The sequence below is a fragment of the Pseudaestuariivita rosea genome (genome assembly GCF_017592335.1).
Classification (GTDB): Bacteria; Pseudomonadota; Alphaproteobacteria; order Rhodobacterales; family Rhodobacteraceae; genus Parasulfitobacter; species Parasulfitobacter rosea.
Genome location: NZ_JACNMP010000014.1, coordinates 1 through 53688 on the forward strand (window position 1 = coordinate 1; position 53688 = coordinate 53688).

Below are 53688 nucleotides of genomic sequence, written 5' to 3' on the forward strand. Positions count from 1 at the left end.
GGGACCTTTTCTGATCCGGTTTCAATTTAAAATCGCCCTCTGCTCCTTGAGGATACGGTTCTCTCGCCGCAGCCGTTCATTCTTACGCGCAAAGTCGAGGTCCTTGTCAGACACAAAATCACTGTCACGATGCGCCGTCACCCACTTGTTCAGCGTCGACAGGCCAACGCCCAAATCAGATGCCACTTGCTTCCTGCTCAGCCCGCTCGTCCGCGCGATCGGAACCGCATCAGCACGGAACTCGTCCGTCCGCTTCTGTCCCATAATCCGTCTCCTTTGTTGCAATAAATGCTATCAAAGGAGCGGCATCAAAACAGGAAAGGTCCAACTTGCCAACGAATGATGCTGGCTTCCCATGCCTGTCAGCCAGAGCGGCCTGCGAAAGGCCAGCCGCCTAGCGCGCCTCGATCAATGCACCGAGGACGGCTTTGTTCGCATAGCAAACACTCCTTTTTTGATACAAAGCCATCAGTACTTCAATTACGTGCCCCCATGTCGCGTTGCACTTGCGGGGCGGGGGCTCTAGATATAAGCCACTAGCGGAAATCCAGCGGATGCCAGACAGAAGACAGGAGGTCGGGCCAATGTCAGTTGCCACCAATCCCAACACAGCCGGGGCCGACCGAGAGGTTGCGACCCAGGAACTGAACCGTGAACTGCAGGACAAGGGCTTTCTGGTGACCTCGACCGAGGATATCATCAACTGGGCGCGGACGGGGTCCTTGCACTGGATGACCTTCGGGCTGGCCTGTTGCGCGGTTGAGATGATGCATACCTCGATGCCGCGCTATGATCTGGAACGCTTTGGCACCGCCCCCCGCGCCAGCCCGCGTCAGTCGGACCTGATGATTGTGGCGGGTACGTTGACAAACAAGATGGCACCCGCGCTGCGCAAGGTCTACGACCAGATGCCCGAGCCGCGTTATGTGATCAGCATGGGGTCCTGCGCTAATGGGGGCGGGTATTATCACTATAGCTATTCAGTGGTGCGCGGCTGCGACCGGATCGTGCCGGTCGATGTCTATGTACCCGGCTGCCCGCCAACGGCCGAGGCGCTGCTTTACGGTATCCTGCAGCTGCAACGCAAAATCCGCCGCACGGGGACGATTGTGCGGTGAGGTACTTTTTTTCCGCGACAACAACAGCAGTTTGCCTATGTTTTACGGCAACCGTTTCATATGCAGATGATCGTCTAAGAGAATGTTTGGTTAATACAGTCCGCATTGTGAATCCAATTGTTGACATAGAAAACAATGTAGCTTCAGTTTCATTTGGCGTTGAAAATGGACTACGCTGGCCAATTCGAAATATCTACCACGATCTTATATTGTATAAAGAAGGTAGCGATACTGCGCTGCTTACTATGGAAATGACTTTCAGCGTAGATGATGAGCTACAACCTGATGAAACAAGACGTTTTACGGTTTTTAGATTTAGGCCTGAACAATATGGCGGAGGGCCTTTTGTGGCAGAGATCAAAGTAACTGATGTAACTGACAAAGATCGAAAATTCCTTGTCGGTGGAAGCGATGCTGCTTACGCAAACGCAGAACTAACTGATAAGCAATGTGGGGTTTGATCAGTGAACGAAGCTCTTGAAGAACTGGGCGCGCTGATCGCCGCGAAACGTCCGGACTGCGTGTTGGATTACGCCGTGGCGAATGGTGAGCTGACGGTGAATGTCGCGCCTGCGTCGTTGCATGGGTTGGTGGAGTTTCTGACGACGAACCCCTCCTGCCAGTTTTCGACGCTGGTCGATATCACCGCGGTCGATCATCCGTCGCGGCCCAAGCGGTTTGAGGTCGTTTACCACTTTTTGTCGATGTATCAGAACCACCGCATCCGGCTGAAGGTGGCGATCCGGGAAGAGGACATGGTCGCCTCGATCACCGATATTCACCCAAGTGCGAACTGGTTTGAACGCGAAGTCTTCGATATGTTCGGCATCCTGTTTTCCGGCCATCCCGACCTGCGCCGCATTCTGACCGACTATGGCTTCCGCGGGCACCCCCTGCGCAAGGATTTCCCGACGACGGGCTATACCGAGGTGCGCTATGACGAGGCGCAAAAGCGTGTAGTCTATGAACCCGTCAGCCTGGTGCAGGAATACCGTCAGTTCGATTTCATGTCGCCCTGGGAAGGGGCCGAGTATATCTTGCCGGGGGATGAGAAAAAGGAAGAGGCATGATGCCTCTGATCAGTCTGGTCATACTGCTTATTTTCTGGGTATTCGTGGCGGTTCCGGTTTCTGTTGTCGTAAGAAAGGCCGGGTTTTCGGCCTGGTGGAACCTGATGCATTTGCTGCCCTTATTGGGCAGTTTTATCTTGCTGTGGATTACGGCGATGCGGAAATGGCGTGTTGTGCGTACCGTCCAGCCCGATGTGTTTGACTGAAGGCAGCACATGCTGGTTTGGGGGGCGATTTTGATGGATACCCCCAGCCTTTTATACGGGATCGGCGCGACCAAGGCGGGCACAAGCTGGCTGCATGCCTATCTGCAAAAACACCCCGATTGCGCCGTGCCGCTGATGAAAGAGCTGCATTATTTCGATTTTCTGGAAACCGGCAATCATGACGGGGCGATGGCACGGCTGGCCGGGCTGCGGGGGACGTTATCGCGCGATCTGGAGCAGGCTGAAAAGGACCGCCGCGCGAAACTGCAGCGCAGATTGGATGAGATGGATCGTTGGACGGCTGTTGTGTCGCAAAGCTCGGACACGCGGGCACCTTATGTCGATTTCATGAGGGGCCTTGCTGACGCGCGTGTTGTGGCGGACGTGACGCCGGCCTACGCGACGCTGTCGCGCGATACCCTGGCCGAAATGGCGGCGCTGAACGGCGGCAACACGCGGTTTCTGTATATTCTGCGCGACCCGATTGACCGGTTGTGGTCGCACATCCGCATGGTTCTGAAACGCAAAGCGCCCGATGATCCCACGCAACTGGCTGATCGTATCCTGCGCAGGGCCGAGGCCGGTAAAGAACACCTGATGCTAGAGCGCAGTGATTATAGTGCGGCCTTGGCGAAACTGTCAGACGTCGTCCCGGACGACCGGCGCCTGGTTCTGTTTTTCGAGGAATTGTTCACGGATGCTACGATCCGGCGCATTTGCAGCTTTTTGGAAGTGGATTATATGCCAGCCATGTTGCAGCGTCATGTCCACAAAGGCATCGAACACCCATGGACGCCCGCGCAATTTCGTCGTATGGGCAAACTGGTTTCGCCGCAGTATGATGCTGTACAAGACTATATGGGGGGTCTGCCCGCGCGCTGGCAGACCCATGCGGCCAAGATGGAGACGACGATATAATGGACGGCTCAAAATTCGATGATGTCCTGACCGGCGAACAGAAAATCCGGAACTTTAACATCAACTTCGGGCCTCAGCACCCGGCGGCGCATGGGGTGTTGCGGCTGGTTCTGGAACTGGATGGCGAGATTGTCGAACGCTGCGATCCGCATATCGGGCTGTTGCATCGTGGCACCGAAAAGCTGATGGAAAGCCGCACCTATCTGCAGAACCTGCCGTATCTGGACCGGCTGGATTACGTGGCGCCGATGAACCAGGAACATGCCTGGTGTCTGGCGATTGAACGTCTGACGGGGGTTGAGGTGCCGCGGCGGGCGTCCCTGATCCGGGTGCTGTATTCCGAAATCGGCCGTATCCTGAGCCACCTTTTGAACGTGACGACCCAGGCGATGGACGTTGGCGCGCTGACCCCGCCGTTGTGGGGCTTTGAAGAGCGTGAAAAGCTGATGATCTTCTATGAACGGGCCTGTGGCGCGCGGTTGCACGCGGCGTATTTCCGGCCCGGCGGTGTGCATCAGGATCTGCCCGATGAGCTGCTGGACGATATCGAGGAATGGGCGATCGATTTCCCCGCGGTTCTGGATGATATCGACGGGCTGCTGACGGAAAACCGTATTTTCAAGCAGCGCAATGCTGACATCGGTGTCGTGACCGAGGATGATATCCAGAAATACGGGTTCAGCGGCGTGATGGTGCGCGGATCGGGTCTGGCCTGGGATCTGCGGCGTGCGCAGCCCTATGAATGCTATGACGAATTCGATTTCCAGATCCCGGTGGGCAAGAACGGTGATTGCTATGACCGGTATCTGTGCCGGATGGAAGAAATGCGCCAGTCGATCAGCATCATCCGCCAGGCGATTGTGAAACTGCGCGAGGCGACCGGCGATGTGCTGGCGCGCGGCAAGATCACTCCGCCCCCGCGGGCCGAGATGAAGACCAGCATGGAAGCGCTGATCCATCACTTCAAGCTATATACCGAAGGCTTCCATGTCCCGGCCGGTGAGGTCTATGCCGCGGTTGAGGCGCCCAAGGGCGAATTCGGTGTCTATCTGGTGGCCGACGGTACAAACCGCCCCTACCGCGCGAAACTGCGCGCGCCCGGATATCTGCATCTGCAGGCGATGGATTACATCTGCAAAGGCCATCAGCTGGCCGACGTGGCGGCGATTATCGGTACGATGGATGTCGTTTTCGGCGAGATTGATCGGTAATCCGCTTGCGTTTCCTTGTTCTGTGTCTTGTCGTTGTTGCGGGCGTTCCAGCCTTCGCTGGCGCCGCTGCTGACGCCCAGAAGCGGTTGAACAGTTTATCTGATGCAGAGGTCTATTCTACTGCGCTGCGCCCATTGACGCAGTCGGGTTGCGTTATCGATTATTCGGACCCCGAGCAGTATGATCGGATGGAAAACGCGGCCATGGTCGCAGTTTTCGATCTGGCTGACGTTCCCGCTCAGTATCGCTCGGTACTGTGGGATGATCTGTTCCTGAGGATCGATCATATCTTTGAAGAGAAGATGCTATCCGGCGAGTTGTTGCTGGATGAGGTTGCGATGACTCTCACAGTCCGCGATTGTGAGTGAACTTTTTTCGAGTGCTCGGGGGATGAGATGGATGCAATAATAATCAGTCCGTGGCTTTTGTTGGTGGGTGCCGTTGCGGGGCTGGCGGCGGCCTATGCGGCGAAGGGGCGTAACCGGTTGATCAAGGCTGCGGTGATCGGGGCGATTGTGGCCTTTGTCATGGGGCTGGCGCGGTCGTATTATCCGTAATCCAAAGGGGGCGCCTGGCGGCGCCGTTTCTTTTATCTCATGTCCTGGCGGACATTCGGGATTGCCTGCGGCGCGAGTATTTTTGCCAAGAAGAAGGTTGCGAGCGGAGTGTTGGGTTGTATTGATTGGTGAACCTGCCCTTTACGATTTCGGCCGCTTATTGTAAGGCAAACGCCAACCAAGGCCGCGTGTTCGTAAGCCATTGAAATGGTTTGCGCGAAAAGATGAAAAGGACGTCCCAGGGATGCTTCGCCGACTTCACCCCGAACAACCTGACACATTTGCGTTCACACCTGCCAACCAGGCCTGGGCTGAGGCTCAGATCGCGAAATATCCCGAAGGGCGTCAGGCCAGTGCGATTATTCCGCTGCTTTGGCGTGCGCAGGAGCAGGAAGGCTGGCTGTCGCGCCCCGCGATTGAGCATGTGGCGGGGATGCTGGACATGGCTTATATCCGCGCGCTTGAGGTGGCGTCATTTTACTTCATGTTTCAGCTGCAACCGGTTGGATCTGTTGCCCATATTCAGGTTTGCGGGACGACGTCCTGCATGATTTGCGGGGCCGAGGATCTGGTGGCGGTGTGTAAGGAAAAGATTGCGCCCGAGCCGCATCAGATCAGCGATGATGGCAAGTTCAGCTGGGAAGAGGTCGAATGCCTGGGGTCCTGTGCCAATGCGCCGATGGCCCAGATTGGTAAGGATTACTACGAAGATCTGACCACCGAACGCATGGCTGAGATCATTGATGAACTGGCTGCGGGCCAGGTGCCGACGCCCGGGCCCCAGAACGGACGCTATGCGGCGGAACCGGCGGGCGGTTTGACCAGCCTGAAAGACTATGAGGCGGGCAAGCCTGACCTGAATGCCTCGGCCACTTTGGCGCGTGATATTGGCGATACGGTCAAACGGATCGACGGGACCGAGGTGCCGCTGATCACGCCGTGGCGGAATAACAGCGATCAGCCAGCCAAGGCGGATGCGCCCCTGCGCGATGCCAAGGGTGCGGCGCGCAGTGGCAATGCGGTGGCTGCCAAACAGGCCAGTCCAGCTGAAAACAAGGCGGTTCCGGACACACCCGGCACCAAGCCCAGCACGATGGACAAGCCCCGCGACACGGGCGCCGATGATCTGAAGCTGATCAAGGGTGTTGGCCCCAAGTTAGAGAAACTGTTGCATTCTTTGGGATTTTATCACTTTGATCAGATTGCGGCCTGGACTGCGGATGAGGTAGCCTGGGTCGATCAGAACCTGGAAGGGTTCAAGGGACGTGTCAGTCGGGACGATTGGGTTCCGCAAGCAAAACTGTTGGCCGAAGGGGGGGACACCGAATTCTCTGCCCGCGCCAAGAAAGAAGGCAATTGAGCGGGGGCGTAGTGAAATAGGGACGGGGAGTCTGAAGATATGACGCAAAAAACGGGGGGAGCCGGCGACGCGCTGACGTGTTGGGTGATTGCCGGGATCGTTTCTTTCTTTGTACTGATATTGCTGATGTTTTTCGGCGGCTGGAGTTTTCTTCAGGCGGCATTTGGTGCGTCTTTAGTCTTTCTTGTGGGGGGCGGATTGCTGACCTGGGTGATGCTGCGGCCCTTGCCCCAGCCGGGTGAGATCAACCCGAACCGCGCGGGTGAGGCACCGACGGCCGGGTCTGCGGCGCCGGTCAGTGATGCGGCACCAACGCCACGACCCGAGGCGGCCAAACGGACCGTTCAGCATGCCGCCAATGCGACTGCGACGACGGAAGAGGTGGTTGAAGAGCCTGTCGCCGAGGAGGTTTCGCCAGCGCCTGAACCCATTGCGTCGCCCCCGGTTGACGAACCTGCCGCGATCGAGCAATCGCAGCCAGAGCCAGTTACCGAGGCGCCGAAAAAGCGCCCGGTGGCCGCCGATGGCAAGCCCGAATTACTGGACGAACCGCGTGATGGCAAGGCGGACGATCTGAAGCAGATCAAAGGGGTTGGCCCCAAGCTGGAAGCTTTGCTACATTCAAAAGGAATTTACCACTTCGATCAGATCGCCAGCTGGCGTAAGAAAGAGGTGGACTGGGTTGACGAAAACCTCGAAGGCTTTAAAGGCCGTGTGACCCGCGACGAATGGGTCAAACAGGCCAAACTGCTGGCCAAGGGCGAGCAGACGGAGTTTTCGAAGAAGGTCAAGAAAGGCGGCGTTTACTAGGCGCCGCAGCAAGGCGTGTCTGTCCGGACCCCGGTCAGGCACATGAATAGCACCGGTGGGAGGAACGGGGCGGCAAACGCAGCCACGCCCGTGGTTTGTTCTGAACTGGAGCACGAAGATGAAAGAACACTTTAAACCCCTTAGCACACAATCTCAGATGGCCGCGGTCGCCATTAGCATGACGGCCCCCGCAATGGCTTTTGGTGCGGCCAGCCTGTATTTCTGGCGGCTGGCGATGGCAGCTCCGGCGTTGACCCTGCGCGCGACATGGCCCGCGGTGTCAGATGCGGGCACAGTGGATGCACCGGCTGCTGATATCAAAGCGGCTCCGGCCAAACCGAAGGCGGCCCCCAAGGCCCCCGCCAAACCTGTCGCCAAGAAAGCCGTTGCCAAGAAAACCGCAGCGCCAAAAGTGGTGCAGCCTAAAAAGGCGGCTCCGAAAAAAGCGGCGGCCAAAAAGGCTGTGGTTGAGGCGGTAACGACGGCCCCTGTGAAGGTGGCTGCTGTTAAGGAAACCCCTGTAAAAGAGGTTGCTGCGAAAGAGGCGCCCGTCAAAAAGGCCACCGCGAAGAAGGCCGCCAAGCCTGCGGCGAAAAAGGCTGAAAAGCCCGCGACCACCAAGCCCCAGATCAAGGCTGTGGCGCCGGTCAAATCAGAACCGGCCCAAAAGGAAACGCCGGTCAAGGCCGCGCCTGCCGCGAAACCCGTCAAGACCGAAGTTTATGAGGCCAAGACCACTGGTGGTGCAAAGAAAGTTCAGGTCACGCTGGCCGCCATGCCCGAGCCCAAGGTGGATGACAGCAAACCTGCATTGCTGAAAGCGGCCCGGAATGGCAAGGCGGATGACCTAAAGCTGATCAAGGGCGTTGGCCCCAAGATGGAAAAGCAGCTGAATGATCTGGGTATTTATCACTTTGATCAGGTGGCAGGTCTGACGGACACGCAGTTGGATTGGGTCGATGATCAGCTAAATGGTCTGAAAGGTATGCCCAAGCGCAATAACTGGGTGTCTCAGGCCAAGGACCTGGCGAAGACCAAGTAAGGAAACGCGATGACGCGGGATGAAGAAAAGGCGATGGCCCGACAGGGCCGGACGGCGGGTCTGGTGATGGCCGGGGCAGGGGTGTTAAGCATCGCCGCGCCCTGGCTGGTCCGCACGCTTGGGCTTCAACCGCGCGTCGAATTTCTGTTCTATCTGATTTCGATGGCTGCGTTCATTTGGGCACTTTTCCTGACATGGCAAATCTGGCAGAAGAACCGGAAATCGAAAGGATGATATCGGATGCTGGAAGATAAGGATCGGATCTTTACCAACCTTTATGGGATGCACGACCGCACCTTGGCGGGCGCCAAGCAGCGTGGGCACTGGGATGGCACGGCCGATATCATCAAAAAGGGTCGCGACTGGATCATTGATCAGATGAAGGCCAGCGGTCTGCGCGGGCGGGGCGGTGGTGGTTTCCCGACAGGTTTGAAGTGGTCGTTCATGCCCAAGGAAAGCGACGGGCGTCCGGCCTATCTGGTTGTGAATGCAGACGAATCTGAACCCGGCACCTGCAAAGACCGTGAGATCATGCGCCACGATCCGCACACGCTGATCGAAGGCTGCCTGATCGCGTCTTTCGCAATGAATGCGAACGCCTGTTATATCTACATCCGCGGCGAATACATCCGCGAAAAAGAAGCGCTGCAGAACGCAATTGATGAGGCTTATGATGCGGGGCTGCTGGGCAAGAACGCCGCGAAGTCAGGCTGGGATTTTGATCTGTACCTGCACCATGGTGCAGGCGCCTATATCTGTGGCGAAGAAACTGCGCTGCTGGAAAGTCTTGAGGGCAAGAAAGGCATGCCGCGCATGCGCCCACCTTTTCCTGCTGCTGCTGGCCTTTATGGCTGTCCGACAACAGTGAATAATGTCGAATCGATTGCTGTTGTTCCGACAATCCTTCGTCGTGGTGCAGATTGGTTTTCCAGCTTTGGGCGCCCGAACAATGCTGGCACTAAGATTTTCATGATTTCAGGCCATGTAAATAATCCATGTGTCGTAGAAGAGGCAATGTCGATCAGCTTCCATGATCTGATCGAGAAACACTGTGGCGGCATTCGCGGCGGTTGGGATAATCTGAAAGCGGTGATCCCCGGTGGATCATCGGTGCCTTGTTTGCCAGCCTCGACCATGCGCGACGCGATTATGGATTATGACTGGCTGCGCGAACAGAAGTCGGGCCTTGGCACGGCGGCGGTGATCGTGATGGACCAGTCCACCGATATCATCAAGGCGATCTGGCGGTTGTCGAAGTTCTACAAACACGAAAGCTGCGGCCAGTGCACGCCGTGTCGCGAAGGCACCGGCTGGATGATGCGCGTGATGGACCGGCTTGTCAGAGGCGAGGCCGAGGTCGAAGAAATCGACATGCTGCTGGACGTCACCAAACAGGTCGAGGGCCACACGATCTGCGCCCTGGGTGATGCCGCAGCCTGGCCCATTCAGGGCCTGATCCGCCATTTCCGCGACGAAATCGAAGACCGGATCAAAAAGAACAGCCCACCGCCAAAGCGGTCGCCGATCGCGGCCGAGTGATGACGTCGGTCTTTTTCGGGGCTGCAGTTGGTCTTTGGGGGGCTGTGTATTCAACGATTGAAATGATTGCCCTAATCATTCTGTTCCGCCGCACCGGTCATGGTGCGCAATGGTGCTTGTGGGCGCTGATGCCGGTATCGGCGTTTTTTACAAGCGGGATTTTTAATGCGTTGATCGTGGGTGAACTGGTTATTGAACGTGAACAGACAATGTGGGTTGCTTTTGCTTCGCAAGTTGTCACCGGGGTTCTGGGATTATCCGGTTTTCTGGTTCTGACGTGGCGCATCTGGGCTGGCTACGGCGTTTTAAAGCCTGCGCGATAGGATGGATCTATGTTGATTGTTATTGGCACAGTGGTTGGAATTGTCCTGTCTATTGTTCCCTATTGGATACTGTGGAAACGCACCGGTCATAGCGGCGCCTGGAGCCTGTTTTTGCTGCTGCCGGTCACTGGTATCGTCAGCTATTGGATTCTGGCGTTCAAGGAATGGCCATCAGATGAAACGGACAAGGACGCCGCCGATGTATTTTAATATTCCGGCTGGCGCCATCTTTGTCAGCCTGCTGGTCTGGGCAATCATATTCGTCCCGCCGCATATACAGTACTGGAAACGGACAGGGCATAGCCCTTACCTGGGTCTGCTGGTGGTGATACCCGTTGTGGGTCTGATTTCGGTCTGGGTTCTGGCGCTGAAGGAATGGCCGAGTGAGCACGGGCGTGAAAAGTAAGATCGCAGTTTGTGGCCTGATCGCTCTGTGCGGTTGTAATCCTGTCAAAGTTACAGAATCTGAGCTGGAATTCGGTGGATCGACCCCTGATGGCGGTGCGGTTTTCAGCGCGGTAACGAATATCTTCGAGGTCAGCGGTGGCGATCTGGGGCCTGACGATCTTGAGACTGCGCAAGAAGCCGCTCGGGTGTATTGCCAGCGTCGGGGAAAGCAACCTATTTTTGGTGAAGATGATGATCTGACCGGATTGCCTTCGTACTGGGACGAGGGGCAAATTTGGTATATTCAGGGGAGATGCGAATGAAGCTGAGATATTTTGCTGTATTGCCGGTGATGTTCCTGATGGGCTGTGAAACGGATGTTCAGGTGAACCGTGTTTCAACCAGCGACCCAAGGGTGCAGACGCTGTTGGAATGGCCGGTCCCCGAATATTATGCCAACCTGCGTGTTGCCAGGCGGATCGCGGATCAGTGTCCGCGCTATAGTTTCGACCGCCGCCTTGATAGCAACATTGCGGAACAACGTTCGGGCACCGGACGTGGTCCTTTGGCTGCCGCAGGCCAGCGCGGCGCGATTGATCTGGAATTCGGCGTCAAGCGCCGATCGTTTGAGGCGATCCATCAGGTCGATCTGGACAGCAGCAATCTGTGTGCCGCAGGTGACGACGAACGCGCGCGGAATACGCCGTTAAGCGTTTTGCTGGTTCCAACGGGCTAAGGCATCGTCTTGAAAATCTGCAATTTGATAGATGAGAGATGAGGGCCGCGACCGACCCGAGGGTGGCGCAAACGCGCCGCCGTCGTGCTGTAAGCACGCCTTCGGCGTGACGGGGGCGGGTCGGCGCGGCCCGGTGGTGCCCACCGGGCATATTAGATCGATACGTTGTTGAGGATCTTTAGGACGATGCTCTAGCCTTGATCCTTCACCGCTGTTACGGTCGGCGGGACCGACAGTTGGCGAAAGGAACTGATCATGCATCTGGCAGAACTGAATGTGGGGCGCCTGGTGGCGGCCAGGGACGATCCGCGTGTTGCAGACTTTATGTCAAATCTGGACCGCATCAACGGATTGGGCAAACGGATGCCCGGTTTTGTCTGGATGATGGAGGGGTCTGGTGAACCCGACACAGGCAACACGGAAAACTGTATCGCTGGTAATCCTTTGTATGTGCCAAACCTGACTGTCTGGGAAAGCGTCGAAACCCTGGAAAATTTCGTCTGGAACACTGTGCACCGCCAGTTCTATGAACGCCGCCACGAATGGTTTGAGGTGTTGGGCGATATGCATTTCGTCATGTGGTGGGTGCCCGAGGGCCACAAACCCACTCTGGACGAGGCCCTGGAACGCCTGGAATACCTGAAAAACAACGGCGACAGCGACCATGCGTTCGGCTGGTCCTACCTGAAAGAAGCCCAGCTTTGGAAGGTCAAAAACTGTGCAGCGGCGGCGGAATAGCGTCGGTCGTGTTAGGGGCAAAAGCGAAACATATTTTTAGAAGTTTCTTTGCTGTCCTTGGGCTTATGACGCTGCCAGCTCATGCCGAAGACATCAACGCGCTTCTTGCGGCGCTGGATCAGACAAAGTTCTGGGATGCCGAAATTGCCCCTGATGAATTGCGCGAAAGGGTTATGTCGGATGGCGTCGTTGCCTTGTTCGGGTCTTCAAGGGGGGTATCTCTTGATGCAGAAGATCTTGCCGAAGGTGGCATCGCCCAGACTTTGAATGATATGACGCCTTTGCTAGCCTCTTTGGGGGTCAATCCGCCGAAAATAGAAACAATAGAGGAAGATGGTTATACATATCGCCTGCGTATCGGCAGCAAGACTTATGACGTCTATACACCTGAAAACCATCAGGATAGCTGGGCCCTTGCTTTTATTGCGACTGTTCAGATCGTGAATGATCTTTTGCCCGAGGGGCAGACATTTTACGCCTTCTATGGTGGGCATGATGGTTATGGAATAATCATGCCGCCAGAAACAAAACCTTTTTTCGATATTTTACCAAAAAGGGACCGCCCGTACATTCCTGTTAACGTGCCGCCCTGGTATGGACAGCCACATTGAATCTGGCAGATCTAACAGGTCAAAAACTGTGCAGCGGCGGCGGAATAGGGCCGCTGTTATTGCATAACGGTTGCCCTGAACACATCTCGGTGGTCAAAGACAGGCGCCCCGTGCGGCTGTTTTCAGATCAAGGAGATCGCATATGAAAAAGATATTTATAGGCCTGATTGCGGGTTTGATGTCATTTGCCATTGTCACCACTGCCGATGCCAAGGGCAGTTTGCGGGATAACACCCGAGTGAACAATGAATTGCTGGCCGCCGCGGTGGGGGATGAGATTCGCAAGAACTGTTCCAGCATTGCCGCGCGGTTCTGGTATGTTTTGAACCGGGCGCGTCAGCTTGAGCAATATGCGATGGCCCAGGGCTTTACCAAGCAGGAAATCGAGGATTATGTCGAATCCGATGTCGAACGGGACCGGATGAAAGCCCTGCGCGACCGCTATCTGGCTCAAAACGGTGTGACAAAGGGCGACGAGGCGTCCTATTGCCGTTTGGGTGAAAAAGAAATAGCTGATAATACGCTGATCGGGTCATTGCTGCGCAAGCGTTGATCCGGCATTGGATTAATGGCAGTTGTCCCTTTGGGGCAACCAAAAGGGCAAGGAAAAGATGAGCGACCTGCGCAAGATCATCATCGACGGAAACGAAGTTGAGGTGGACGGGGCGATGACCCTGATCCAGGCCTGTGAGGAAGCGGGGATCGAAATTCCGCGGTTCTGTTATCACGAACGTCTGTCGATTGCCGGAAACTGCCGGATGTGTCTGGTTGAGGTCGTGGGTGGTCCGCCCAAGCCTGCCGCCAGTTGCGCGATGCAGGTGCGTGATCTGCGCCCCGGCCCCGAAGGTCAGCCGCCCGTCGTCAAGACCAACAGCCCGATGGTCAAAAAGGCGCGCGAAGGCGTGATGGAGTTTTTGCTGATCAATCACCCGCTGGATTGCCCGATTTGCGATCAGGGCGGTGAATGCGACCTGCAGGATCAGGCGATGGCCTATGGCGTTGATTTCAGCCGCTTCCGGGAACCCAAGCGCGCGGTTGAGGATCTGGATCTGGGTCCTTTGGTCGAAACCCATATGACGCGCTGCATCAGTTGCACCCGCTGCGTGCGGTTCACGACCGAGGTTGCCGGGATCACTCAGATGGGCCAGACCGGTCGGGGCGAGGATGCCGAAATCACCAGCTATCTGGGCGAAACGCTCGATTCGAACCTGCAGGGCAATGTTATTGATCTGTGTCCCGTGGGTGCGCTGGTGTCGAAACCCTATGCCTTTACCGCGCGGCCGTGGGAGCTGACCAAGACCGAGTCGGTCGACGTGATGGATGCGCTCGGGTCGAACATCCGCGTTGATACCAAGGGGCGCGAGGTCATGCGTTTTCTACCGCGCAACCACGACGGCGTGAATGAAGAATGGATTTCCGACAAAACGCGCTTTGTCTGGGACGGTCTGCGGCGTCAGCGTTTGGATCGGCCCTATGTGCGGGTAGATGGCAAGCTGAAACCTGCGACCTGGCCCGAGGCGCTGGCGGCGGCGGCTGCGGCGATGAAGGGTAAGAAGGTTGCCGGGTTGGTCGGCGATCTGGCCCCGGTTGAGGCCGCGTTTGCCTTGAAACAGCTGGTTCAGGGGCTGGACGGGAATATCGAATGTCGCACGGACGGTGCGAAGCTGCCAGCTGGGAACCGGTCAGGCTATGTCGGCACCGCGACGATCGAAGACATCGATACTGCCGAGATGATCCAGTTGATCGGAACAAACCCGCGGGAAGAGGCCCCCGTGCTAAACGCCCGCATCCGCAAGGCTTGGAGCCATGGCGCAACCGTGGGTCTGATCGGCCCCGCCGTTGATCTGACTTATGATTATGTCCATGTCGGCACGGACCGTGCGGCGCTGGAAAAGATCGCATCTCAGGATATCGGTGCGACGAAAGACAAGGAAAGCGTTGTGATCGTCGGGCAGGGCGCCATTCAGGGCGCTGATGGCGCGGCCGTTCTGGCGCTGGCGATGCAACTGGCCGAGAATTCGAATTCGAAACTGATGGTGCTGCACACGGCGGCGTCCCGCGTGGGTGCTATGGACGTGGGTGCAGTGACCGAGGGCGGGATGGACGCGCTGGGCGACAGCGAGGTGATCTATAATCTGGGCACGGATGAGATCAACATCGCCCCCGGCCCATTTGTAATTTATCAGGGCAGCCACGGTGATCGGGGCGCGCATCGGGCTGATGTGATCCTGCCCGCCGCGGCCTATACCGAGGAACCGGGGTTATTCGTGAACACCGAAGGGCGGCCTCAGCTGGCCTTGCGCGCGGGTTTCCCACCGGGCGAGGCCAAGGAAAACTGGGCCATCCTGCGTGCCCTGTCGGCCGAACTGGACGCGACGCTGCCCTATGACAGTCTGGCACAGCTGCGCCAGGCGCTGGTGGCCGAGGTGCCGCATCTGGGTCAGATCGACGAGGTGCCCGAAAACGAATGGACGCCGCTGGCCAAAGGGACGCTTGAACAGGGCGATTTCGACTATGCGGTTGAGGATTTTTATCTGACAAACCCCATCGCACGTGCGTCGGAACTGATGGCCGAGCTGAGCGCGAATGCGCGGGCGCGCCGTGACACCCCGATTGCCGCAGAATGACCTGAGGTCCCGGATCAAGTCCGGGACCGTGACCACTTTTGAATTCAGTTTTCATTTCTTGACTTTAGGATCAAAGGTTTGACCCAAGTGCTTTTTCGTATCCTGCTGATTTGTGTTGCGATTGCAGCCCCGTTTCATCTGAGCGCCAAATCCACACATACCCGCGATGCTTGCACGGTTGAGACCCTGCGGCTTGATCCGTCGATTTTCACCGATGATCTGATGGCCGAGGCACGGCAACTGTCGGATCAGATGGAAAATCCGGTGGGTCGGCTTTGGAAAATAACGAATTCCGATGGGGGCACGTCCTATCTTTGGGGCACAATGCATGTGAATGATCCGGTCGCGCTGGATTTGCCCCCGGAACTGCGGCAGGCGTTGAAAACAGCGAATGTCGTCGCGACCGAGATTGACTATACCGTCCAAAGCCGCGCTGATTTAGAGCGCTTTTATCGTGGCGATGATTTCTGGACATATGGGAACGAAACCCTCTCCCTTTTGTATCGAATTGACCGTCAGGTGGTGCAGTGGATTGCCGAGCGTATGCAGTCCCTCGGTTATGGTCCATCAGGTGGGGCGCGGGCCATCAAACCCGTGGCCTTGGCCCAACTTCTGCTGGGTGATCCATGCAATGACTTTGCGCAGGGCGTTCGACCGATTCAGGATGACTGGATCGCGCTGTTGGGGCTGGATGCGGGGGCCAAGGTGATGGGGTTGGAATCCCCCGACACCCTGCGCAACAAGCTGAGCCATTATCGCAGCAGTGAACTGACCGAAGCGATGATCGAGGTTTATGGCGCTTATTTGAACCCTGATAATCTGAAAGCCAATCGTGAAGGCTTCTTTACCCTTTATGCCCAAGGCCGGATTGGCGACATGATGGCGTTGGATCTGATGTATCTGGAAAATCTGTTGGGGCAGGACAAGGGGCGTCGCGTTCATGGCCTGGTCGACGGGTATCTGATCGACGAACGCAACCTTAACTTCGTCCGCCGCGCGCGACCTTTGCTGGATCACGGCGGTGCGGTTATTGCTGTGGGGTGTTTTCATCTGCCCGGCGAAATGGGCCTGGTCGAGCTGTTCCGCGCAGCAGGCTATCAGGTTGAGCGTGTGCCGACCGAGGGCGAAATCTGATAAAGCGGTTTTGTGGAACGCCCCTGCGGTGCGTTGCCTTTGGCAAGAGTATTTGGGGAACAATGAAGTGAGGTCTGAGTGCTGTTTCGGACTATCGGGTGTGTATTTGGGAGCGCTGCATCACGCACTCTCTTGCACCTGCACCGGCGGCGCTCTAAATCAGGGTAAGGAATAAGGATAACGCCCCATGCCAATGAAAGCCCAGGATATCGAAGACCTTCTGCGCGAAAGTTTTCCTGACGCCCAGATCACGATCACGGATCTGGCGGGCGATGGAAATCATTATTCGGCTGAGGTGATCGATGAAAGTTTTCGCGGCAAGAACCGGGTACAACAGCAGCGTGCGGTCTATGCTGCCCTTAAGGGCAAGATGGACGGCAGTCAAGGCGAGTTGCATGCCCTGGCCCTGACGACGAAGGCGCCTTAGGGTGAGCACCTCTTTGACGGTCATTATCCTTATTATTGCGGGGCTTACCATTGCGATTGCCGTGGCCCGAATGCGTGATCTGAAAGGCACCGAGCGTGGCAGCCCGCCGGGTAAGGGGTATCACGTGATCGATGCAGATTATTCATCCGGTGCAGGTGGCGGCGGGCATCAGACACAGTACAAGGTCCCGAAGGACCCGCAGGAATACGCAAAACTCTTCGTACCGAAGGAGACGAAAAAGTGACAGACGCAAACGCGCAAATTCAGGAAACCATCAGCTCAAACGACGTGGTGCTTTACATGAAAGGCACTAAGGAAATGCCGCAGTGCGGATTTTCATCCCGTGTGGCCAGTGTGCTGAATTACATGGGGGTCGAGTTCAAGGATGTGAATGTTCTGGCGGATGAAACCGTTCGTCAGGGGATCAAGGATTTTTCTGATTGGCCAACCATCCCGCAGCTATATGTCAAAGGCGAATTTGTCGGTGGGTGTGACATTATCACCGAAATGACCCTTTCGGGTGAGCTGGACACGCTGTTTGATGAAAACGGTGTCGGCTATGACAAAGAGGCCGCAGATCGCATTCGTGAAAGCAACGCCTGATCTGTTATGGGCTGGCGTCATATGGGCGCCAGCCGGTTTTTCCTATCGGGACAAAATCAGACGGCCGTTTGAAATTTCGATCCGGGCGAAGCGTTCCAGATAGATCATGCCCAGCAAACTGCCGTCCATTTCACCGGCATTGACCGAGGCGCGGACGTTCTGGTCGCGGTAGTCGCCCAGTTCGACCTGATCAATCTGGATCATCGCTGTTTCGACAACACCATTAGCGGTGCGCGCACGTCCGAAGTACGACAGGCTGTCGGGGTCGATCCCGATGCGGGCGGCGTCGCGTTGGGTCAGCACCATATCGGTCGCACCCGTATCAACGACGAAATCCACCGGTACATCGTTCAGGCGCAGGGTCAGGTAGTAGTGGCCGTCCTGGGATCTTGGCACCTCAATCCGGCCGTCCTGGGCCACGGATTGGCGCGGGTTCACGTCACCGCTGATATCCTGCCACAGGCCCGCCACTGCGATGGCGCCCACAAAGATCAGGCCCCAGACCGCCGCCTGTTGGGCCGTTTTCCCCAGGCTTTGGCGGTTCTGCATCAGAAAATAGCCGCCAATGACAAGGCCGAGGATTGTCAGGTATATCAGTTGCGAAAAATCTCCGCCGGGCATGATCGATCCTTATATTTGGTGTTCATATATAGGGGCTAAAGTCCAAATCCAAAATCGCTAAGGCCGTCCAGAACAAACTGCACGGAAAGGGCGGCCAGCAACATGCCCAAAAGGCGCGTGACGACATTGACGCCGGTCTTGCCCAAGGCCCGTTCGATCAGGCTGGAGGCCATGAAGAAGACAAAGACAACGGCGATGACCGCCAGCATGACGCCCGTTACGGCGGCAAACCCGACCCAGTCCTGATCTCCGGTCAGCAGAATAATCGTGGCAATTGATCCGGGGCCTGCAATCAGCGGGATGGCGATGGGAAAGACCGATGGGTCGGGGCGTTCTTCGGCCTGATCTTCGCGGCGGCTTTGGCGGCGTTCAAACAGCATATCGAGCGCCGTCAGAAACAACAGAATGCCGCCTGCGATGCGGAAAGCGGGCATGGAAATGCCGATAAAGCCCAGGACGGCTTCGCCAAAGAAGCCAAAAAGCAGCAGAATGCCGATTGAGATGACGCAGGCCCGTGCGGCGATGGCACGGCGTTCGGCGACTGTCATGCCTTGCGTCAGGGCCACGAAAATCGGGGCCAGACCGATGGGGTCGATGATGACGAAAAGCGTGACGAATGCGGTGATGAAGGCCTCAAATCCCATTACTGCAACCGCTTTTCAGGGTTGGTGACGCCGGGATTTGAGTATTTTTGGAACAATAAAGTACCGTTTTTGAATCATGATTTTTGATAGGGAGTTTATGTCCTAGATGCAGATAATGCTACCCGTATTGTGCCGAGCATGCAGGTCAATTCACCGACAGAGGTCAATCTTTACATGGCATCGTTTCAGGTGCCACGGCGGAAAAAGCGCATTAGTAGACCTTGCTTCCACATGGCAAGGCCGCTGAGCACAAGAGCAGGAGTAATGACATAAAGGGTCAGCACGGTAAAGGCGGCGTTAGCAGACCAAGGCGAATAGAGGTACGTGCCAATAACCAGTCCGCCGACGATGTGAAACCAACGTAAGGAAGTGCGCAGTGATGTAGCTGTCATGTGTTTGACCTTTCGATTTATATCTGTCAGTCATATAACTGTGCAGTGCTAACTTTGCAATGCTCAGTTTGAGGTGTACTATGAATGAAGGCCCTTATCACCACGGAGACTTGCGCAGTGCTCTTCTGGATATCGCGGAAAATGAACTCCGCAGCGCACCTAATTCGGTACCTAGCATTCGATCCCTAGCTGCCCGGCTTGGTGTCAGCGCAACAGCGCCGCACGCGCATTTTCGTACTAAATCTGACTTGATGACGGCGCTCGCGGTGCGTGGCTTTGAACGTCTTGCGCGTGAATTGGAAGATGCAACGCGCAACGGTACTGATCTGACGGCCCTGGCCAAAGCCTACATGGTCTTTGCTCAAGACAATCTCGGTTTGTACCGGCTCATGTTTTCCACGGGCACACGCCCGACGGACGATGAGAAGCTGCGCCTGGTGTCCCGAAAGGCCTACGACATGCTTCGGGATGCGATTGCTGCAGCGTTTCCGGCCGAAGCCGAAGCGAAGCGAAAGGAGCGGACCCTTGCTGCTTGGGGCGTGGTGCATGGCCTTGCCTCCCTTGCGGCAGAGCAACGCATATCGGCGGAGGCACTTGAGCAAGTCTCGCCGCAGAAACTTGCCCAGATCGCCGCTGGATTAGTCACAGGTCTGTTCTGAGACTGCTGTCCAATTTGGCTTGGCCTGCACGCCGCATTGAAATACCTGAGGATCAGCACAACAAAACGAACTATACCGTGCGGAGCACACCAGCACATCCGTAGAGGATGGGACGATGACAAGCGGATGTTCGTTCGCTTTGAAGCGTATATGAAGTTTGGCTCGTTCAAGACCTTTGCAGCAGAGCCAATACTCGACTATTTCTGTCAGCGGCAGAAACAACTTTTTATGTCGTGGTCGGCGACACAATGTGCCCGATGCGTCAGCTGTTCAAGGTCTATTCTTCAGGTTCAAACGTCAGGGCGACCCCGTTGATGCAATAGCGTAAACCTGTGGGTTGTGGACCATCTGGAAAGACGTGACCAAGGTGGCCGTCGCAGCGATTGCAGTGTACCTCGGTCCGGCGCATGAACCAGCTGTTGTCCTGGCTTTCGCCCACCATTTTGGGATCAAGGGGCGCATAAAACGAAGGCCAACCCGTGCCGGAGTCAAATTTCGTCGCCTGCTCAAACAACGGTGCGCCGCAGCCCCTGCACAGATAGGTGCCCGGCGCTTTGGGGAAATCATCGTGGGTAAAGGCGCGTTCCGTGCCGTGTTTGCGCAACACCTTGAAGGCCAAATCATCAAGCTCTTCCCGCCATTCGGCTTCTGATTTGATGACTTTATCCATATATTCTCTCCGATTGTCTTAACTTTGACATATCTAGAGTGACATTTGATTTTAAAAAGAGCTGATAGAGACAGCGCGCCAGGAAAGGGACGGCGATGTTGGCATTTAAAAAAGGGCGCTATTCCGCGCGATTGGCCGAAACGGACGCAGATCGGGTTGCAGCGCAGGGGTTGCGGTACATCGCGTTTCGCGATCCGGATGGGGGCGGGCTGGATCGCGATGCGTTTGACGACAGATGCCAGCATGTTCTGGTCGAGGATCTGAAAACCGGCGCCTTGGTGTGTTGTTTCCGACTGTTGCCCTTGGATGGCGGCGCGCAGATCACTGAAAGCTATTCGGCGCAGTATTACGAATTGTCGGGTTTGCAGGCCTTCGATGGTCCGATTGTGGAAATGGGGCGGTTTTGCATTCACCCCGACTGGCGCGATCCGGATATTCTGCGCGTGGCCTGGGCTGCGATGACGCAATTTGTGGATGCCAACGAGGTTGAGCTGCTGTTTGGCTGTTCGTCGTTTCAGGGCACCGACGCGGCCGCCTATCATGATGCATTTGTGATGTTGCGAGAAAAGCATCTGGCGCCCAAACGCTGGCTGCCCAAGGTCAAGGCGCCGCGGGTTTTTCCCTTTGGCAGTCTGTTACGGGGCAAGCCCGACCGCAAGCAGGCCATGTTGCGGATGCCGCCCCTGTTGAAGACCTATCTGGTCATGGGCGGTTGGGTCAGTGATCATGCTGTCGTCGATAATGATCTGAACACGCTGCATGTTTTCACAGGGCTTGAGATCAGGGCTATTCCCCCGAACCGTGCCCGACTTTTGCGGGCGACTGCAGGGTGACTTGACGCGCCGCAGCCCTGCGTCTAGCTGGGCGGTATGGCACGGGCACCTTTATTGCAGCTTTCTGACATTGCGCTGACCTTTGGCGGCGATCCGATTTTTTCTGACCTGTCGCTGGTCGTGCAGCCTGGGGATCGGGTGGCGCTGGTCGGGCGCAACGGGTCTGGCAAATCGACGTTGATGAAAGTCATGGCCGCCCTGGTGGAACCCGATCAGGGCGAGTGCGTCGTGCCGCCCGGTATCTCGGTCGGGTATATGGAGCAGGACCCGGATATGACCGGTTTTGCCACGCTTGGCGATTTCGCGGCCAGCGGTCTGGATGCGGTCGAGGCCTATAGGGTTGAGATGTTCGCCGATGGTTTGAAGTTCAGCCCCGACACGCCTGTTCAGACAGCCTCGGGTGGGGAACGGCGGCGGGCGGCGCTGGCCAAGCTGATGGCCGAAGACCCGGACCTGATGCTGCTGGACGAACCTACGAACCATCTGGATATCGAGGCGATTGGCTGGCTGGAACAGACGTTGCAAAACACCCGCAGCGCCTTTGTTCTGATCAGCCACGACCGCGCGTTTTTGCAGGCGCTGACCCGTGCGACGCTTTGGATCGACCGGGGTGTTGTGCGGCGGCAGGAAAAAGGCTTTCAGGATTTTGAGGCCTGGCGCGACAAGACCTGGGCCGACGAGGATGACGCCCGCCACAAGCTGGATCGCAAGATCAAGGCCGAGGCCCGATGGGCCGTCGAAGGGATCAGCGCGCGCCGCAAACGCAATCAGGGGCGTGTTCGCGCCTTGCAGCAACTGCGCGCAGATCGGTCCGCGATAATCCGACGGCAGGGTGCCGCGGATATGTCGCTGCAAGCGGGGGCGAAGTCTGGCAAGAAGGTGATCGAGGCGCGGGGGATTTCTAAGGCGTTTGATGGCAAGGTGATCCTGCGCGACTTTTCGATCAGGGTGCATCGCGGGGATCGCGTGGCCTTTGTCGGGCCGAATGGCGTGGGCAAGACGACGCTGCTGAAGATGTTGCTGGGGCAAGAGGCGCCCGATGACGGCACGGTCACGCTTGGGACCAACCTGCAGGTGGCTGTTTTTGATCAGACCCGCGCGCAGCTTGATCCGGACGCCAGCCTTTGGGACAGTCTGACCGGCGATCCGGACATGCGGGTGTCAGGCAAGGCCGATCAGGTCATGGTGCGTGGTGCGCCGCGGCATGTGGTGGGATATCTGAAGGATTTTCTGTTCGACGAACGCCAGGCCCGCGCGCCCGTGCGCAGTTTGTCTGGGGGCGAAAAGGCGCGGTTGCTGCTGGCCAAGATCATGGCGCGGGAAAGCAATGTTCTGGTGCTGGATGAACCGACAAATGATCTGGACCTGGAAACGCTGGATCTGTTGCAGGAATTGCTGGGCGATTACGACGGTACGGTTCTGCTGGTCAGTCACGACCGCGATTTTCTGGACCGTGTCGCTGCGACAACCGTTGCGATGCAGGGCGACGGGCGCGCGGTGATATATGCAGGCGGTTGGAGCGATTATCAGGCGCAGCGGCAGGCGGATCAACCCGCCGCCGCGCCGAAGTCGGTCAAGAAAGAAAAACCGGCACCGAAAGCACTCCAGGCAGATACTGAGGGTTTGAGTTTTACCGAACGCCACCGGCTGGAAGAACTGCCAGCCGTTATTGAACGGCTGGAAGCCGAGATCGCGAAGTTGGAACAGTTCCTATCGGACCCCGATCTGTTCACGCGCGAACCGGTGAAGTTTCAAAAAGGGTCTGAGGCTTTGGTCGAACGGCAACGCGCCCTTGCCGCGGCCGAGGAAGAATGGCTGGACCTGGAAGACCGGGCGGCGGTTTGACCCGCTATTTCATCCGCAGGGCGCCATCAATGCGGATCGTTTCGCCGTTCAGGTAATCACATTCGACGATGAATTTGGCCAAAGCGGCGTATTCCGCGGGCTCGCCCAGACGTTTGGGATAGGTCACGTCGGCGGCCAGGCCATCCATGACCTCTTGTCCCAGACCTTCCAGCATGGGTGTTCTAAAGATACCGGGCGCAATCGCCATGGTACGGATGCTGACCGACGCCAGATCCCGTGCCATGGGCAGTTGCAGCCCCGCAATCCCGGCTTTGGACGCGGCATAGGCCACTTGCCCCTTTTGCCCGTCATAGGCCGCGATTGAGGCCGTGCTGATGATCACCCCCTTTGGATCGCCCGGATTGCCCGCCATCTTTTCCGCGGCCAGACGGGCCACATTGAAACTGCCCACCAGATTGATGTCGATCGTCTTCTGAAAGCTATCCAGGGTGTGCGGCCCATTGCGCCCCATCGTCTTTTCAGCCGTCGCGATGCCTGCACAGTTCACAAGGGCATTGATCAAACCCATCTGCGACAGGGCCTGATCAATACCACCCTGAACCGAGCTTTCATCCGTCACATCCACCCGCACAAAATGCGCCCCGATCCGGGCGGCATAATCCTGCCCTGCGTCGGCCAGATCGAAAATCACAACCTGCGCACCTGCGTCACAAAAAGCCTTGGCCGTCGCCGCCCCTAAACCAGATGCGCCACCCGTTATAATCGCAGCCGTTTTTGCAATATCCACCCTGCGTTCCCCATTTGATGCCCCTTTATTCAATACCAGAAAGATCAATTGCGTGTGATGCAAGCGGTTTCGGCCGATCTGTGCTTAAATTATACTTCATGCACGGCAATCACCAGCTTAGTGCAAAATAGCACAGAGAAATGTGCGATTATGCATCTGATATTCCGTTTTGCCGTCCTTAGCTAAGACATACGCACAAAAACTGTGTGAACAGCTAAGGAGCAGAGGAATGAAAAAGCTTATTGTTGGCGGCCTTGTACTGGCCCTTGCGACACCAGCCGTCGCGGATAACGATTGGACCGGGTTCTATGGCGGCGCGCAACTTGGGTACGGTGATGTAACAACCGATGGCGCGGCCGATCTGGATGGCGATGGTATCATTGGTGGTTTCCACTTGGGCTATGATTTCGACTTTGGCCAATATGTTCTTGGCGGCGGCTTGGATTACGATTTCGCCAATATCGAGTTGGACAATGATGCCGAAACGATCGAAGGCGTTTTGCGTCTAAGGGCGCGTGGCGGCATCGAACTGGGCCAGGGTTTGCTTTACGCAACCGGCGGATGGGCCCAGGCCAGCGCAGATAATCTGGACAATGATGACGGCTATTTCATCGGTGCGGGGTATGAGCAGATAATTGGCTCTAACCTATCAGTTGGGGGCGAGGTGCTGTATCACGAATTCGATGATTTCGATGACAGTGATATCGATATTGAGGCCACGACCCTTCAGGCGCGTGTGTCCTATCGGTTCTGATGTGGAAGGGGCGCCGCGCGCGCCCCTTTTGCCTGCGGCAAGTGAGTATTTGTGGAACAATGAAGTGGGTTAGGTATCAAGGACGCGGCATTTCCGCAGGCCGAAACGGCGGGTCAGTTTGGCATCTTTGAGTGCTTGGACAAGAGGATTAGTCAAAAAGAAAGCATGTCGTACTTTAGGGTCAATCCATAGATCAACACCCTCTGCGGCATTCGACTTCAATGCCAAATCACCATCTTTTGCATCGCCTGCAAGTTTCCATTGAAACGCATCGAACACTCTGGCCCGAGGGGACTCTTCAGGCACAAAAGCGTCTTTGGTTTCACCGAAGTTGATGCAGAAATACTCCCCTTCGACAGGCGTTGTTTGGTCATGTTGGAATATTTTCACTTCATGCAGGGTTGTCCTGCCCAGTTCAAATTGCCTTAGAACCTCAGCACAATTTGCAGAAACCGTCCAAAAGCCACCCGCCATACAAATATCTGGCAGTTTTTTAACCTTACCATCCCTGTACTTTCCGTAGATTTTTTTCGGGAATCGATCGGGTGGCATCCATTCGCCACGATCATTACGCTCAAGAGTTTCTATCGTAGTCTTCTGATCTTTCAGAAATACATCGGCATCGAGTGGTTTGATGAGCGTCGAATCCATCATTGCCTGACTGACCCACACGGTGTCTTTGCTCATACCATTGTCCCTTAGGCCTCAGCCGTTTCCAGCTTTTCCAACGCGGCTATCCACAAGGCCTCGGCGCGGTCCAGCCCCTCCATGACTTCGGCGTATTTTCTTTGCCAGACGTCGGCCTCGCCCGCCTTGCCCTCTTCATAAAGGGCGGGGTCGGCCAGTTTGGTGGCCAGTTTATCGCGCATTTCGTTCAACTTTTCGACGCGCGCCTCGCATTTGCGGACCTCGGATCGCAGGGCCATCACCTGATCACGGCTGGCGCGTTTGGGTTTGGGCTTCTCAGCCGTTTTCGCAGGTTTGTCCGCGCCAAGCAGCATCTTGCGATAGGCCTCAAGATCGTCCTGATAGGGCGTCACCGCGCCGTCTTTGACCAGCCACAGCCGGTCGGCCACAAGCCCCAAAAGGTGCATATCGTGGCTGACCAGGATGACGGCGCCGGAATAGGCCGTCAACGCCTCAACCAGCGCCTCACGCGACTCGATATCCAGGTGGTTTGTCGGTTCGTCGAGGATCAGCAGATGCGGCGCATCCAGCGTGGCCAGCAGCAGCGACAGCCGCGCCTTTTGCCCGCCCGACAGGCGCGCCACCACGGTTTCCGCCTGATCCGGCCCCAGCCCAAAGCCCGCAAGCTGCGCGCGCAGTTTCGACTGGGCCGTGTCGGGGCGTTCGCGCTGCAGATGCTGCAAGGGCGTTTCGTCGATATGCAGCTCATCCACCTGATGCTGGGCGAAATAGCCGATGCGCAGTTTGCTCGACTGCACCATGCGGCCGTCACGGGTCTCCAACCGGCCGGACAGCAGTTTCGACAGCGTGGATTTGCCTTGACCGTTCTTGCCCAAAAGCGCGATCCGATCGTCCTGATCGATCCGCAGGTTCAGCTGTTTCAGGACGATGATGTCGCCATAGCCCACGCTGGCGCCTTCGACATTGATGATGGGCGGTGGCAGTTCTTCTGGGTCAGGAAAGGTGAAAACGCGGCGCGCCTGTTCTTCGGGGGCAGCGATCGGTGTCATTTTCTCAAGCATCTTGACGCGGGATTGGGCCTGTTTCGCCTTGCTGGCCTTGGCTTTGAAACGGTCGACAAAGCTTTGCAGATGGGCACGGCGCGCGTCCTGCTTTTTCGCCATGGCGGCCTGCACCGCGCGCTGTTCGGCGCGCTGGCGGGCAAACTGATCATAGGGGCCCTGGTACAGCGTCAGTTGCCGATTTTCCAGATGCAGGATGCTGCCCACGGCGCGGTTCAGCAAGCCGCGGTCGTGGCTGATGATCAGAACGGTGTGCGGATAGCGGGCCAGATAGGTTTCCAGCCAGACCGCGCCTTCCAGGTCCAGATAGTTGGTCGGTTCGTCCAGCAGCAGCAGATCAGGGGCGGAAAATAGAACGGCGGCCAGCGCCACACGCATCCGCCAGCCGCCAGAGAAGGCCGAACAGGGCATCCGTTGTTCGGCGTCGTCAAACCCCAGCCCCTTCAGGATCGCGGCCGCGCGGGCCTCGGCCGACCAGGCGTCAATGTCGGCAAGGCGCGTCTGAATATCGGCGATGCGGGCGGGGTCGGTTGCTGTGTCGGCCTCGGCCAGCAATGCGGCGCGTTCGGTATCGGCGGCCAGAACCGTGTCGATCAGCGATACCTCGGACCCCGGTACCTCTTGTGCGACACCACCAATGCGCGCCTTGGCGGGCAGGGTGATGCTGCCGCCCTCAAGCGTCAACTCACCGCGGATCAGCCGGAACAGGGTTGTCTTGCCCGCCCCATTCGGTCCCACCAGGCCCACCTTGTGACCTGTCGGAATAAAGGCGCTGGCCCCGTCGAACAAAGGGCGGCCCTCAACGGCATAGCTTATCTCAGATATCTTCAACATGCCCGCACTGCTGACCGATCCAAAACGCAGTGTCAATCGCAGCACCCCCCTTCTTCTTGGTGAAAATACTCTGGGGGTGAGCGCCATCAGGCGCGAGGGGGCAACGCCCCCTGATTGGAAACCCAGCCTCGCACACCTATCTGACCCCTATGGCAGAGATCACAGCGCACCAGTCTTCCCTTCCCGCCGGTGGCGGCGCGTTTGCTTTGCCGTCCCTGACTTTGGGTGTTTTTCTGACCGATCAACCGGAACACCGACTGTCCCACGGGTCCGACCGCAGTCAGGTTCTGCCGTTAAGACAGAACCAGGGGTGGATTATGCCCGCGGGCAGTGAGGGGCTGTGTGAATATGACAAACCGCTGGATGTGGTTATGGTCACCGTTTCGTCCGATGTTCTGGATGAGTTTGGATTGCAGGATGCCGGCGCCATCCGCCCGGTTGTTGGGGATATCGATCCGCTGCTGTTAACCATGGCCATGAATGTAGGTGCGCTGGATGGGGCAGATACGCTCTACAGGCAGACGATGCAGCGGGCCATGGCGGCGCAGATTGTGCAGACGCTGCGCCCGCAGTCGCCCGTCAGTGCACAGATCGAAGACCGGCGGTTGCAGCGGGTCATCGACTATATCGAGGCGCATCTGGATCAGAACCTTGGCCTGGAGGATCTGGCGGGCATCGCCGCGATGAGCCCCACGCATTTCGCCAAGGCCTTCAAAGCCGCCACCGGCAAATCGCCCCTGCAATATGTGATTGGCGAACGCCTGACCCGCGCCTCGGTCCTGTTACGGACCAGCCGGTTGACTGTGGCCCAGATTGCCTACCGCGTGGGCTATAACGACATCAGCCGCTTTGGCCGGCACTTCAAACGCCAGTTCAAGGCGACGCCGGCTGCCTGGCGCGACGGGTAAATCCCAAAAAACGCATAGTGCATGACAAGAATCGCGCCTGTTAGGCGGGGCGCGGGATGCCATCTTTGGTCCATCGAAACAAAAACCGATGGAGATTGACATGAAAACGCTTGCTTTGACCACCGCCGCCTGCCTTCTGGCCACGACTGCTTTGGCCGATGTGCAAACCCGCACTGTCACGTTCGAAAATCAGGGCAGCACTCTGTCTGGAACGCTCTATCTGCCAGAAGGTCACGATGGCACCCCGCTGCCCACCGTGATCGTCACCGGCGCCTGGACCAGTGTCGAAGAACAGATGCCGCGCACCTATGCCGTGGAAATGGCCGAACGGGGCTTTGCCGCTTTCACCTTTGATTTCCGGGGCTGGGGCAAGTCGGGCGATCTGGAAAACCAGGTCCGCTTCAAGGAAGACCCACAGGCCAAGATCAGCGATATCCGCGCGGCCATCGGCTTTGTTGCGACATTGCCCGAGGTGGATGCGGCGCAGATCAGTGGTTTGGGTATCTGTGCCTCGGCCGGATATATGGTCGATGCGGTTGCGGGCAATCCGCTGGTTCAAAGCGTCGGCCTGGTGGCCCCCTGGCTGCAAAACAATGAAATCGTCGACGCCGTCTATGGTGGCTCCGATGGCGTGAACGGTCTGATCGACGTATCGCGCACAGCTGCGGCCGAGGGCGGCCAGATCATACCCGCCGCCGGACCAGAAGGCGCCGAGGGCGTGCTGATGCCGATCGGTGGCTACTACTACGACCCCGCCCGCGGTGCGATCTCGGAATATGATAACCAGTGGAACCAGATGTCTTGGGAAGGCTGGCTGACGTATCACCCCGCAGATCATGCCGATCGGTTGGACAAGCCCCTGGCGATTGTCCATTCCGAGGCCGCGGCGATCCCCCAAGGCGTTCGCAGATTCCTGGACGGCTACGCCGGTGACGCGACCCTGCAGTGGTTAGAGGGCGTCAGCCAGTTCGACTTCTACGACAACCCCGAAGATGTCGAGCGCGCGGCTAACACGATGGCCAACCACTTCCGCACCCAATCCTGATCCTGCGCAGCCCCGGCCCGCGCGCCGGGGCCTCGGAACACCCCATAGATAAGGAGACCACCATGAAACCGCTTTTCGCCCTAGCCACCGCCTTTGCCCTTGCCCTGCCATTTGCCGCCCCGGCGCAAATCTTCGAAGGTGAATCGATCACGCAAGAAACACTGGTCGATCACGCCGAAATGATCCGGATTGCCGATGCCATTGACGCCGCTGTCGATGCCAAAGACTGGCCCCTGGCGCGCAGCTTTTTCACCGATCAGATCACGGTCGATTTCACATCGCATGTGGGCGGCGATCCGGCCACCATTCCCGCCGATGGTCTGATCACGGGATGGTCCGGCAATCTGACGGCCGAGAAGACCTCGTTCCATCTGCGCGGCAATCATCGCATCACCTTCACCGGGGATAACAGCGCCGTCATGCTGTCGCACGGCTACGCCTGGAACCGGATGGAGCGGGGTGCATTGCCCGAAAACGGCAGCGACCCCCTGTGGGAGGTCTGGGGCACCTATGAGCACCAGTTCACCCGCGAAGACGATCAGTGGAAAGTGTCGGGCATGACCTTCACCGCCACGGCGGAACGAGGCAATCCCTTTGTGCGCAACACGCCTGGAAACTGAGTGTGACGTCCATTGGGTCAAGGGGGATCGGGTAAAACACCGATGCCCCTTTTCCTTTCGCAAACCGCATGTTAAGCGCGCCACAAATCTATCCCAAGGAGAGACAAATGGCCCTAGAACGCACCTTCAGCATCATCAAGCCTGACGCCACCAAGCGGAACCTGACGGGCAAGATCAACGCGAAATTCGAAGACGCCGGTCTGCGTATCATCGCCCAAAAGCGTATTCACCTGACAAAAGAGCAAGCCGGCGTTTTCTATGCCGTCCACGCCGAACGCCCCTTCTACGATGAGCTGTGCGAATTCATGGCATCTGGCCCGATTGTGGCGCAGGTTCTGGAAGGCGAAGGCGCCATTGCCAAAAACCGCGAAGTCATGGGCGCCACAAACCCCGCGGACGCCGCACCTGGCACAATCCGCGCGGAATTTGCCGAAAGCGTCGGCGAAAACTCGGTCCACGGATCGGACTCGCCTGAAACCGCTGCAGTTGAAATCGCCTACTTCTTCTCGGGCCTCGAACTGGTCGGTTAAACCTTTTCGACCTCAAGGGTCGTCCGATCATCCGATGCCAGGGCGGCCTTTTTTTGAATATCCTCTTTCAGCAATGCGACGTTGCGCAGGTTCGCGTTCCAGCCGATGTCGAAGATATCCCCGACCAACGGAACGCTGCCGATCACAACATCGACCAGGATATTGAAAAGCATGCGCCCGGTGGTGTGGTTTGACACCCCTAACTGCTTGGATTTAAAAACAATATAGCCTGCGGGAATAAGGGCCGCACTATCGCCCAGAACCGGGACAAGCCCCGCGATACTGTCCAGACCAATGCGGATGTTCGTGCCCGGCACGCGCACGATGTTGTCCATCGTGTTGGCCAGACGTTCAAGCTTTGCAATCTCTTTGTCCATACTATCCAAAATGTTGATTTAATTTCGTTTTTCAATGACGCCGATGGTGTTCAGTATCCGCTCCAGCTCGGTTGCGGGGGTGGGTCGGGCATCGGCCTTGATGGCGTCAAACCGTTGGCGCAGCTGCTTTTTCTCGGCCCCCTTACAGTCATTCCAAGGCCTGCCCTGCAGCGCCATGACCAGAACATAATACCCGATAAAATGCGGCTGAACTCCGGATTTCAACAGGCGGCGATAGGCCTCATCCGCGCCTATGTCGCGCAATTCCTCCGCCGAGTGAATACCCGCCTTCGCACAATCCCGTTCATAGGCCGGACCCAGATTTCGAATGCTGCTGATGGCGGTCATGACGTGGCGGTAAATCCGTTACTCAACATGTGAACACAGCCTATGACGGCTGACAGTGTTGGGCAAATACTAAAGGTTTGCAAAACATAAACGGCGCGTCCGCCGCGATAGGCCCAGCTTAACGGCATCAAAGCATTTTTTGCGAACGTTTATCGGGGACCTGACAATCAAATGCACAAAGAACCAAGTACGTCCACGCCCCAATCAGAATCTGTCAACCGAACCTACTCAAAAGAGGGATGAAAAATGATCCTTGCCACCACTTTCGTCCTGCTGTCCCTTAGCTTCTTTTGGGCGCTGTCAGACCAGTAACCGTCATTATTGTTCCAAAAATACTCCCGCCGGAGGCAAACCCGAGGGGCCGTTCAGGCCCCGAGATAAAGACGTGACGCGCGCCAGCGCGTCTCATTTGGATCACTCTGCGGCTGTTTTCAGCTGAAAGCCCTGTTCCAGCATATCGGCCGGTTCTACAGGGTATTCGCCCGAAAAACACGCGTCACAATAGGCCGGGGCCTTGGGGTCGCGGCCACCGGCTTCACCCACTGCGCGATAAAGACCATCCAGGGATATAAATCGCAGGCTATCAACGGCCAGATGGTTGCGCATTTCCTCTTCGCTCATCGTGGCGGCCAGCAGTTTTTCGCGTTGGGGCGTGTCGACCCCGTAAAAACAGGGCCATGCGGTGGGGGGGCTAGCGATGCGGAAGTGCACCTCGGCCGCGCCTGCATCCAGTATCATTTCCTTGATCTTGCGACTGGTCGTGCCGCGCACCACGCTGTCATCGACCAGGATCACACGCTTGCCTTCGATCAGGGCGCGGTTGACGTTCAGTTTCAGCCGCACGCCCATGTTTCGGATCTGCTCGGTCGGCTCAATAAAAGTGCGGCCCATATACTGATTTCGGATGATACCCATAGCATAGGGAATGCCGCTTTCCTGGCTGAACCCGATGGCCGCCGGCGTGCCACTGTCTGGGACCGGGCAGACCAGATCGGCGTCGACCGGGGCTTCCTTGGCCAATTCCACACCGATCTGGCGGCGGGTTTCATAGACAGATCGTCCGCCCAGAATACTGTCGGGGCGGGAAAAATAGACGTGTTCAAAGATGCAGAACCGCGATTTGGCAGGGCGGAAGGGGAAATGGCTTTGCACGCCCTTGTCATTGATCACCACCATCTCGCCCGGTTCGATTTCACGGATAAAGCGCGCCCCGATGATGTCCAGCGCACAGGTTTCGGAGCTAAGCACCCAGCCATCGCCCACCTGACCCAGCACCAAGGGACGCACCCCAAGGGGGTCGCGCACGCCGATCAGTTTGGTGCGGGTCATCGCGACGACAGAAAAGGCACCTTCGACCTTGCGCAGGGCTTCCTCCATCCGGTCGGGGATGCTGCGCCCCATGGACCGCGCCATCAGGTGGATGATACATTCGCTGTCGGATGAAGACTGAAAGATCGACCCGCGATCAATCAACTCGCGCCGCAGGGAATTGGCGTTGGTGATGTTGCCGTTATGCGCAATCGCAGCACCGCCCATGGAAAATTCGCCGAAAAAGGGCTGAACATCACGGATGGCCGTCTGCCCCTTGGACCCGGCGGTCGAATAGCGGACATGTCCGATGGCCAGGGCACCGGGCAGCGTTTGCATCACGCTTTCATCGGTGAAGTTATCACGCACATAGCCAAACCTGCGGACCGAGTTGAAGCCCTGTTCAGGATCATGGGCGACGATCCCGCCTGCCTCTTGGCCGCGATGCTGCAAAGCGTGCAGACCAAGGGCCACGAAATTCGCAGCATCGCTTAGGCCGATCACGCCGAAGATCCCGCATTCCTCTTTCAGTTTGTCATCATCAAAGGGATGGGCGGGGGGCATTGTATTGGACAAGGCTGGCAGCTCCGAATCCGGTTGTCTGATGCGTTTTTACTTAGGGGCTTTGATCCCCGGTGTCACGAAACTATCATGTTTCTTGCCATAAAATGCTGTGGCATGTTGCAGCGCGGCAGGCGTTGGGCCGGATTGTGCCCGGCCCGAATGATCTGCAGGTTTAGTTGGGCAAAACGAACTCAACCCGGCGGTTCTGTGCTCGACCGTTTGGATTGTCGCTGCCGTCGTCATGGGCGTTTGCGGCAATCGGTTCTGCTGCACCCACGCCGGTTGCGATAATCTTGTCAGCGGTCATATCGCTGTTTTCAACAATCCAGGCGCGTACGATTTCGGCGCGCTGCTGACCCAGGGCCTGATTATAGGCGTCGCTGCCGATTGCATCGGTGTGGCCCTTGATCTCAAGAGTTTCGACCTTGGCCAGTTTGTCTGACACTGTTTTCAGGGTTTCCACTGCGGACGGGTTCAGGTCGGCTGTTCCGAAGTCAAACAGGACGTCCGACAGCATAACCATTGCGTCAGCTTCGCCATCTTCGCCCTTGCGCATGGCCAACGCGGGGTCTGACGCGGCGATGTCTTCCAGGTTTGGGGCGTCAGTGGATTTTTCCATGGTTTCGGGCTTGGCCATGCTGTCCGAGGTCGCCGGATCAGCGGCATCCTGGGCAAAGGCTGCAGTGGATATCAAGGCGGCGGTCAGCGCGATTAGGGATATGCGGGGTGTCATTCAGGATCTCCGTTCTTGGTTTGGCAAGAACAGCGTTATCCCCCATCCGATCACAGGGGAAATGACAGGTTGTCATATCGATGTCAGAAATGTTTTAGGATTGAAACGGTTTATCATAAGCGCGTGTCGGGCCTGACATATTTGTAGAACTGGCTTGTCGGATAAGATGCTACCGTGATGTCATATTCGGCTGTCGTGTTTCACCTGCGCTGCAGAAACGATCGGTTCAAGGGCGCTTGTTAGAAGTTCAACCAGTTCAGGATCCATAAACCCATAATCATCAGGAATATCCAACACATGGATGGATTTATGCCGAATGGCCGCGCGAAACTGGGCTATAAGGCGCGATTTGTGTTTTTCTTCCATCACCATGATCAGATCTGCCCACTCAATGTCTGCAAATGTGACGTGTTTACGGGCATTGCGGCTGGTACCGGCTGATCTGACGGCAACCGTATTGTCGCGGCGCCATATGCGTTCAGCGGTGGGGCTGCGCCATTGATTTCGGCTGCAGATAAAAAGCAGATTCAAGCGGTTCGGCGTCAAGAATGATCCGACCTACAGCAGTCAGGTACCAACATCCGGGGTCTGCAACAGCTGGACGCCGTTGATTTTCCAGCCCTCATCGGTCTGGATCATCTGATAGTCCAGTGTGTGAACGCGCCCGGCGGCGTCGGTGACCTGAACCCTTTGCCACAGATTGCCCGCGACTTCGCGCAGTTCCAGAAAGCGCACGTCTTCAGGGCGCCAGACCATTGGATAGCCTTGCCGGACCATCGTGCCGAAGTTTTCAGGCGTGCGGAAAATCTGTTGAATGCCAGGACTGGCGTAGGTGAAAGCAGTTTCGAAATCATCGGCCCTGAAGGCCGCGATCTGGTTATCGATCGTGGCCTGAATATCAGCCTGGGGTTCGTGATGTGCGCCGACAGGCAGAACCATGCAAAGTAAAACTGAGATTACAAATAGAAAACGGGCCATCCGGTGCCTCCTTCTTTGGTCAAAGGATAGCGACCGGATGGCCCGTGTCAAACCGGATTACTGCTGCATCGTCAGTTGAGCGGCAGCCGGGCCAAGGGCGGACAGACCTTTCAGAATATCAATGGCATAGGCCAGTTGATAATCCTCATCCCGCAGTTTGGCGGCCTCTTCCGCGCGGGCGCGTTCTTCCTCGATCTGGCGACGCTGGTCTTCGGTCAGGCTGTCGTTGTCCAGGCGACCGCGCAAGTCAGCTTCCGACCGGCTGAAGGCATCTGTTTCTTCCTCGTCCGTTTCAGGCACGCGGGGTGGCTGGTTGACGATGATGTCGGGCGAAATGCCAAGCGCCTGGATCGAACGACCCGATGGTGTGTAATAGCGTGCAGTCGTCAGACGCATGGCCCCGTCGCCGCGCAGAGGCACAACGCTTTGGACCGATCCCTTGCCGAAGCTTTTGGTGCCGATGACAATCGCACGTCGATGATCCTGCAACGCACCGGCCACGATTTCCGAGGCCGAGGCAGACCCGCCGTTGATCAGAACGACAATCGGTTTGCCTTCGGTCAGATCGCCGGGTGTTGCATTGAACCTGTCACCATCCGCAGGGTTACGGCTGCGGGTCGAGACGATTTCGCCCTTGTCAAGAAACGCATCCGATACCCGGATTGCCTGCGTCAGCAGACCGCCGGGATTGTTGCGCAGATCCAGTACGAAACCGTTGACGTTTTCAATACCACCTGCGGCGTCGACCTGTTCTTTCAGACCGGATTCAAGGTTGGTATAGGTCTGGTCATTAAAGGTCGTCACCCGTAACACAACCGTTTGTCCTTCGGTCCGGGTGCGCACGGCGGTCAGTTTGATGGTGTCGCGGACGATGGTGATGTCAAACGGCTCAGCCTCGCCTTCGCGCACGACGGTAATCGAGATTTCAGACCCGACCGGGCCGCGCATCATATCGACGGCCTCGTCCAAGGTCAGACCCAGAACGCTTTCGCCATCGACATGGGTGATAAAGTCACCGGCTTCGACACCGGCTGCATCGGCCGGGGTGCCATCGATGGGGGAAACGACCTTCACAAAGCCCTCTTCCTGCGTGACTTCGATGCCCAAGCCGCCGAATTCACCACGGGTCTGCACACGCATGGCGGCGGCATCTTCGGGTGACAGATAGCTGGAATGGGGATCAAGCGAGGTCAGCATGCCGTTGATCGCAGCTTCAATCAGTTCTTTTTCATCGACTTCCTCGACATACTGACCGCGGATGCGTTCAAAGATGTCACCAAACAGATCAAGCTGTTCGTAGACGTTGACGGTTTCCTGCGTTTCCTGTGCCAAAAGCGGGCCTGCGATCTGCGTGGTCCAGACCGCACCGGCGATCGTTCCAATCGCGGCTGCCATAAAAAACTTCTTCATGCCCTATTCCTCTATCACTTGAAACCATAGCGCCGGATCGACCGGAGTTTGGTTGTGTCTAACCTCTATATAAAGCGTTTCTAAACGATTGACGCTACCGACTTCTGCGATTTGGGTCAAATTCGCGCGATCTGACGCAGGCGTGCCGCCCATCAGGCCCACCGGCGCCCCCGCTGGCAGCACGTCACCCATGCTGCCAAATGTCTGATCCAGCCCGGTCAGGATCAGCAAACTGTCAGCGGCCGGTTCCAGAATGACGACAGTGCCATAGGTCAGCAAAGGCCCATTATAGCGGATGGTCGCCGCGACCGGTGTGACGACAAGCGCGGCTGGCTGTGTCTCGATCAGCCACCCGGGACGGGCGACGCCCGCGGCATCCGCTTCATTGAAAACACGCCGAATGCGCCCCTGAACCGGTAAGTTCAGCGTGCCTTGCAATTCGGCAAAACGGGGCAGGGTGGTGTCGTCTTCGGTACCCGATATCAGCCCGCTGGAAAAGGCCGACAGGGTTTCACTGGCATCCAGCAGAATCGCCGTGCGCACCGGGTCTTCGGCAAAGCGGCTGGGCAGATCGGACCGGTTTGCCGCGGCTTGCGCCAATGCCGTGCGCGCCGTCTGGACCTGACCCAGGCCCGACTGCAGGCTTTTGACGGCATCATCTTGCAGTGCGCGCAGTGTTTCAATCTGAACCAGATCGTCGCGCAGCATCTCTGCCTGCGTCTGCACATGCGGGGCCAGTGCGGACAAAAGCATACCTGCCCGGGCGGTATCTTTTGGCCCCGATGGGTGAAGCAGACCAACCGGCCCCCGCACCTGTCCCATCTTTTGCATGACGGTCAGCAGATCGGATAATTCCTGTTCCGAGGCATCAAGTTTCAATCGCAGGGCCTGTTGCTGCAGGGTGACTTCACGCAGACTGTCGCGCATCGCGGCCAATCCTGCCTCATAGGCCTGAACGGTTTGGGTCAGGGCGGCGATCCGGTCGCGCGCACCCTCTGCGTTTTCCAAAGCAATCGCTGCATCTGACAGCATCTTTGCCGCTGTCTCGGCCTGTTGGGCGGGGTCCGCCATGGCTGGTGCTGCAATCAAGGCACAAAGAAATGCAGTGGCGCGCAGGATCATGTGATCAGGCTTTTCCCGGTCATTTCATCAGGTTGCGGCAAGTTCATCAACGCCAGAAGGGTCGGCGCAAGATCAGACAGGCGCCCGTCGGTCAGTTTCGCGCCCTTTGGCCCGCCGACCAAAACAACTGGCACGGGGTTCAAGGTATGCGCGGTGTGCGGCCCCCCGGTTTCCGGATCAACCATGGTTTCGCAGTTGCCATGGTCGGCCGTCACAATCATCGCGCCACCGGCCTTTTCCAGCGCCTGCAATACCCGCCCCAGACCATGATCGACCGCCACACAAGCCTTGATCGCCGCCCCTAGATCGCCGGTGTGGCCGACCATATCCGGGTTGGCATAATTCGTGACGATCAGGTCATATCCCGCCTCGATCGCCTCAACGAATTTGTCGGTGACTTCGGGCGCCGACATTTCCGGCTGCAGATCATAGGTCGCCACCTTGGGCGACGGCGGCATGGAACGATCTTCGCCCTCTTCCGGATCTTCCTTACCGCCGTTCAGAAAGAAGGTCACATGAGGGTATTTTTCGGTTTCTGCCAGACGGAACTGTTTCAGCCCGTGATTGGCCACCCAGGCGCCAAGGGTATTTTCCAGATGCCGCTTGGGGAAAACAGTCTTCATATAGGCGCTGTGGGCGTCGGAATACTCAACCATGCCCAAAAGCGCCGAAAGACTGGGACGGGGTGCGATTTCGAACTCGGCAAACTCTAGCTCACCCATGGCGCGCATCAATTCGCGCGCGCGGTCGGCGCGGAAGTTCAGGCAAAAGAAGCCGTCACCATCACGGATACCCGCATAATCGCCAATCACGGTGGCTGCGATGAATTCATCCGTCTCATCGCGGGCATAGGCCTGATCGACCGCCTCAGCCGCTGTCGTTGCACTGCCGCCTGTGGCGTGCGTGATGGCATCATAGGCCTTCTGAACCCGGTCCCACCGATTGTCCCGGTCCATCGCGAAGTAACGACCTGTGACTGTCACAATGCCTGCGTTATCGGGCAGCTTGTCTTGCAGTTCAGCAATGAAACCGTCCGCAGATTTGGGCGCCACATCCCGCCCATCCGTGATTGCATGAATGGCGACCGGAACATCGGCGCCGGTAATCGCCTTCGCCGCTGCAACGATATGATCCAGATGCCCGTGCACTCCGCCATCTGATACGACCCCCATCAGATGGGCCGTGCCGCCCGCAGATTTCACCGCATCGATAAAATCCTGCAAAGCATCTTTTTCGAAGAACGAGCCATCCTCAATCGCCAGATCAATCTGCCCCAGGTCCATCGCCACAACGCGACCCGCACCGATGTTGGTGTGGCCGACTTCCGAATTCCCCATCTGTCCCGACGGCAAACCCACATCAGGCCCATGGGTGGTCAACTGCGCGTGGGGGCAGTCCGACATGATCCGATCGAAATTCGGCGTATCGGCCAAAGCGGGTGCATTTGCGGTCGTATCATCGCACAGACCCCAGCCATCAAGAATGCAAAGAACGACAGGTTTTGGCGTGGTCATGTCTGCTGCTCCTTATCTGCTGTTCCCTTTATCGCGGAACATCAGCGACGTGAAGGGGGCCACCGCACGTAACTGATCCATCCAATTATGAGTATTTTTGCCAAGAAGAAGGGGGCGAGTGTACGTCGTGCCTTCTTCTTGGTTCAAATACTCTCGCCGAAGGCGTCGGGGCAAAGCCCCACCACGCACGAAGTGCCAGAAGAAATGCACGCGTCAGCGTGCGCAATTTGAGTGCTAGACACGATGATAAGGGCTGCCCGACAGGATTGACGCCGCGCGATAAAGCTGTTCGGCCAGCATGACGCGCACCAGCATATGGGGCCAGACCATCTTGCCGAACGACAAACTCAGATGCGCTTGCCCTCTTAGGTCCGGTGATAAACCATCCGCACCACCGATCAGAAACGCCAGATCGCTTTGACCATCGTCCCGAACGCGGGCGATTTGCTTTGCGAAATCGGGGGATGTCATCAGCGTTCCGCGCTCATCCAGGGCGCATATCCACGCACCATCCGGAATAACCCGGCTTAGCAGGTCAGCTTCGGCCTGTTTGCCGCCGCCTTTTTTATCTTCCACCTCGTGCACCTGAACAGGCCTAAGGGCCAAGGCGCGCCCGATTTTGTCAAAGCGCGAAAGATAATCGTCAACCAGGTCCTTTTCGGGGCCGGCCCTTAGCCGACCCACAACGCACAAATGGACCTTCATTCAGCCCTGTTTGCTATGTTCCGACGGGCTAAGCCACATCTTTTCCAGCTGATAGAACTCGCGTACCTCGGGCCGGAACACATGGACAATCACATCGCCCGTGTCGATCAGTACCCAGTCGCCGGCATCTTTGCCCTCGACCTTGCACAAACGCCCATGCTCCTGTTTCAGTCGATCGACCAGCTTTTCGGACATCGCGGCCACCTGACGGGTCGAACGACCCGAGGCAATGACCATGTAATCTGCGATTTCGGATTTGCCACGCAGATCGATCTGCACAACGTCTTCCGCTTTGTCATCTTCAAGGGATTTAAGGATTGCTGACAGCAACGCTTCGCTTGTCATATCCATCTGGCCCGCCACTATGCTGGCCGTTTCAGCGGCACCGGCCGCTTGCGGGGTAAGAGACAGTTCATCGTCCTCCAAATAAAACGCCGTCAGAGCCCCGGCGCTGAGCATATACATAAAATAGCATCAGATGAACATTATCACAATATGCGCGTCTGATTAGTTTTTGTTGGGCTTAAATCGATGGCCAGGTACGTAAAACGGGGCGCACCGTTAAGGCAGCCCCGTTGTTTCATCGTCAGAAGTGACGCATTTGTTTAGATGCGCCCTGCAACGTCGTCTTCACGGTCGGCTTTGATTGCGGCCAGTTCGCTGAGCGAATAGTCATTTGCATCCAGTCCAAGCGATGCGGCCAGTTGGCGATGACCTGCGCTGATGCCGCTTTGGGTCGAAATGACCTCATTCGGGCCAACATTGACTCGGAAGTTTTCGCCGTCGGTTTCATGGGCCGATTTCAGTGCGGCCAGTTCGCCCAAGGTGTAGTCGCTGGCATCAACACCCAGAGATGCGGCCAATTGCGCTTGACCAGCGGATGTGCCGATGCTTTGGGTCGAAACAACCTCGGACACGCGGTTCCCAAAGCCGATCACATCGTCGCTTTCGCGTGCGGCTTTGATGGCGGCCAGTTCGTTCAGAGTGTAAACGCCAGGCTCAACGCCGACAGAACGGGCCAGATTGTTATTGGCGAACGCAGGTGCCGCGATAACTAGGGCAAGGACGGTCAGAGATGCTTTTACATACATTGTCTTTTCCTTTTTTTCAGGCCTCGTGGCCATTTAGGTGTGTATGGCTTTGTTGGCCGTTTTTGGCGGGTGGACCGTTTTGACCGGCCCGCTCGTCGGATAACATTGATCTAGGGTTGCCTGTTTCGACTTGGTATTGGCGAAAACCGAACGCCTTATTGTGCGAATATGCACATCAAAGGGATGTGAGCTATATGGTGCCATCTGAGTGGCAATAAATCGTTTTAAATCATATATTTATTCTGTGCGTTCGTGAAATATTACACAAGTTTTCGTGAAAGCCGAAAATCTATCACGTTTTGCGTGACTGACGTTAGGTCAAATAAATCTCTACTTAGCTCTTGAACGGCTTCATTCCGGCCCGTGCCAGGGCATCAGCGCGTTCGTTTTCGGGGTGGCCTGCGTGCCCCTTGACCCATTCCCACGTGATTTTGTGACGGGCCTTTGCCTGATCCAGCTGTTTCCACAGGTCTTCGTTCTTGACGGGTTTCTTTGTTGACGTCTTCCAGCCATTCTTTTTCCAGCCGTACATCCATTCGGTCACACCGCCTTTGACATAGGCGCTATCGGTCACAACGGTCAGTTTTGATGGGCGTTCCAAAGCCTCAAGCGCGGCTATGGCGGCTTGCAACTCCATACGGTTGTTTGTGGTGTCTGCGGCGCCGCCTTTCAGCTCACGCTCTTTCACAACCTTGTCCCCCTTGCGCGCGATCAGCAGCACACCCCACCCACCAGGGCCGGGATTTCCGCTGCAGGCACCGTCGGTATAGGCGAATAATTCAGTCATCTGTTTTCCGGGATTGTATAATGATAAAAGGGGCTATCTCGCCCGACAAAGCCTTGCCTTCGCCCTGACGCTTATAAAGTGGGCTAAACCCATGCTGTTCCAGCAGATCCGTCAGTTCGGCTTCCGAATAATAGGTATAGAAGCGGTTCAGCCTGTCGCGTTTTGCCCCCGTCCCAAGTTTCATTCCGATATGGAAATAGCCGTGCGGATGCAGGGCGCGATGGATCTGGGACAGATGTTCTGGCATGTCATCACGCTTTGCGTGCAAAAGACTGAAGTTGGCCCATATTCCATCATAGCAGGCAATACTATCCAACTGGGCGAAACTTTCCAGCCGGGCGATGATGCCATGACGCTTTTCTGCCAGTTCAATCATTTGTGGACATGCATCGGTGGCGTCGACCTGAAGCCCGGCGTCGCGCATCATGGCAGCCGAATTGCCCGGCCCGCAGCCTAGATCAAGTACACGTCCATTTGCAGGGATAGCATCAATAAAACTTTGCAGATCGGCATCCGGTTCGCCCTTTGACACCATGTCGGCATACGTCTCGGCCTGATTGGAGTAAACGGCAATGGTAAGATGATCCGTCATATCAGCTCGATCCCAAGACATCCGATAACCACAACAGTCAACATGACGCGCAATTGCATCCACCACGGGGGTGCCAGATTGTTGCGCCAGAACTGCCAGTCCAGCCCTAGCAGCCCGATAAAGCCGAAAATCAGATAGATCGAGGCGCTGACTGGTCCGCCGCCCACGAAGAAAAACGCCCAGAGGGCGGGGATGACCGACAACGCATACCCAATGGCAGCCTGGGTGCCGGTGGTCTTGGTGGCAAACCCCCAAAGGACGCCTGACATAAAGGCCAGGATGATCGTGCCATATGAAATCTGGATGAACGGCCCTACAAAACGCGGGCCCAAAGTGTCAAATGACATATGCCAAAGCGATGGAAAGATCGTCGTCAGAACACCCCAGACAAAGGGGATCAGTCCGGCCAGACCAAGCAGAAGGGCAGAACGTGGGATGGATATCATGCCGGAATACGCAGCACGCGGGGCACTTTGAATTCGACGTTTTCTTCAGCTGTGACGACCTGTTCGATGGTCACGTTGAACCTGTCGCGGAAGGCGTCGATGACTTCGTTGATCAGCACCTCGGGGGCTGAGGCGCCAGCGGTGATGCCAAGGGTCGAAATACCCTGCAGTGCCCGCCAATCGATGTCTGTGGCGCGTTGCACCAACTGGGCATAGCCGCAACCCGCCCGCGCGCCGACCTCGACCAGACGCCTGGAGTTGGAACTGTTTGGGGCCCCCACCACCAGCATCGCATCGCATTTCGGTGCCATCGCCTTGACCGCGTCCTGTCGGTTGGTCGTGGCATAACAGATATCTTCCTTATGCGGCCCCACGATGCCCGGGAAGCGTGCCTGAAGGGCCGCGACGATATCTGCGGTGTCATCGACAGACAGCGTGGTCTGGGTGACGAACGCCAGTTTTTCGGGATCGCGCACCTGGACGGTCGCGACATCCTGAACCGTTTCGACCAGCAGCACCTTGCCGTCGGGCAGTTGCCCCATGGTGCCCACTGTTTCAGGATGCCCCGCATGTCCGATCATGATCATCTGCAGGCCGTTCTGGTGGTGACGCTCGGCCTCGATATGAACCTTGCTGACCAGGGGGCAGGTGGCATCGACATAGACCATCTCGCGGCGCGCGGCCTCGGCCGGGACGGCCTTGGGCACGCCGTGCGCCGAAAAGATCACCGGGCGGTCATCGGGGCAGTCATCCAGGTCTTCGACAAAAACAGCCCCTTTGCCGCGCAGATCATCCACCACGTACTTATTGTGCACGATTTCATGGCGCACATAGACCGGCGCGCCCCATTTTTCCAAAGCCATTTCAACGATCTTGATGGCACGATCCACACCGGCGCAAAACCCGCGCGGTGCCGCCAGATATAAGGTCAGGGCTGGTTTTGCCATTGGCTGGTTACCCATGTTGCTGCAATTTTCATCATGTCGACCACAGGATGGTATATATTGCAATGCGACATGAATAAAAGCGTCGCAGATCTGCCGAATACACGCTATAGGTGAGTATCATGCACATCTGGTGGGGATTAGATGGCTGTTTATACAATCGCGATCTTCAGCGCGCAAAATCTGTTGAATGGCTCAGGTCAACAGGCATTTGGGCCAAGTGACACGAATGCGTCTACTGGGCCGGGCGGCACCTTCACTCACGGAAACGAAGCGGCGCAGTTTATCGAAATCAACGATACGGATGATGGCAGCCAGGGCACGGACGATGTGCTGGACGACGGTACAAGTGCCGCGCAGGAATTGGCAGAGCCGGTGACGCTGACATACCTGCAGGGCGGGTCTGTTATTACAACGACCTTTCCGGTGGGCACGCAAATTCAGGCCGAACTGATCGAGGAATATTCGAACGGTTTTCAGATCATGGCCCTGCGGTTCGAGGACCCTAATAACCCAGGGGGGCTGGTGACGGCGGGCTATTCCTTTATCGATCCGACAGCCTCGCCTGGTGATCCTGCTGTCAGCCCGCCCGGCGGGACGGTCCTGGGCACATACGTCGGCGGCAACAACTCTGGATCTACACCAAGTGATCAGATCGCCTGTTTCGCCGCCGGCACAATGATCGAACTTGCAGAAGGGTGCCGGCCGGTCCAGGCGCTGGCCCCAGGTGATCTGATCATGACCCGCGACAATGGTTTGGTCGAGATCGCGGTCGTCGAAAAAACCCGCGTGCCGTGCGAATGGATCAAAAGCAGGGATAACCTAAGACCGGTTGTTCTGGCGGCAGGGCTTGTTGGAAATACGGCACCCTTGTGTATTTCACCGCAACACCGTGTGTTGGTCAGGGGGGCATTTGTCGAACTGATGACCGGCGAGCCCGAGGTCTTTGTGCCCGCTATCGCTTTCGTTGATGCAGGGCTGGCCCACCGGCATGTGCCTGACAGTGGTATCACCTATTATCATGTGGAATGTGCCACCCATCAGGTGATCAGATCAGATGGCGCCTGGACTGAAACGCGGCTGCCGGGTGAGCCATTATTTCATTCCCCTGACAACAGGACCACATCAGTGACGGCGCGGCTGGCGCTTCGCCGTCGTGATGCGGTGGCCGTTCTTTATTCGCAATTTGCAACAGAATTGCGTGCAGCCTAACAAAAAGCCGGGGTCAAATCCCGGCTTTCCAAATCACTCTGTTTCAGTCTCGTAGGCTTCGGTTTCATATTCACGCGGTTCGCGAGGTGGGCGACCGATAACGTCTTTCAACTCATCCAGTTCGATGAAGTTATCGGCCTGACGACGCAATTCGTCCGCGATCATGGGGGGCTGGCTGCGAATGGTCGAAACGACCGACACCCGAACGCCCTTGCGCTGCAGCGCTTCGATCAGCGGGCGGAAATCCCCATCGCCCGAAAACAGAACAACATGATCGACATAAGGGCAAAGCTCCATCGCGTCGACGGTCAGTTCGATGTCCATATTGCCTTTGACTTTGCGCCGCCCCTGGCTGTCGGTGTATTCCTTGGCCGGTTTTGTGACCATGGAAAACCCGTTGTAGTGCAACCAGTCCACCAGCGGGCGGATAGGCGAATATTCGTCATTTTCCAAAAGTGCGGTGTAATAAAATGCGCGCAATAGCTTGCCACGACGCATAAATTCCTGCCGCAGAAGTTTATAATCGATGTCAAATCCAAGGGCCTTGGCTGCCGCATAAAGATTTGAACCATCAATGAACAGCGCCAGCCGTTCGCCTTGATAAAACATTCATCGTCCTTCCAGATGTAAGCTCTGCGGGGTGTTGCCGTGAGTGATTGATATGAAATACTGCAGAACTAATGACTTAAATTAGAGAAAAATCCGGATGTCGCAACCCCATGTGCAAGAAGTCGCCGCAAATACTGCGCTGATTTCGTTAGGTAGTAACGCAAGGTCATCTTTTGGTGAGCCTTTGGAAACAATCAAAAAGGCCTGCTTCGAGATTGAGAAAAGATTAACGATTTCAATTGAAACAAGCAATTGCTATGCGACCCCCTGTTTTCCTGTCGGTTACGGCGCAGATTATGTGAATGCAGCCGTCCGGTTCGAGACAAAATACACGCCTCACGCTTTATTGAGCTTATTGCACGAAATAGAAACGGTTTTCGGTCGTGAGCGAGTGCAAAGATGGGGCAGTCGGTCATTGGACCTGGATCTTTTGGCAGTTGGTCAGACAATTCTGCCGAATCATGAACGTTTCAATCACTGGCTGACCCTGCCGGGCGATAAACAGCGTGTGCGGACACCAGATGAGCTCATTCTGCCGCACCCGCGTCTGCAGGACCGACCTTTCGTACTGGTACCGTTACAGGATATCGCATCGGATTGGGCACATCCTGTTTTGCGCCTGACGGTAACAGAAATGCTGCAGCGCCTGCCCGCAAAAGACATCGCCCAGATCAAACGGATTTAACCCAAAGCCCCTTGTCAATATGAAAATAAGGGCGTAAAAGCTGCGCTTCCTAAAGCATTTGCGATATTGGAGAGCCCTATGGCCCGCGTGACGGTTGAAGACTGCGTTGACAAAGTTCCGAACAGGTTCGAGCTGGTGATGCTTGCGGCACATCGTGCGCGTGAAATCTCAAGCGGTTCGCCCCTGACGATCGACCGTGACAACGACAAAAACCCGGTTGTCAGCCTGCGTGAGATTGCCGAGGAAACACAGTCGGCCGATGATCTGCGCGAACGTATGATCGAAGCCAACCAGACCCAGATCGAGGTCGACGAACCCGAAGAAGATGCAATGGCGCTTCTGATGGGGGCCGAGGCCGACAAACCTGCGCAAGACGATATGTCTGAAGAAAAGCTTCTGCGGGCATTAATGGAAGCGCAAGGTCCACGTTAGGAACATGGCGGGATGATCGCAGTCGATGATCTGATTGCGCTTGTCCGCAGCTACAATCCCAAGACGGACGAAGAAAAGATCAAGGCGGCCTATGACTATGGCCGCCAGATGCACGATGGGCAGATGCGCCAATCGGGCGAACCTTATTTTACGCATCCTGTATCTGTTGCGGCCATTCTGACCGAACAGCGTCTTGATGATGCGACGATCATCACGGCGCTTTTGCATGATACCATCGAAGACACCCGCGCCAGCTATTCCGAAATTGAGAAACTGTTCGGGAAAGAGATCGCCGAGCTGGTCGATGGTGTTACAAAACTGACGAATATCCAGCTGACCTCGACCGAAACCAAGCAGGCCGAAAACTTTCGCAAGCTGTTCATGGCGATGTCCAAGGACTTGCGCGTGATTCTGGTCAAGCTGGCGGACCGGCTGCACAATATGCGCACCATTCGGGCGATGCGGGCTGAAAAACAGGCCCAGAAAGCGCGCGAGACGATGGATATCTTTGCCCCCCTGGCCGGTCGCATGGGGATGCAATGGATGCGCGAAGAGCTGGAAGATCTGGCGTTCAAGGTTCTGAACCCCGAAGGCCGCGCGTCTATCATCCGGCGCTTTATCACATTGCAGCGCGAATCCGGTGACGTGATCCACAAGATCACCAGCGACATGCGCGATGAATTGGAAGAAGCCGATATCGAGGCCGACGTCTTTGGTCGCGCCAAGAAACCCTATTCGATCTGGCGCAAGATGCGGGAAAAGGAACAGGGATTTTCGCGCCTGTCCGACATCTATGGGTTTCGGATCATCACGCAAAGCGAAAGCGATTGTTATCGAGCCTTGGGCGCAATTCATCAGCGCTGGCGGGCGGTGCCGGGGCGGTTCAAGGACTACATCAGCCAGCCCAAGTCAAACGGCTATCGCAGTTTGCACACAACCGTATCAGGGCGTGATGGAAAACGGGTCGAGGTTCAGATCAGAACCCGCCAGATGCATGATGTGGCTGAAAGTGGTGTGGCGGCCCATTGGTCCTATCGTGACGGTGTGCGGTCCGAAAACCCCTTTGCGGTTGACCCGGCCAAGTGGATCGCGGGCCTGACCGAACGTTTTGAAGCCGCAGAAGATCACGACGAATTTATGGAAGCCGTCAAGCTTGAGATGTATTCCGACCAGGTCTTTTGTTTCACACCCAAGGGCGATGTTTTCAAGCTGCCGCGCGGGGCGACGCCGATTGATTTCGCCTATGCCATTCATACCCGTATTGGCGGATCTTGTGTGGGCGCCAAGGTCGACGGGTTGCGCGTGCCGCTATGGACGCGTCTGAAAAACGGACAGTCGGTCGACATCATAACAGCTGAAGGTCAGACACCACAGGCCACCTGGATCGACATTGTAAAGACCGGCAAGGCCAAATCCGCCATCCGCAAGGCTCTGCGTGACGAAGACCGCGACCGCTTTGTCAAACTGGGTCGGGAACTGGCCCGCGTCGCTTTCTCTAATATCGGCAAACGCGCGACGGACAAGGCGCTTGAAACCGCAGCCCGTCACCTGGCAATTTCCGACCGGGAAGAGCTTCTGGCGCTTATTGGAAGTGCCGAAATCACAACGCGTCAGGTGGTCGAGGCTGTTTATCCCGCATTGGCGGATAAACAGGGGGATGTGGTTTCGAAAGACAGGGCGGTGGTTGGTCTGCGTCCTGATCAGTCGTTCCGCCGGGGCCCCTGTTGTCAGCCTGTGCCGGGGGAACGGATTGTGGGGATCACGGTGCGGGGGCAGGGTGTTGTTGTACATGCCATCGACTGCGCCAAACTGGCCGAATTCGAAGAACAGCCCGAACGCTGGGTCGACCTGCGCTGGCACGAAGGCCCGCACCCCGAAATCTATACTGTGACGCTTGAATTGACGATTACCAATGATGCCGGTGTCCTGGGGCGTATTTGCACATTGATTGGCGAGAAAAAGGCGAATATCAGCAACCTTAATTTTATTGACAGAAAACCGGACTACTATCGCCTTATTATGGACCTAGATTTACGTGACATCGAACATCTGCATGCTGTCATGACGGCGCTTGAGGCTGAAACCGACATTGCTGCGGTGGATCGCCTGCGTGATCCGGGGCGTGGTTTGGCGGCAGCCGCCGAATAGGGAATTTGTACCGTTGATCTTCAGACGCCGCGACAGACGCAGCATTTTGCAGATTGTGAGGGAGTTTTTCTATCCCCGCGGTGGATGGGGCCGTGCCGCCGTGTATGTCAAACATCGTTTGCGCCGTCTGCCGGACACACCTGAAAAGATCGCGCGCGGCATCTGGGCCGGGGTTTTCACGACTTTTACCCCCTTTTACGGGATGCATTTCGTGGTGGCCGGTACGATCGCGTACTTCATGCGCGGAAATGTCCTAGCGTCGCTTCTAGCAACTTTTTTTGGCAACCCATTGACCTATGTGCCCATCGGCATCATCTCGCTGAATACGGGGTACTTCCTTCTGGGCAAAGAACGTTCGGCTGAGGTAGAACGAACCCTGGGCGGCAAGTTTGTCGATGCAGGGGATGATCTTTGGCACAATTTTCTGGCAATTTTCACCGACCGTACGGCCGATTGGAGCGGCCTGCAGGTGTTCTACAGCGATGTGTTCTATCCCTATATGATCGGTGGGCTTATCCCCGGTATTCTTGTGGGTTATATCGCCTATTTCATCAGCGTGCCATTGATCCGCGCCTATCAGAACCGCCGCAAAGGTCAGATCAAGGCCAAGCTGTCCGCGTTGCGCGAAAAGGCTGCGCGCAAAGCCGCAGAAAACAAGAAAGCCGCCGCCGCGAAAAAGGCCGCCAAAACACCGCCGCAATAAAGACATTTACCCATGTCGGCTGAGGTGCATTCAGTCACAGACGTCTTGCAGCGCCTAGATGATATCAGTCAAAGCGGAACACCCACGACTGTCGGCCGGTTGATGCAGGCCTTTGGGACGACGTCTTTCCTGCCTATGCTGATGGTGCCCGCACTGCTGCTGATATCGCCGCTTAGTGGTATCCCGTTCTTTTCTTCGATCTGTGGGCTGACCATCGCGCTGATCGCGGGGCAAATGGTACTGCGCCGCCGCCATGTCTGGCTGCCGGGTTTCATTGCCCGGCGCGAGGTGCGTAATGACCGCCTGAAATACGGTGTCGAAAAACTGCGCGGATTGGCCAGCTGGTTGGATCGTCATTCAAGACGGCGATTTCGACTGCTGGTGATGCCACCTTTCATATATATTGTTCAGGCATTGCCGGTCGCTGCGGGCCTGACTATCCCGTTTCTTGAGGCGATCCCTTTTTCATCCACTTTGATAGGGGCGGCAGTGCTGAGTATCTCGATCAGCCTGTTGGCGCGGGATGGGCTGTTTGTGGTGGTGGGTTGCATTTTAATGACAATTTCAGCCTCAATACCACTATTTGTCATCTCAAAAATTATCTAAAGGCAACAATTCGAGGTAATGCCATGTGGGCTTCGCGGTATAATTGTTCGACGTGCTGCGGGGCCAGTTTGACGCATAGTGGGTCGGTGTTGGTCGTATCGATTGCGTGAAAGATCATGACAAAAGCATCAGCGCTGTGTGGTATCTTTAACGTACCACAAAAGTGTGACGCGGCGGCATCAGTCGTGCAACGGAAACATGACAGGATAAGTGATTGAGAACTTTTCCCGCCGCATTTATCAGAAGGTCTGCAGACGAGGGGCATCTTTATGGTCAATGAGGGCAGAAGCTGGGGGGATTGGCTGGTTGACCGGCTTTTGCGGACGCTGATCGCATTCATAAAACTGTTTCCTTATACTGTGCGCGTGCGGGCTATGGGCTGGCTGACGGCGCGGATCATTGCACCACTGGCCGGTTACATCGTCCGGGCCGAAAAAAACCTGGCCTATATCTATCCTGAAATGCCCGCAGACCGACAGCGGCAGATCGCGCGCGCTGTTGCCGATAACGCAGGTCGTACGATTATCGAAACCTATTCCCCCAAGGGTCTGATGCGACAGGCGCAGGCCAGTCCGATATCGGGGCCCGGTCTGGAGGCGCTGAAAGAGGCTGTAGCGGCGGGCAAGCCCGTACTGCTGGTCACCGGTCACTTTGGCAATCATGAGGCACCACGCTATGCGCTGACGGCGATGGGCTTTGAGATCGGCGGGCTTTATCGGCCCATGGCGAACCGGTTTTTCAATGAACACTATGCGCAGACGATGATGGATATCAGCGGCCCCGTTTTCGAACAGGGGCGTCGGGGTACCGCGGGCTTTGTCAAATACCTGAAATCCGGCGGCATCGCTGTTTTGCTGTTCGATATTTATAGTCGGAAAGGTCCGAAAATCTCGTTTCTGGGCCAACCTGCCCCGACGGCGCTGTCCGCGGCCGACCTGGCGCTGAAGTACAACGCCGTATTGATCCCGTTTTTTGGCGCGCGCCGGGAGGATGGGTTGACCTTTGACATCCAACTTGACGCTCCGATTGCCCACAGCACGCCTGAAAACATGTTGACGCAGATGAACGCGTGTTTGGAAAAACGGATCGAGGCACAACCCGAACAGTGGTTCTGGATTCACCGTCGCTGGCGGAAAAAGGCTTAGAGAACTATTCGGGTAACCCGCGCTTTGCTTGATGAGAGTTGAGGGCAGCGACCGGCCCGAGGGTGGGGGCTGAAAGCGCCCGCGCCGTGCTGAAAGCACGCTTGCGGCGTGACGGGGGCGGGCCGGGCCGCTGCCCGGTGGTGCCCACCGGGCGTGATAAGTGGATAAGGTGCTGCTGATTTTAGGAAAAATACTCTAGCTTTCAACCTGAAGATCAGGGGCGGCGTTGGGGGATGTGTCGGCCTTTGCCATCTTGATCAACGTTCGGAACAGGGCGCGGTGGCTTTTGCTGTAGAAAATATGTTCAGGATGCCATTGGACGCCCAGGGCAAAGGGGGGCGATGTCCGCTCAACCGCCTGGATCATGCCGCCGTCATCACGGGCGGCGACGCGCAGACCCCGGCCCAAACTGTCGACCGCTTGACTGTGCAGCGCGTTCACCTTCAACACCGATTTTTCCAGGTTCTTCGAAAGCAGCGTGTCCGGTTCAATCTGGACCGTCTTGCGCGGCAAAATCGTGCGGTATTTGCGGGATTTATAAGTCGCATAGGCATCCTGATCCAACGTCCCCCCCAGCACCACATTCAACATCTGCGACCCCCTGCAGATACCAAAGGTGGGTAGGTCGCGATCGAAGGCCTCGCACAGAATGCGTTTTTCCATTTCATCGCGGGCAGGGTCAAGGCGCGCTTCGGCTAGAAGTTCGCCGCCATAAAGCATCGGTGATATGTCGTCGCCACCGCCGATGATCACACCATCGATGCTGCCGAATTCGATCTGTTCGGCGTCCTGCCAGCGGATGGCGCGGCCCCCGGCCAGCCAGACATTCAGCGCCATCAGCGGAAATATGCGCCAGCCTGATCGTTTTGAGACCGTGACAGCAATGCGTGGGCGGGTCATGCTGGTATCCCGGCATTTGTATCGCGCAGGATTTCGTCCACCCTATGGTGCCAGTCCGGGCGTATCGTTGTCAGGCTGCTTCGATGGGCAATCCACGCCGCTTTAAGTTCGTCTAGCAGGTTTTGATCATGCGCAATGCTTTCGATGCGCACCCACCGGTTCCACTCACCCGTGATCGACCAGTCCGGATCATCGATGCGGCAATCCGGCATCCTGTAGTGATAGGCAGGCCGGGACGAGGTTGAGGGGCCATAGTCGAAATCCGGGCGCAGGTGGGCCAGGATCGGCAACATGTCCAGACCACGGTTGCGCGACGGCGTTTCATCCAGATAAAGCCTGGCCAAGGCATCAATATCGCTGGGTGGTTCACTGACCAACTTGTCGACAAATCGGCGTGGATAGGGGGCGGTGAAGGGTAGAATTCTGCGGGTGGTGTCCAACTCGTAAGTGGCGCGCAGATAATCTTCCAGCAGGGCAAAGGCCGTTAAAGTCGGAAGAATATCTGTGATATTGTCACCGGTGATCTGGATGTTCAGATGCACACCGAACCCAAGCAGCAAATTATTCTGCGTGCCCGTTGCCCCGGCTTCACGCAACCTGGCACAAAGGGCATCAAGATCAGGGATCAATGCTGGTTCTGTGGGCTGGGTTACAATCTCAATCGGCACCACAGTGCGCGCAATATTGGCCACGACGCTGTCGGCATCAGGTTGAAAGCGGGTATCAAGATAAACCTTGATATCGCCCAATCTGGTATCGCGCACCATATGGACGGTTTTATCCTGCTTTTCGTCATGGCCGCCCAATGTCTGGGCCACAACATCGGCAACCTGTCGTTCGTCCAGACCGCCTAGTTCGATCTCAACGCCGACTAGACGCGGGTCTCCGTCGGCATTTTCAGGTCGGGGCAGGGACAGCAGTGGATTGGTCATGAATAAGATCAGTTCGACCGCAGCGCCGAAATCAGCTCATTTTTGGTCATATCCGACCGCCCGTCGATGTCCAATTCCTGCGCGCGCTCATACAGTTCATCCTTGGTCCATTCTTCATAGGGTTGGGCCTTGCCGCCCTTTTCCGAAGGTGACATCTGATCGTTGGCCTGCGCATTTGCAATCGCGGCCGCCTTGGATTTGCTGTAGCCCTTGTCGCGCAGTGCTTCGTAGGTGTCGTCATTTTTGATGGACGATCCGTGATCTTTTGACATCGTCTGCTCCTTTCAGTGCGATTATAGAAACGCATGCCAAAGCATTTTGTTCCGTCGCTTCATCCAGTCCCGCTGAACAGCTTGGCCAGTGCTTCGCGTTGGTTCTTTCGGGCGACAAAAAGAATGTGATCGCCCTTTGCCAGCTTTATATCAGGATCAGGCAGTTTTTCGTCAGTGTCACGGATATGGGCAATGATGCGGGTTTCATCTGAGATATCAAGATCCGCCAGGGTTTGTCCGTCGATTTTCGATGTCACGCAATGACTGACAAGACGAAGATCGTTGTGCAGCTTCACAGCCGGTTCTGTATCGGCTTCGTCCACGATGCTGGATACAATACTGTCGGCCACTGTCGCGTGGGGCGTGATCGCATCGCTTAGCCCCAGTTCTTCGCACACTGCCAGCAGATCGGCGGTGATGATCTGGGGAATGACACGGCCAAATCCGACCGACCGCCCGACAAGGCATGACAGGATGTTATCTTCGGATTCATTTGTCAGCGCGATCAGAACGTCTTTGTCCGACTGAAAGACATCGCGCATGATGGTGGGCAAGGTACCATCGCCCTGGATCATCCCGCAATCCAACCGATCGGAAAGCTGATCCAGCCTTTCGCGGCTTTGATCGATCAGGACGACGTCATGACCGCCGTCAATGAACTTTTCAGCGGTCGCCACCCCGAATTGAGAGCCACCAACAATCACGATGCGCATGCGTCACCTCCTGCGGAACCAAGTGCGTGGAAGAATAAGAACAAGAACGGCAATGAATTCCAACCGCCCAAGCCACATGCCGACGGTCAGGGCAATCTTCACCGGATCGGGCAGATCAGAGCCGACAATCGTCGACAGCCCCACCGTAGACAGCGTCGACACCGTGTCAAACAGGGCGGGTAC

At 56.7% G+C, this 53688-nt stretch carries 70 protein-coding genes and 1 pseudogene (1 of these 71 only partly in view); 41 read left to right on the forward strand and 30 right to left on the reverse strand.

From position 1 onward, the window contains the following. Positions 1-27: 27 nt before the first annotated feature. Positions 28-264 (reverse strand): annotated as a pseudogene (locus H7848_RS10885) (transposase); the annotation flags it as partial. Between the two features lie 320 nt (positions 265-584). Here H7848_RS10885 and H7848_RS10890 point away from each other — a divergent pair. The 26 genes from H7848_RS10890 to grxD all read left to right on the forward strand — a co-directional run bounded on the left by H7848_RS10890 (position 585) and on the right by grxD (position 17417). Next, positions 585-1118, forward strand: a complete 534-nt coding sequence (locus H7848_RS10890; RefSeq protein ID WP_208351210.1) for a NuoB/complex I 20 kDa subunit family protein — start codon at positions 585-587, stop codon at positions 1116-1118. 86 nt (positions 1119-1204) lie between these two features. Then, a complete protein-coding gene (locus H7848_RS10895; RefSeq protein ID WP_208351213.1) occupies positions 1205-1579 on the forward strand; it encodes a hypothetical protein in 375 nt (124 codons plus the stop codon). Between the two features lie 3 nt (positions 1580-1582). Then, positions 1583-2188 (forward strand): NADH-quinone oxidoreductase subunit C, encoded by a 606-nt coding sequence (locus H7848_RS10900; RefSeq protein WP_208351215.1) that lies wholly within the window; start codon positions 1583-1585, stop codon positions 2186-2188. Then, on the forward strand, positions 2188-2394 hold the full coding sequence (locus H7848_RS10905) for a hypothetical protein (protein ID WP_208351216.1): 207 nt from the start codon (positions 2188-2190) through the stop codon (positions 2392-2394). The genes H7848_RS10900 and H7848_RS10905 overlap by 1 nt, the downstream gene beginning before the upstream one ends. 33 nt (positions 2395-2427) lie before the next feature. Next, the gene (locus H7848_RS10910) at positions 2428-3312 is read left to right on the forward strand and encodes a sulfotransferase (protein WP_208351218.1); all 885 of its coding nucleotides are present in this window, start codon (positions 2428-2430) and stop codon (positions 3310-3312) included. Beyond that, positions 3312-4523: an NADH-quinone oxidoreductase subunit D gene (locus H7848_RS10915; protein ID WP_208351220.1), complete on the forward strand. Its 1212-nt coding sequence runs from the start codon at positions 3312-3314 to the stop codon at positions 4521-4523. The genes H7848_RS10910 and H7848_RS10915 overlap by 1 nt, the downstream gene beginning before the upstream one ends. Positions 4524-4528: 5 nt before the next feature. Beyond that, complete coding sequence (locus tag H7848_RS10920) at positions 4529-4891, forward strand: hypothetical protein (protein ID WP_208351222.1); 363 nt, start codon at positions 4529-4531, stop codon at positions 4889-4891. Positions 4892-4918: 27 nt separating this feature from the next. Then, the gene (locus H7848_RS10925) at positions 4919-5080 is read left to right on the forward strand and encodes a hypothetical protein (RefSeq protein ID WP_208351224.1); all 162 of its coding nucleotides are present in this window, start codon (positions 4919-4921) and stop codon (positions 5078-5080) included. A gap of 244 nt (positions 5081-5324) precedes the next feature. After that, positions 5325-6440, forward strand: coding sequence for an NADH-quinone oxidoreductase subunit NuoE (gene nuoE / locus H7848_RS10930; RefSeq protein ID WP_208351226.1), 1116 nt, complete (start codon positions 5325-5327; stop codon positions 6438-6440). A 39-nt stretch (positions 6441-6479) separates the two neighbouring features. After that, positions 6480-7250, forward strand: a complete 771-nt coding sequence (locus tag H7848_RS20255) for a hypothetical protein (RefSeq protein ID WP_208351227.1) — start codon at positions 6480-6482, stop codon at positions 7248-7250. A gap of 118 nt (positions 7251-7368) precedes the next feature. After that, entirely contained in the window at positions 7369-8292 is a 924-nt protein-coding gene (locus H7848_RS19860; protein ID WP_237072703.1) for a hypothetical protein, read from the forward strand. A 9-nt stretch (positions 8293-8301) separates the two neighbouring features. After that, positions 8302-8526: a DUF5337 domain-containing protein gene (locus H7848_RS10950; RefSeq protein WP_208351234.1), complete on the forward strand. Its 225-nt coding sequence runs from the start codon at positions 8302-8304 to the stop codon at positions 8524-8526. Positions 8527-8532: 6 nt separating this feature from the next. After that, complete coding sequence (nuoF, locus tag H7848_RS10955) at positions 8533-9831, forward strand: NADH-quinone oxidoreductase subunit NuoF (RefSeq protein WP_208351237.1); 1299 nt, start codon at positions 8533-8535, stop codon at positions 9829-9831. After that, positions 9831-10154 (forward strand): hypothetical protein, encoded by a 324-nt coding sequence (locus H7848_RS10960; protein ID WP_208351240.1) that lies wholly within the window; start codon positions 9831-9833, stop codon positions 10152-10154. Before nuoF ends, H7848_RS10960 begins: the two co-directional genes overlap by 1 nt. Before the next feature lie 9 nt (positions 10155-10163). Then, positions 10164-10364 carry a hypothetical protein gene (locus H7848_RS10965; protein WP_208351243.1) on the forward strand — a complete coding sequence of 67 codons (201 nt, stop codon included), beginning with the start codon at positions 10164-10166 and terminating at the stop codon, positions 10362-10364. Continuing rightward, positions 10354-10560, forward strand: a complete 207-nt coding sequence (locus H7848_RS10970) for a hypothetical protein (RefSeq protein WP_208351245.1) — start codon at positions 10354-10356, stop codon at positions 10558-10560. Before H7848_RS10965 ends, H7848_RS10970 begins: the two co-directional genes overlap by 11 nt. After that, entirely contained in the window at positions 10550-10864 is a 315-nt protein-coding gene (locus H7848_RS10975; protein WP_208351247.1) for a hypothetical protein, read from the forward strand. Before H7848_RS10970 ends, H7848_RS10975 begins: the two co-directional genes overlap by 11 nt. Beyond that, complete coding sequence (locus tag H7848_RS10980) at positions 10861-11277, forward strand: hypothetical protein (RefSeq protein ID WP_208351249.1); 417 nt, start codon at positions 10861-10863, stop codon at positions 11275-11277. Before H7848_RS10975 ends, H7848_RS10980 begins: the two co-directional genes overlap by 4 nt. Positions 11278-11532: 255 nt before the next feature. After that, a complete protein-coding gene (locus H7848_RS10985; protein ID WP_208351252.1) occupies positions 11533-12015 on the forward strand; it encodes a DUF3291 domain-containing protein in 483 nt (160 codons plus the stop codon). Then, positions 11979-12626: a hypothetical protein gene (locus H7848_RS10990; protein WP_208351255.1), complete on the forward strand. Its 648-nt coding sequence runs from the start codon at positions 11979-11981 to the stop codon at positions 12624-12626. The genes H7848_RS10985 and H7848_RS10990 overlap by 37 nt, the downstream gene beginning before the upstream one ends. A 142-nt stretch (positions 12627-12768) precedes the next feature. Further along, positions 12769-13179, forward strand: coding sequence for a DUF5333 domain-containing protein (locus tag H7848_RS10995; RefSeq protein ID WP_208351258.1), 411 nt, complete (start codon positions 12769-12771; stop codon positions 13177-13179). 58 nt (positions 13180-13237) lie between these two features. Continuing rightward, positions 13238-15253 (forward strand): NADH-quinone oxidoreductase subunit NuoG, encoded by a 2016-nt coding sequence (nuoG, locus tag H7848_RS11000; protein ID WP_208351261.1) that lies wholly within the window; start codon positions 13238-13240, stop codon positions 15251-15253. 87 nt (positions 15254-15340) lie between these two features. After that, complete coding sequence (locus tag H7848_RS11005; RefSeq protein ID WP_336512089.1) at positions 15341-16387, forward strand: TraB/GumN family protein; 1047 nt, start codon at positions 15341-15343, stop codon at positions 16385-16387. Between the two features lie 187 nt (positions 16388-16574). Further along, positions 16575-16814: a BolA/IbaG family iron-sulfur metabolism protein gene (locus H7848_RS11010; RefSeq protein ID WP_208351265.1), complete on the forward strand. Its 240-nt coding sequence runs from the start codon at positions 16575-16577 to the stop codon at positions 16812-16814. A gap of 1 nt (position 16815) precedes the next feature. Beyond that, positions 16816-17058, forward strand: coding sequence for a hypothetical protein (locus H7848_RS11015; RefSeq protein ID WP_208351518.1), 243 nt, complete (start codon positions 16816-16818; stop codon positions 17056-17058). Then, positions 17055-17417, forward strand: a complete 363-nt coding sequence (grxD, locus tag H7848_RS11020) for a Grx4 family monothiol glutaredoxin (RefSeq protein WP_208351272.1) — start codon at positions 17055-17057, stop codon at positions 17415-17417. The genes H7848_RS11015 and grxD overlap by 4 nt, the downstream gene beginning before the upstream one ends. A 42-nt stretch (positions 17418-17459) precedes the next feature. Here the strand turns inward: grxD and H7848_RS11025 are convergent, their stop codons facing one another. The 3 genes from H7848_RS11025 to H7848_RS11035 form a co-directional block, all read right to left on the reverse strand. Then, positions 17460-18038, reverse strand: a complete 579-nt coding sequence (locus tag H7848_RS11025) for a retropepsin-like aspartic protease family protein (protein ID WP_208351281.1) — start codon at positions 18036-18038, stop codon at positions 17460-17462. Between the two features lie 35 nt (positions 18039-18073). Next, the gene (locus H7848_RS11030) at positions 18074-18682 is read right to left on the reverse strand and encodes a MarC family protein (protein WP_208351284.1); all 609 of its coding nucleotides are present in this window, start codon (positions 18680-18682) and stop codon (positions 18074-18076) included. A gap of 185 nt (positions 18683-18867) precedes the next feature. Then, a complete protein-coding gene (locus tag H7848_RS11035; protein ID WP_208351287.1) occupies positions 18868-19074 on the reverse strand; it encodes a hypothetical protein in 207 nt (68 codons plus the stop codon). 80 nt (positions 19075-19154) lie between these two features. On the opposite strand from H7848_RS11035, the gene H7848_RS11040 reads away from it, so the two are divergent. Beyond that, positions 19155-19733: a TetR/AcrR family transcriptional regulator gene (locus H7848_RS11040; RefSeq protein WP_208351290.1), complete on the forward strand. Its 579-nt coding sequence runs from the start codon at positions 19155-19157 to the stop codon at positions 19731-19733. A 277-nt stretch (positions 19734-20010) separates the two neighbouring features. Here H7848_RS11040 and msrB read toward each other — a convergent pair whose 3' ends face one another. After that, complete coding sequence (gene msrB / locus H7848_RS11045) at positions 20011-20403, reverse strand: peptide-methionine (R)-S-oxide reductase MsrB (protein WP_208351293.1); 393 nt, start codon at positions 20401-20403, stop codon at positions 20011-20013. 95 nt (positions 20404-20498) lie between these two features. Between msrB and H7848_RS11050 the strand changes: the two genes are divergently transcribed. Beyond that, a complete protein-coding gene (locus H7848_RS11050) occupies positions 20499-21236 on the forward strand; it encodes a GNAT family N-acetyltransferase (protein WP_208351295.1) in 738 nt (245 codons plus the stop codon). Between the two features lie 36 nt (positions 21237-21272). After that, on the forward strand, positions 21273-23081 hold the full coding sequence (locus tag H7848_RS11055; protein ID WP_208351301.1) for an ABC-F family ATP-binding cassette domain-containing protein: 1809 nt from the start codon (positions 21273-21275) through the stop codon (positions 23079-23081). Positions 23082-23085: 4 nt separating this feature from the next. On the opposite strand, the gene H7848_RS11060 is transcribed toward H7848_RS11055, so the two are convergent. Then, entirely contained in the window at positions 23086-23829 is a 744-nt protein-coding gene (locus tag H7848_RS11060; RefSeq protein ID WP_208351307.1) for an SDR family NAD(P)-dependent oxidoreductase, read from the reverse strand. Positions 23830-24058: 229 nt separating this feature from the next. Here H7848_RS11060 and H7848_RS11065 point away from each other — a divergent pair, with 229 nt between their 5' ends. After that, on the forward strand, positions 24059-24583 hold the full coding sequence (locus tag H7848_RS11065) for an outer membrane protein (protein WP_208351310.1): 525 nt from the start codon (positions 24059-24061) through the stop codon (positions 24581-24583). Between the two features lie 69 nt (positions 24584-24652). Here the strand turns inward: H7848_RS11065 and H7848_RS11070 are convergent, their stop codons facing one another. Continuing rightward, on the reverse strand, positions 24653-25270 hold the full coding sequence (locus H7848_RS11070; RefSeq protein WP_208351312.1) for an imm11 family protein: 618 nt from the start codon (positions 25268-25270) through the stop codon (positions 24653-24655). Positions 25271-25281: 11 nt separating this feature from the next. Next, positions 25282-27126, reverse strand: coding sequence for an ABC-F family ATP-binding cassette domain-containing protein (locus H7848_RS11075; protein WP_208351498.1), 1845 nt, complete (start codon positions 27124-27126; stop codon positions 25282-25284). Between the two features lie 149 nt (positions 27127-27275). Here H7848_RS11075 and H7848_RS11080 point away from each other — a divergent pair, with 149 nt between their 5' ends. The 4 genes from H7848_RS11080 to ndk all read left to right on the forward strand — a co-directional run bounded on the left by H7848_RS11080 (position 27276) and on the right by ndk (position 30229). Next, the gene (locus H7848_RS11080) at positions 27276-28034 is read left to right on the forward strand and encodes a helix-turn-helix domain-containing protein (RefSeq protein ID WP_208351315.1); all 759 of its coding nucleotides are present in this window, start codon (positions 27276-27278) and stop codon (positions 28032-28034) included. A 100-nt stretch (positions 28035-28134) separates the two neighbouring features. Beyond that, positions 28135-29079 carry an alpha/beta hydrolase gene (locus H7848_RS11085; RefSeq protein WP_208351318.1) on the forward strand — a complete coding sequence of 315 codons (945 nt, stop codon included), beginning with the start codon at positions 28135-28137 and terminating at the stop codon, positions 29077-29079. A gap of 62 nt (positions 29080-29141) precedes the next feature. Then, the gene (locus tag H7848_RS11090) at positions 29142-29699 is read left to right on the forward strand and encodes a nuclear transport factor 2 family protein (protein ID WP_208351321.1); all 558 of its coding nucleotides are present in this window, start codon (positions 29142-29144) and stop codon (positions 29697-29699) included. 107 nt (positions 29700-29806) lie between these two features. Beyond that, a complete protein-coding gene (gene ndk / locus H7848_RS11095; protein ID WP_208351323.1) occupies positions 29807-30229 on the forward strand; it encodes a nucleoside-diphosphate kinase in 423 nt (140 codons plus the stop codon). On the opposite strand, the gene H7848_RS11100 is transcribed toward ndk, so the two are convergent. The 16 genes from H7848_RS11100 to ispH form a co-directional block, all read right to left on the reverse strand. Beyond that, complete coding sequence (locus H7848_RS11100) at positions 30226-30606, reverse strand: DUF4112 domain-containing protein (RefSeq protein WP_237072704.1); 381 nt, start codon at positions 30604-30606, stop codon at positions 30226-30228. The genes ndk and H7848_RS11100 overlap by 4 nt on opposite strands. Before the next feature lie 18 nt (positions 30607-30624). Next, positions 30625-30954 (reverse strand): TfoX/Sxy family protein, encoded by a 330-nt coding sequence (locus H7848_RS11105; protein ID WP_208351329.1) that lies wholly within the window; start codon positions 30952-30954, stop codon positions 30625-30627. A 414-nt stretch (positions 30955-31368) separates the two neighbouring features. After that, positions 31369-32826, reverse strand: coding sequence for an amidophosphoribosyltransferase (purF, locus tag H7848_RS11110; RefSeq protein WP_208351500.1), 1458 nt, complete (start codon positions 32824-32826; stop codon positions 31369-31371). Between the two features lie 172 nt (positions 32827-32998). Further along, complete coding sequence (locus H7848_RS11115; RefSeq protein ID WP_208351330.1) at positions 32999-33559, reverse strand: OmpA family protein; 561 nt, start codon at positions 33557-33559, stop codon at positions 32999-33001. A gap of 180 nt (positions 33560-33739) precedes the next feature. Further along, complete coding sequence (locus H7848_RS11120; RefSeq protein WP_208351332.1) at positions 33740-34090, reverse strand: low molecular weight protein tyrosine phosphatase family protein; 351 nt, start codon at positions 34088-34090, stop codon at positions 33740-33742. 36 nt (positions 34091-34126) lie between these two features. Further along, positions 34127-34537 (reverse strand): DUF4864 domain-containing protein, encoded by a 411-nt coding sequence (locus H7848_RS11125; protein WP_208351335.1) that lies wholly within the window; start codon positions 34535-34537, stop codon positions 34127-34129. A gap of 57 nt (positions 34538-34594) precedes the next feature. Then, on the reverse strand, positions 34595-35947 hold the full coding sequence (locus tag H7848_RS11130) for a S41 family peptidase (protein ID WP_208351338.1): 1353 nt from the start codon (positions 35945-35947) through the stop codon (positions 34595-34597). A gap of 3 nt (positions 35948-35950) precedes the next feature. After that, complete coding sequence (locus H7848_RS11135; protein ID WP_208351340.1) at positions 35951-37069, reverse strand: murein hydrolase activator EnvC family protein; 1119 nt, start codon at positions 37067-37069, stop codon at positions 35951-35953. Next, a complete protein-coding gene (gpmI, locus tag H7848_RS11140) occupies positions 37066-38583 on the reverse strand; it encodes a 2,3-bisphosphoglycerate-independent phosphoglycerate mutase (protein ID WP_208351343.1) in 1518 nt (505 codons plus the stop codon). Before gpmI ends, H7848_RS11135 begins: the two co-directional genes overlap by 4 nt. 234 nt (positions 38584-38817) lie before the next feature. Further along, positions 38818-39288, reverse strand: a complete 471-nt coding sequence (gene rlmH, locus H7848_RS11145) for a 23S rRNA (pseudouridine(1915)-N(3))-methyltransferase RlmH (protein ID WP_208351347.1) — start codon at positions 39286-39288, stop codon at positions 38818-38820. Further along, on the reverse strand, positions 39289-39651 hold the full coding sequence (gene rsfS / locus H7848_RS11150) for a ribosome silencing factor (RefSeq protein WP_419555507.1): 363 nt from the start codon (positions 39649-39651) through the stop codon (positions 39289-39291). It lies immediately after the preceding gene. Positions 39652-39893: 242 nt separating this feature from the next. Continuing rightward, positions 39894-40379, reverse strand: a complete 486-nt coding sequence (locus H7848_RS11155) for a hypothetical protein (RefSeq protein WP_208351350.1) — start codon at positions 40377-40379, stop codon at positions 39894-39896. 334 nt (positions 40380-40713) lie between these two features. Beyond that, positions 40714-41166 (reverse strand): ribonuclease HI, encoded by a 453-nt coding sequence (rnhA, locus tag H7848_RS11160; RefSeq protein ID WP_208351354.1) that lies wholly within the window; start codon positions 41164-41166, stop codon positions 40714-40716. Then, positions 41159-41758, reverse strand: a complete 600-nt coding sequence (locus H7848_RS11165) for a class I SAM-dependent DNA methyltransferase (RefSeq protein ID WP_208351357.1) — start codon at positions 41756-41758, stop codon at positions 41159-41161. Before H7848_RS11165 ends, rnhA begins: the two co-directional genes overlap by 8 nt. Then, on the reverse strand, positions 41755-42204 hold the full coding sequence (locus H7848_RS11170; RefSeq protein ID WP_208351358.1) for a DUF3429 domain-containing protein: 450 nt from the start codon (positions 42202-42204) through the stop codon (positions 41755-41757). The genes H7848_RS11165 and H7848_RS11170 overlap by 4 nt, the downstream gene beginning before the upstream one ends. Beyond that, positions 42201-43151: a 4-hydroxy-3-methylbut-2-enyl diphosphate reductase gene (gene ispH / locus H7848_RS11175; protein WP_208351359.1), complete on the reverse strand. Its 951-nt coding sequence runs from the start codon at positions 43149-43151 to the stop codon at positions 42201-42203. The genes H7848_RS11170 and ispH overlap by 4 nt, the downstream gene beginning before the upstream one ends. A gap of 141 nt (positions 43152-43292) precedes the next feature. On the opposite strand from ispH, the gene H7848_RS11180 reads away from it, so the two are divergent. Then, positions 43293-44360, forward strand: a complete 1068-nt coding sequence (locus H7848_RS11180; protein ID WP_208351360.1) for a Hint domain-containing protein — start codon at positions 43293-43295, stop codon at positions 44358-44360. Between the two features lie 33 nt (positions 44361-44393). Here H7848_RS11180 and H7848_RS11185 read toward each other — a convergent pair whose 3' ends face one another. After that, positions 44394-44969 (reverse strand): LabA-like NYN domain-containing protein, encoded by a 576-nt coding sequence (locus tag H7848_RS11185; protein ID WP_208351361.1) that lies wholly within the window; start codon positions 44967-44969, stop codon positions 44394-44396. A 97-nt stretch (positions 44970-45066) separates the two neighbouring features. Between H7848_RS11185 and folK the strand changes: the two genes are divergently transcribed. The 6 genes from folK (at position 45067) to H7848_RS11215 (ending at position 50688) form a co-directional block, all read left to right on the forward strand. Continuing rightward, entirely contained in the window at positions 45067-45654 is a 588-nt protein-coding gene (gene folK, locus H7848_RS11190; RefSeq protein WP_208351363.1) for a 2-amino-4-hydroxy-6-hydroxymethyldihydropteridine diphosphokinase, read from the forward strand. A gap of 78 nt (positions 45655-45732) precedes the next feature. Next, positions 45733-46086: a DNA-directed RNA polymerase subunit omega gene (gene rpoZ, locus H7848_RS11195; protein WP_208351365.1), complete on the forward strand. Its 354-nt coding sequence runs from the start codon at positions 45733-45735 to the stop codon at positions 46084-46086. Between the two features lie 12 nt (positions 46087-46098). After that, a complete protein-coding gene (locus H7848_RS11200; protein ID WP_208351367.1) occupies positions 46099-48234 on the forward strand; it encodes a RelA/SpoT family protein in 2136 nt (711 codons plus the stop codon). Between the two features lie 13 nt (positions 48235-48247). Next, a complete protein-coding gene (locus tag H7848_RS11205; RefSeq protein WP_208351370.1) occupies positions 48248-48937 on the forward strand; it encodes a DUF2062 domain-containing protein in 690 nt (229 codons plus the stop codon). A gap of 12 nt (positions 48938-48949) precedes the next feature. After that, on the forward strand, positions 48950-49543 hold the full coding sequence (locus tag H7848_RS11210) for an exopolysaccharide biosynthesis protein (RefSeq protein ID WP_208351373.1): 594 nt from the start codon (positions 48950-48952) through the stop codon (positions 49541-49543). Positions 49544-49812: 269 nt separating this feature from the next. Beyond that, entirely contained in the window at positions 49813-50688 is an 876-nt protein-coding gene (locus tag H7848_RS11215) for a lysophospholipid acyltransferase family protein (protein ID WP_208351375.1), read from the forward strand. Between the two features lie 195 nt (positions 50689-50883). Here the strand turns inward: H7848_RS11215 and H7848_RS11220 are convergent, their stop codons facing one another. The 5 genes in view from H7848_RS11220 to H7848_RS11240 are tightly spaced (at most 59 nt apart) and all read right to left on the reverse strand, a layout consistent with a single transcriptional unit that may run on beyond the window. Continuing rightward, positions 50884-51588, reverse strand: a complete 705-nt coding sequence (locus H7848_RS11220) for a gamma-glutamyl-gamma-aminobutyrate hydrolase family protein (protein ID WP_208351377.1) — start codon at positions 51586-51588, stop codon at positions 50884-50886. Beyond that, on the reverse strand, positions 51585-52520 hold the full coding sequence (locus tag H7848_RS11225) for an amidoligase family protein (RefSeq protein WP_208351380.1): 936 nt from the start codon (positions 52518-52520) through the stop codon (positions 51585-51587). The genes H7848_RS11220 and H7848_RS11225 overlap by 4 nt, the downstream gene beginning before the upstream one ends. Before the next feature lie 8 nt (positions 52521-52528). Beyond that, positions 52529-52792: a DUF7218 family protein gene (locus H7848_RS11230; protein WP_208351387.1), complete on the reverse strand. Its 264-nt coding sequence runs from the start codon at positions 52790-52792 to the stop codon at positions 52529-52531. Between the two features lie 59 nt (positions 52793-52851). Continuing rightward, positions 52852-53505 carry a potassium channel family protein gene (locus H7848_RS11235; protein WP_208351395.1) on the reverse strand — a complete coding sequence of 218 codons (654 nt, stop codon included), beginning with the start codon at positions 53503-53505 and terminating at the stop codon, positions 52852-52854. A gap of 3 nt (positions 53506-53508) precedes the next feature. After that, positions 53509-53688, reverse strand: the 3' portion of a protein-coding gene (locus H7848_RS11240; protein WP_208351396.1) for a TrkH family potassium uptake protein. Its footprint extends 1278 nt past the window's final position; the window shows 180 of its 1458 coding nt (coding positions 1279-1458); its start codon lies beyond the right edge, outside the window — the gene reads right to left on this strand; the stop codon is at positions 53509-53511.

Excerpts from the sequence above, each read along its gene's own strand:
- H7848_RS11105 (WP_208351329.1), bottom strand. The coding sequence starts at position 30,954 with ATGACCGCCATCAGCAGCATTCGAAATCTGGGTCCGGCCTATGAACGG.
- H7848_RS10980 (WP_208351249.1), top strand. The coding sequence starts at position 10,861 with ATGAAGCTGAGATATTTTGCTGTATTGCCGGTGATGTTCCTGATGGGC.
- H7848_RS11025 (WP_208351281.1), bottom strand. The coding sequence starts at position 18,038 with ATGCCCGGCGGAGATTTTTCGCAACTGATATACCTGACAATCCTCGGC.
- rpoZ (WP_208351365.1), top strand. The coding sequence starts at position 45,733 with ATGGCCCGCGTGACGGTTGAAGACTGCGTTGACAAAGTTCCGAACAGG.
- H7848_RS11230 (WP_208351387.1), bottom strand. The coding sequence starts at position 52,792 with ATGTCAAAAGATCACGGATCGTCCATCAAAAATGACGACACCTACGAA.
- H7848_RS11215 (WP_208351375.1), top strand. The coding sequence starts at position 49,813 with ATGGTCAATGAGGGCAGAAGCTGGGGGGATTGGCTGGTTGACCGGCTT.
- H7848_RS11210 (WP_208351373.1), top strand. The coding sequence starts at position 48,950 with ATGTCGGCTGAGGTGCATTCAGTCACAGACGTCTTGCAGCGCCTAGAT.
- H7848_RS11075 (WP_208351498.1), bottom strand. The coding sequence starts at position 27,126 with ATGTTGAAGATATCTGAGATAAGCTATGCCGTTGAGGGCCGCCCTTTG.
- H7848_RS11130 (WP_208351338.1), bottom strand. The coding sequence starts at position 35,947 with ATGAAGAAGTTTTTTATGGCAGCCGCGATTGGAACGATCGCCGGTGCG.
- H7848_RS20255 (WP_208351227.1), top strand. The coding sequence starts at position 6,480 with ATGACGCAAAAAACGGGGGGAGCCGGCGACGCGCTGACGTGTTGGGTG.
- H7848_RS11055 (WP_208351301.1), top strand. The coding sequence starts at position 21,273 with ATGGCACGGGCACCTTTATTGCAGCTTTCTGACATTGCGCTGACCTTT.
- H7848_RS10960 (WP_208351240.1), top strand. The coding sequence starts at position 9,831 with ATGACGTCGGTCTTTTTCGGGGCTGCAGTTGGTCTTTGGGGGGCTGTG.
- H7848_RS10905 (WP_208351216.1), top strand. The coding sequence starts at position 2,188 with ATGCCTCTGATCAGTCTGGTCATACTGCTTATTTTCTGGGTATTCGTG.
- H7848_RS11155 (WP_208351350.1), bottom strand. The coding sequence starts at position 40,379 with ATGTATGTAAAAGCATCTCTGACCGTCCTTGCCCTAGTTATCGCGGCA.
- H7848_RS11010 (WP_208351265.1), top strand. The coding sequence starts at position 16,575 with ATGCCAATGAAAGCCCAGGATATCGAAGACCTTCTGCGCGAAAGTTTT.
- H7848_RS10925 (WP_208351224.1), top strand. The coding sequence starts at position 4,919 with ATGGATGCAATAATAATCAGTCCGTGGCTTTTGTTGGTGGGTGCCGTT.
- H7848_RS10965 (WP_208351243.1), top strand. The coding sequence starts at position 10,164 with ATGTTGATTGTTATTGGCACAGTGGTTGGAATTGTCCTGTCTATTGTT.
- ndk (WP_208351323.1), top strand. The coding sequence starts at position 29,807 with ATGGCCCTAGAACGCACCTTCAGCATCATCAAGCCTGACGCCACCAAG.
- gpmI (WP_208351343.1), bottom strand. The coding sequence starts at position 38,583 with ATGACCACGCCAAAACCTGTCGTTCTTTGCATTCTTGATGGCTGGGGT.
- H7848_RS11080 (WP_208351315.1), top strand. The coding sequence starts at position 27,276 with ATGGCAGAGATCACAGCGCACCAGTCTTCCCTTCCCGCCGGTGGCGGC.
- H7848_RS10950 (WP_208351234.1), top strand. The coding sequence starts at position 8,302 with ATGACGCGGGATGAAGAAAAGGCGATGGCCCGACAGGGCCGGACGGCG.
- H7848_RS11225 (WP_208351380.1), bottom strand. The coding sequence starts at position 52,520 with ATGACCAATCCACTGCTGTCCCTGCCCCGACCTGAAAATGCCGACGGA.
- ispH (WP_208351359.1), bottom strand. The coding sequence starts at position 43,151 with ATGGCAAAACCAGCCCTGACCTTATATCTGGCGGCACCGCGCGGGTTT.
- H7848_RS11070 (WP_208351312.1), bottom strand. The coding sequence starts at position 25,270 with ATGAGCAAAGACACCGTGTGGGTCAGTCAGGCAATGATGGATTCGACG.
- H7848_RS11220 (WP_208351377.1), bottom strand. The coding sequence starts at position 51,588 with ATGACCCGCCCACGCATTGCTGTCACGGTCTCAAAACGATCAGGCTGG.
- nuoG (WP_208351261.1), top strand. The coding sequence starts at position 13,238 with ATGAGCGACCTGCGCAAGATCATCATCGACGGAAACGAAGTTGAGGTG.
- H7848_RS11125 (WP_208351335.1), bottom strand. The coding sequence starts at position 34,537 with ATGGCCCGTTTTCTATTTGTAATCTCAGTTTTACTTTGCATGGTTCTG.
- H7848_RS11180 (WP_208351360.1), top strand. The coding sequence starts at position 43,293 with ATGGCTGTTTATACAATCGCGATCTTCAGCGCGCAAAATCTGTTGAAT.
- H7848_RS11035 (WP_208351287.1), bottom strand. The coding sequence starts at position 19,074 with ATGACAGCTACATCACTGCGCACTTCCTTACGTTGGTTTCACATCGTC.
- H7848_RS11185 (WP_208351361.1), bottom strand. The coding sequence starts at position 44,969 with ATGTTTTATCAAGGCGAACGGCTGGCGCTGTTCATTGATGGTTCAAAT.
- H7848_RS11030 (WP_208351284.1), bottom strand. The coding sequence starts at position 18,682 with ATGGGATTTGAGGCCTTCATCACCGCATTCGTCACGCTTTTCGTCATC.
- H7848_RS10890 (WP_208351210.1), top strand. The coding sequence starts at position 585 with ATGTCAGTTGCCACCAATCCCAACACAGCCGGGGCCGACCGAGAGGTT.
- H7848_RS11115 (WP_208351330.1), bottom strand. The coding sequence starts at position 33,559 with ATGACACCCCGCATATCCCTAATCGCGCTGACCGCCGCCTTGATATCC.
- H7848_RS11040 (WP_208351290.1), top strand. The coding sequence starts at position 19,155 with ATGAATGAAGGCCCTTATCACCACGGAGACTTGCGCAGTGCTCTTCTG.
- nuoE (WP_208351226.1), top strand. The coding sequence starts at position 5,325 with ATGCTTCGCCGACTTCACCCCGAACAACCTGACACATTTGCGTTCACA.
- purF (WP_208351500.1), bottom strand. The coding sequence starts at position 32,826 with ATGCCCCCCGCCCATCCCTTTGATGATGACAAACTGAAAGAGGAATGC.
- rnhA (WP_208351354.1), bottom strand. The coding sequence starts at position 41,166 with ATGACTGAATTATTCGCCTATACCGACGGTGCCTGCAGCGGAAATCCC.
- folK (WP_208351363.1), top strand. The coding sequence starts at position 45,067 with ATGTCGCAACCCCATGTGCAAGAAGTCGCCGCAAATACTGCGCTGATT.
- H7848_RS11065 (WP_208351310.1), top strand. The coding sequence starts at position 24,059 with ATGAAAAAGCTTATTGTTGGCGGCCTTGTACTGGCCCTTGCGACACCA.
- H7848_RS19860 (WP_237072703.1), top strand. The coding sequence starts at position 7,369 with ATGAAAGAACACTTTAAACCCCTTAGCACACAATCTCAGATGGCCGCG.
- H7848_RS11235 (WP_208351395.1), bottom strand. The coding sequence starts at position 53,505 with ATGCGCATCGTGATTGTTGGTGGCTCTCAATTCGGGGTGGCGACCGCT.
- nuoF (WP_208351237.1), top strand. The coding sequence starts at position 8,533 with ATGCTGGAAGATAAGGATCGGATCTTTACCAACCTTTATGGGATGCAC.
- H7848_RS11170 (WP_208351358.1), bottom strand. The coding sequence starts at position 42,204 with ATGATATCCATCCCACGTTCTGCCCTTCTGCTTGGTCTGGCCGGACTG.
- H7848_RS10915 (WP_208351220.1), top strand. The coding sequence starts at position 3,312 with ATGGACGGCTCAAAATTCGATGATGTCCTGACCGGCGAACAGAAAATC.
- H7848_RS10995 (WP_208351258.1), top strand. The coding sequence starts at position 12,769 with ATGAAAAAGATATTTATAGGCCTGATTGCGGGTTTGATGTCATTTGCC.
- H7848_RS11165 (WP_208351357.1), bottom strand. The coding sequence starts at position 41,758 with ATGACGGATCATCTTACCATTGCCGTTTACTCCAATCAGGCCGAGACG.
- H7848_RS11100 (WP_237072704.1), bottom strand. The coding sequence starts at position 30,606 with ATGGACAAAGAGATTGCAAAGCTTGAACGTCTGGCCAACACGATGGAC.
- H7848_RS10910 (WP_208351218.1), top strand. The coding sequence starts at position 2,428 with ATGGATACCCCCAGCCTTTTATACGGGATCGGCGCGACCAAGGCGGGC.
- H7848_RS10985 (WP_208351252.1), top strand. The coding sequence starts at position 11,533 with ATGCATCTGGCAGAACTGAATGTGGGGCGCCTGGTGGCGGCCAGGGAC.
- rlmH (WP_208351347.1), bottom strand. The coding sequence starts at position 39,288 with ATGAAGGTCCATTTGTGCGTTGTGGGTCGGCTAAGGGCCGGCCCCGAA.
- H7848_RS11090 (WP_208351321.1), top strand. The coding sequence starts at position 29,142 with ATGAAACCGCTTTTCGCCCTAGCCACCGCCTTTGCCCTTGCCCTGCCA.
- msrB (WP_208351293.1), bottom strand. The coding sequence starts at position 20,403 with ATGGATAAAGTCATCAAATCAGAAGCCGAATGGCGGGAAGAGCTTGAT.
- H7848_RS11135 (WP_208351340.1), bottom strand. The coding sequence starts at position 37,069 with ATGATCCTGCGCGCCACTGCATTTCTTTGTGCCTTGATTGCAGCACCA.
- H7848_RS11050 (WP_208351295.1), top strand. The coding sequence starts at position 20,499 with ATGTTGGCATTTAAAAAAGGGCGCTATTCCGCGCGATTGGCCGAAACG.
- H7848_RS10970 (WP_208351245.1), top strand. The coding sequence starts at position 10,354 with ATGTATTTTAATATTCCGGCTGGCGCCATCTTTGTCAGCCTGCTGGTC.
- H7848_RS11200 (WP_208351367.1), top strand. The coding sequence starts at position 46,099 with ATGATCGCAGTCGATGATCTGATTGCGCTTGTCCGCAGCTACAATCCC.
- H7848_RS11085 (WP_208351318.1), top strand. The coding sequence starts at position 28,135 with ATGAAAACGCTTGCTTTGACCACCGCCGCCTGCCTTCTGGCCACGACT.